Raw genomic sequence first — 55,417 nt, 5'->3', positions numbered from 1 at the left:
CCGGCAGCCGGTGGCGCTGCTCAGCGTGGCCGCGGCCGAGCGGCTCGGGGTGAACAGGCTGGACGCACAGCCCGCCGTGTTCGTCGCGGGCATCCCGTACACCGTGATCGGCGTCTACTCGGACGTGGTCCGCCGGCCGGAGACGCTGCTGAGCGTGATCATCCCGGCGTCGACGGCGCTGGAGCGGTTCGGCAACCCGGTCGTCGGCCGGGACGGCGGCGCGCAGGCGCTGATCGCCACCCGGGTCGGAGCGGCCGGCGTGGTCGCCGACCAGGTCGCGGTGGCGCTGCGGCCGGACGCCGCCGGGGTGTTCACCGTCGTCCCGCCGCCGGACCCGCACAGCCTGCGGGACGGGGTGACCTCCGACCTGAGCGGGCTGTTCCTCGTGCTGGCGGCGATCTGCCTGCTGGTCGGCGCGGTGGGGATCGCCAACACCACGCTGGTCGCCGTACTGGAGCGGACCGAGGAGATCGGTCTGCGCCGCGCGCTGGGCGCCCGTACCCGGCACATCGCGGGGCAGTTCCTGACCGAGTCGGCCGTGCTGGGCACCCTGGGCGGGCTGATCGGGACGGGGCTGGGCGTGGTCACCGTGCTGGCGGTGGCCGCGGCCCGGGACTGGACGGCGGTTCTCCAGCCCGCCGCGACCCTCCCCGCGCCGCTGATCGGCACCGCGGTGGGGCTGCTGGCCGGCCTCTACCCGGCCCTGCGGGCCGGGCGCACCGACCCGCTGAAGGCGCTGCGCAGCGGCTGAGCGGTCCGGGGCGCGAAGACCCCGGCCCGCCCGGCCCGGCCCCGTCCAGCGACGACAGGACGCCGGACAGCACGAAGGGGGCCCGCGAGAAGCGCGGGCCCCCTTCGTACTGAGGGTGGGTCAGGCGGTCAGTGCGAGGCCTGCGGCCTCAGCGGCCTAGAAGGCCTCCTCGGCCAGCTCCATGATCTCGTTGTCGACGCCCTCGGCGATCAGACGCTGCGGGGTGATCGTCGGCAGGATGTTGCGGGCGAAGAAGCGGGCCGCCGCGACCTTGCCCTGGTAGAAGGGGACGTCCTTCTCCGAGGCGCCGGCCTCCAGCTTGGCGAGGGCGACGACGGCCTGGCGCAGCAGCAGCCAGCCGATCACCACGTCGCCGGAGACCATCAGCAGGCGGGTGCTGTTGAGGCCCACCTTGTACATGTTCTTGACGTCCTGCTCGACCGAGGAGAGGTCGGCCAGGAGCTTGCCGACGATGGCCTCCAGGTCACCGGCGGCCTTGGCGAGCAGCTCGCGCTCGGTGGCCAGGGCGTCGCCGCCCTCGGCCGCGCCGAGGAACTTCTGGATCTGCTCGGAGACGGCCGTGAGCGCCTGGCCGCCGTCCTTGACGATCTTGCGGAAGAAGAAGTCCAGGCCCTGGATCGCGGTGGTGCCCTCGTAGAGGGTGTCGATCTTGGCGTCCCGGATGTACTGCTCGATCGGGTACTCCTGCAGGTAGCCGGAGCCACCGAAGGTCTGCAGGGACTGCGCGAGCTGCTCGTACGACTTCTCCGAGCCGTAGCCCTTGACGATCGGCAGCAGCAGGTCGTTCAGGCGCTCGGCGGCCTCGTCGTGCTCGCCGCGCAGGCGGGCGGCGACCAGGTCGTCCTGGACGGAGGCGGTGTACAGGACCAGGGCGCGCATGCCCTCGGCGTACGCCTTCTGCGTCATCAGCGAGCGGCGGACGTCCGGGTGGTTGGTGATGGTGACGCGGGGGGCGGCCTTGTCCAGGAAGTTGGAGATGTCGGCGCCCTGCACGCGCTCCTTGGCGTACTCCAGCGCGTTCAGGTAGCCGGTGGAGAGGGTGGCGATGGCCTTCGTGCCGACCATCATCCGGGCGAACTCGATGATCTTGAACATCTGACGGATGCCGTCGACGGTCTCGCCGAGCAGCCAGCCCTTGGCCGGGTGCTTGGCGCCGAAGGTCATCTCGCAGGTGTTGGAGGCCTTGAGGCCCATCTTGTGCTCGACATTGGTGGCGTAGACGCCGTTGCGCTCGCCGAGCTCGCCGGTCTCCCAGTCGAAGTCGAACTTCGGGACGATGTAGAGACCCAGGCCCTTGGTGCCGAGCTTGCCGCCCTCGGGGCGGGCCAGCACCAGGTGGATGATGTTCTCGGACATGTCGTGCTCGCCCGAGGTGATGAAGCGCTTCACACCCTCGATGTGCCAGGAGCCGTCCTCCTGCTTGATCGCCTTGGTGCGGCCGGCGCCGACGTCGGAACCCGCGTCGGGCTCGGTCAGCACCATGGTGGCGCCCCACTGGCGCTCGACCATGCGCAGGGCGACCTTGTGCTGCTCCTCGGTGCCCTCCTCGTGGACGACGCCGGCGAAGGCCGGGCCGGAGGAGTACATCCAGATCGCGGGGTTCGAGCCGAGGATCTGCTCGGCGAACGCCCAGATCAGCGAGGACGGGGTGACCTGGCCGCCGATGGCCTCCGGAATGCCCAGGCGCCACCACTCGGCGTCCATGAAGGTCTGGTAGCTCTTCTTGAACGAGGCCGGGACCGGAGCGGTGTTGGTCTCCGGGTCGAAGACCGGCGGGTTGCGGTCGGCGTCGACGAAGGACGCGGCGAGGTCGTTCTCGGCGAGACGCGAGATCTCGCTGAGGATGTTCTTCGCGGTCTCGACGTCCATGTCGGCGAACGGACCGGTGCCGTACACCTGGTCGCGGCCGAACACCTCGAAGAGGTTGAACTCCACGTCCCGCAGGTTGGACTTGTAGTGACCCATGGCCGTTATCTCCGGTTCGTCGCTTCCGGGGGTCCGCCGCTCCGGGCGCCCCACTTACCCACCAGTAGACATCATGATGCTACCCGGCGGTAACTTGTTCAAGCCCCCCGCAGCGAATCCCTTATGAAGGTTGTCACGTCCCACGTGGCCACGTCCCACAACGCGGGGCCCGCACTCCTGTCAGGATCGGCCGCCCCACGGAAGACTGCGCTCCCGATAGCCTGTCCGTGTGTACGGCTATGACCAGACCGCATATCCGGGCGATCCCTACCAGCAGCAGGCGGGGCCGCAGCCGGGAATGAACGGCATGCCCGGCCCCGGCCCGTACGGCGAGCAGCCGCAGGCGCCGCAGCAGTCCCTGTACCCGGAGCCCTCCCCGCCCTCGCTGGCGGACGCCGTCCGGGCCTTCACCACGGGCTCGATGGCGGTGGAGGACTTCCAGGCCATCTTCATCACCTCCAAGGTGCACTGCCCGCGCGGCGAGCGGCCGGGCTTCCTGGCGCTGCACAACACCCCCACCCCGGTGATCCCGATGTTCAGCTCGCTCAAGGAGCTGCGCCGCTACGCCGGCAAGGAGTCCAAGCACTTCAGCGTCAGCGGCGCCGAGGTGCTGGACCTGCTGCCGACCGGGTACGGCTTCGCGCTGGACATGGAGGGCGAGCACCGGATGGTGTTCGACGCCAAGGCCGTGGAGCAGATGGTGGACTTCACCATGCGCCGGATGTACGGCTGAGGCGAGCCCACCGGCCCGCACACCCACACACCCACACGCCCACAGACCCACAGACCCGCAGCGCGCAGAACCACGGACCCGCGGGCCCGCAGCGCCGGCCCGCATGGCGCAGCCCGCTGTCACCCCACCCAATAGTTCAATCTTCAACTTGCCTTTAGTTGATGGTTGAACTAACCTTCGGGACGTAGGCCACAGACCCCGAAGGAGGCCGACATGCCCGCCGTGACCGTCGACAACCCGCTGACCCTCCCGCGCGTCGCCACCCCCGACCCCGCCGTCACGAGCGCCCGGCCGGTCCTGACCGTCGTCACCGCCCCCGAGGGCTACGAGGGTGAGGGCTTCCCCGTCCGCCGCGCCTTCGCGAAGATCAACACCAAGTACCTCGACCCGTTCATCATGATGGACCAGATGGGAGAGGTGGAGTACGCCGCCGGAGAGCCCAAGGGCACCCCGTGGCACCCGCACCGCGGGTTCGAGACGGTCACCTACCTGATCGACGGTGAGTTCATCCACAAGGACTCGCACGGCGGCGGCGGCCACCTCGGCGGCGGTGACACCCAGTGGATGACGGCCGGCTCCGGCATCCTGCACATCGAGACCCCGCCCGAGTCACTGGTGACCACCGGCGGCCTGTTCCACGGCATCCAGCTCTGGGTGAACCTCCCGGCCGCGGACAAGATGACCGCGCCCCGGTACCAGGACATCCACGGCGGGCACGTCCGGCTGCTCTCCACCCCCGACGGCGGCGCGGTGCTGCGCCTGATCGCCGGCGAGCTGGACGGCCACCGGGGCCCGGGCGTCACCCACACCCCGATCACCCTGCTGCACGCCAGCGTGACCCCCGGTGCCGAGTTCACCATCCCGTGGCGCAGGGACTTCAACGCCCTGGCGTACGTCCTGAACGGCGACGGCACGGTCGGCACCGAACGGCGCCCGGTGCGCAGCGGGCAGGCGGTGGTGTTCGGCGAGGGCGACACCCTGACCATCTCCGCCGACGCCAAGCAGGACTCCCGGCACCCCAACCTGGACGTGATCATCCTGGGCGGGCAGCCGATCCGGGAGCCGGTGGCCTGGTACGGGCCGTTCGTGATGAACAGCCACCGTGAGCTGGAGCAGGCCATGCGGGACTTCCAGTCCGGCGCCTTCGGGCAGCCGGTCGACTGATCCCACCCCGAACGCGGCGCCCGGCTCTCAAGCCCCCGAACCCCCCGGGGGCCGGGCGCCGCCACGCCCTCGGCCCCGGCCCCTCCGGGTCGGGGGCTCAGAGCCGGGCGTACAGGGCCGAGGCGTCGTCGAAGGCCTTGCCGCGCGGCCAGCGCTCGCACCCGGCGTCCGAGCGCTCGACCGCCCGCACCTGGGCGATCAGTTCGGCCGGGCCCGCCTCGGCCAGCAGCTTCAGTACATCCGCCCAGCTGCCCAGGCCGAAGCGCTCGGTGTAGCGCGAGGCACCGTCGGTCAGCGCCGCGACGGCGGACAGCTGCGCCAGCGGCACGAAGCCCGTCTCGGCATGGCCGGCCGCCTTCGGACTGGCGGCCGCGATCCACGGCCCGTGCCCGGTGTTGCGCGCGGCCCGGACGGCCAGCGCGTAGCGCATGTGCAGCGCGGCGCGCTCCGCCGTGCCGGGCACCGTCGACCAGACCTGGCGGCGCAGCTCCTCACCGCCGGGGAAGCGCTGGTTGTCGCCGATCACCTTGGGCGGGCCGTCCCGGTACTGGAGCACCAGCAGCGCGTCCCCGAGCACCAGGTACTCCAGCGCGTTGCCGTGCCGGCGGGCGGCGACCACCATCGCCGCCGGGGTGTTGGGGTGCGAGAGATCGCACCGGCCACCGTGCAGTGCGGCCGTCTCCACGATGGCGTCGGAGAGGCACTGCGCGATCGAGCGGTCGGATCGGTCGGTCAGCCGGGCGAGCAGGTGCACCCCCAGCCGGCGGACGTACCAGGGGGTGCCGTGGCGGCACCCGGACTCCATCCCGTCCGGCGAACTGGACCCGTCGAGCAGCACCAGCGCCTCCGGCGAGGCCGCCGCGAAGTCCTCGCTCTCCCGGCCCGGCTTCCGCGGTTCCCCCGCGAGCTGTACCTGCATCCCGTCAGTGTGGCCGCCGGGTACGTGCCGCGCACAGACCTCGGCGGGCGATCCCCCGATAGTGTCCGGTGGCAGTCGGGCAAATATGGCCATAGCGTCGGATACCACTCAGGGTTTCAGCCACCGAGGGTGATCTAGGAGCGTGTCATGGCCTGGCAGTTCATCGTTCTCGTGGTCGCCTCCATCGGCTTCCCGATCGCCACGCTGCTGTTCCTGATCGGCGGCCCGCGCTTCCCCGACGAGACGCCGCGCGGCCGGCACGCCAAGTGACGCCGTCCGGCGGCACGCCCGGGCCGGGCGGGATTCGTCCGCCGGCCCCCGTAGGACGTGACATGGTGGGGTGGAACGCAGATCCCGCACCACCCCGTCCAGGAGGTCCTGTATGAGCAGCGATGTAGCGGAACCAGACAGCCCCGAGGCCGCGGAGACCGCTGCGGCCCCCGCCGCCCAGGACGACGTCAAGGCCAAGTTCCTGGCCGCCCTGGAGCGCAAGCAGGGCATCAGGACGGACGGCGCCGGAGGCGGCCCGAACGGCGACTCCAAGATCCACGGCACCCACGGCGCGGCCGCCGCGAAGCGCAACTTCCGCCGGAAGAGCGGCGGCTGATCCGGGCGTGACCCGTCGGCCTCCAGGCCGGGTCCCCACCGAGCGGCGCGCGTGCGCCCGTTCGCCGGGCCCCGGCCTGCGGCATGTCCGGCGCCCGTGGCCGGCACGGGCGGTCATGATCGCGCAGGGCCGTCATGACCCGCCGTCGTGGGAGCTCAGGCCGCCGGTGGACGCTCCAGGCAGCTCTCCAGCCGGGAGGCCCAGGCGAGCAGCGGCTCGTCCGCCCCCTCGGCACCGACGCACTGGAGGCCCAGCGGCAGGCCGTCCGGGGCGTACCCGGCGGGCAGGGTCAGCGCGGGCAGGCCGGCGTAGCTCCAGGGCAGGGACATCACCGCATCGCCGGTGCCCTCCAGCCCGCGCGGGGCCGGCCCGGTGGCGGCCGGCGCGAGCCACAGATCGACGCCGGCCCGGGCCGTCGCCTCGGCGATCCGCTCGCGGAAGTGGGCGCGGGCCCGCAGCGCCGCCGCGTGGTCCGCCGGGTCGATCTCCTGGCCGTGCCGGACGGCCGCGGCGGTCTCGTGCCGGTAGAGGCCGCCGAAGCGGGTGAACCAGTCCGCGTGCACCCGGGCGAGCTCGTAGCGGCTGATGACGTGCAGATGCCGGACCACCTCGTCGAAGTCGGGGATCAGTTCGACCTGACGCATCGTCACCCCGGCCTGCCCCAGCACCTTCAGCTGCCGTTCGAAGGCCTCGACGGCAGCCACGTCCGCGTGTTCGAGGTACGGACCGACGGGAATCCCGGCCACCGGCGCCCGCCCCGGCGGGGCGGCCGGCCGCCAGTCGTCGCAGAGCACCGCCGCGGCCAGGGCGGCGCCCTCGACGTCCGCGGTGAAGGTCCCGACCGTGTCGAGGCTCGGCGCGTGCGGGACGACCCCGTCGGTGGGGATCCGCCCGTACGTCGGCCGGAACCCGACCACCCCGCAGTACGCCGCCGGGCGGATCACCGAGCCGATGGTCTGGGTGCCGATGGCGAGCGGCACCAGCCCCGCCGCGACGGCGGCCGCCGATCCGCTGCTGGAGCCGCCGGGGGTGTGCCCCAGGTGGTGCGGGTTGTGGGTCGGGCCGGGAGCGTTGACCGCGAACTCCGCGGTCACGGTCTTGCCCGCGATCAGTGCCCCCGCCGCCCGCAGCCGGACGGCCACGGCGGCCTGCGGCCCCGCCAGCACGCCGGGCGGCAGCGCGGAGCCCGCGTGCGTCGGCAGGCCGTCCACCCGGACGACGTCCTTGATGCCGACGGCCACCGCGTACAGGGCGGGCCGGGTGGAAGGGTCCCGGTGGCGGGCGGCCAGCGCCCCGGCCTCGGCGTGCAGCCGGTGGTGGCGGCCGGGCTCGGGGACGAAGGCCCGCAGCACCGGGTCGATCTGCTCGATCCGGGTGCACAGCCGGTCCACGTGGGCGGCTGGATCGATCTCGCCGGCGCGCATCCGGGCCGCCTCACGGGCCAGCGACCTCGGCCGGACCAGGGGTTCCACGGCGACCACGCGACCTCTCCGGCCGCCGCTAGTCGATCTCCTCCGGGTACACGTGCTCCCCGGGGAGATAGGGCTGCTCACGCAGGAAGACCGCGCCGCAGGTGTGGCAGTTGAGATCCGGGGCGTCACCCCAGGCCGCCGCCTCCTGGACGGGGGCACCGGGGTCCAGCTGCCGTCCGCACATGGCGACGTCGGACTCGCCGCGCACCATGTGCCAGGTCTTCACCCCGTCGGACGCGCCGCCGGGGCCGTACTCGCCACGCATCTGATGCAACATGCCCCCATGGTCCGGCGGCCCAGGGTGCCCGGCAACCGGGGCCGCAGGCGTGATGGACGGCGCGCTCACCGGGCCGGCAGCACGCCGCCGTGCAGGCGCAGCCGGGCGATGCCGCCGTCGGGGAGGACGTCCAGCCGCACCCGGGTGGCCGGGCGGGCGTCGGGGAGCAGCAGGCGCCGGCGGGTCGCTCACGGCGGGCAGCTGGACGGCCGGCGAGAGGGCGAGCTCCACCTTGCCCGCGGCCAGCAGCCCGTACGCCTCGGCGGCCTCGGCCTCCACCACCCGGACCACCAATTCCGGTGCCGCGCTGCGCAGTCCGGCGACGGCGGGGACGAGCAGCCCGGTGATCGCGGTCGCGAAGGCGCCGACCCGGACCTCGCCCGCCTCGCCGTGCAGGTACCCCGCCAGCTCGGCCTCGGCCTGCTCCAGCCGGCCGAACACCCGCTCCGCGTGGCGCAGGACGAGCCTGGCGGCGCCGGTCGGCCGCACCCGCCGCCCGTACGGCTCCAGCATCGGCGCGCCCAGCTGCCGGGCCAGCGAGGACAGTTGCTGGGAGACGGCGGACGGCGAGGTGCAGAGCCGTTCGGCCGCTGCGGTGACCGTCCCGCACTCGTCCAGCGCCTGGAGCACACGCAGCTTCCTGAGGTCCCGGTCCGTCACCGGACCAGCGTAGGCGGGCCCCTGGCGGCATCCGCCCGAACGCCCCTCGATAGGGTGCGGCCCACGCACGCCGTGGTAGTCCTTCGGCCATAAGTCGTCCAAATACAGCCATAATCCGCCCGATTTCGGAGCAATGACCGTGCGCTCTTCGCGTCTCCTGGCAGCTTCCTCGCTGCTTGCGCTCTCCCTCGGCGCCACCATCGGCACGGCCACCGCCGGCGCGGCCGCCATCCAGCCGACCCCGACGGCCACCGCCACCGTGCCGGTGCCGACCGTGCCGCCGGTGCCGACCCTGCCCGTCCCGCCGATGCCCACCGGGACGCCCAGCCACTCGGCGAGCCCGTCGGCCACCGTCACCGCCGGCCCCTCCACGCCCGCGCCGACCGGCACCCCCTCCAGCCGCCCGACCGCGCCGCTGCCGACCGCACCGCAGCCGGCCGCCAGCGGCCCCTGCCCGAACGGCCACCAGCTGGTCGACCTCAAGGCCAGTGGCACCGGCCTGGCGGGTGCCACCCTGGTCAAGGGCGGCCCGGCGCAGGAGATGACGGCGACCATCGAGAACACCAGCACCGTCGACTTCCAGAAGTTCAACGCCATCGTCTTCGTCACCGACATCGCGGAGAGCGAGCCGGTGTCGAACCCGACCCCCTGGGTCAAGGACGCCTTCACCGTCTCGGTGAAGCTGCCGGGCGGCGACTGGAAGAACGTCGAGGGCAGCAACCCCAACTACCTGCTGGTCGACCTCGGGAACTTCAAGCTCGCCAAGGGGGCGAAGTTCACCCTCCAGGTGCGCATCGCGGCCACCGCCAAGGCCGCCAACGCCCGCTACTTCGCCCAGGTGGCCGGCAGCTCGGAGAGCTTCCCCAGCAAGTCCGTGCCGGGCAGCACCGCCACCGCCGGCTGCACCGACTTCGGCGGCAGCTACCGGGTCGACGACCTCTTCACGGTCGCCGACGCCACCGCGGCGCCCTCCACCTCCGCCGCCAAGGCCACCGCCTCCGCGTCCCCCACGGCCGGACCGCACCTGGCCGAGACCGGTAGCAGCTCCAGCACCCTCCCGATCGCCGTCGGCGGCGCCGCCGTCCTCGCCGCCGGCGCCGGCACGCTGTTCGTCCTGCGCCGTCGCAAGGCGGGCACCCACAGCTGACACTGCCAGGACCTGGCACGGCCGACACCGTCAGGACCTGTCCGACCGCAGGCGAAGGGGTACGGGCACACCGCCCGTACCCCTTCGGCGTGCCGGGGTCAGGAGGCGACCCGGAGCAGGGCGTCGTCCTGCCACTTGAGGATCTTGTCGAAGCTGACGATCGCGCCCCGCAGCGGGTGGTTGCGCAGCTGGACGTGGTCGGTGAGCGCGTGGATGAGGAAGAGGCCGCGGCCGCTCTCCGCGCAGAGGTCGGGCAGGGTGTCCAGGTCGGCGGTGCGCAGCGCGGCTGCCGGGGCCGGCCGGCCCGGGGGCAGCACATGGGTGTCGTACGGCCCCGGGCGGGTGGTGCGGGGGCGGTGGGCCGCGACGGCCGGGAGCGAGGCCCGGCCGCGGCGGGTGCGGCAGCCGGTGGCGGGGCGGCTCGGCCCCGGGGTCACCGGGCGGCGGCGCGGCATCGGGGCGGGATCGGGTGCCGCGGTGGGCAGGCCCGGGCCCGAGTCGGTGACCTCGATGCGCAGCCGGTCGCCGCTGATCGAGGCGGTGACCTGGAAGCCGTCGTCCGGCCGGCCGCCGGCGGCGTGCTCGACCGCGTTGGCGCAGGCCTCGGTGAGTGCGACGCCGAGGTCGTAGGAGACCTGGGGGTCGACCCCGGCGGTGTCCATCGCGCCGAGCAGGATGCGCCGGGCCAGCGGGACGCTGGACGGGTCGCGCTTGAGGTGCAGAGTCCACCAGATGTCCACGGGAGGTCCCTCCTGGCTGCGGCTCCACATACAACTAGGTATCTCCGGGCGATCCGGGAGTGAACCGTGTCCCGGGTAGGGGACCGCCCGTTCGGCGGATGGACTGAGGCCCCCCGTTGTGCCGAGCGGCGCACACCGGGAGCCGCACGCCGAGGCCGTATGGGGGATTCGTAGGGATTTCCCACCCGGACGGATCGCTGCCGGGTCGCGATGAGATGATGTCCCGGCCATGACTGAGCACCGCGCCGCCCCGCACCCGGGAGCCGCCGCACCGGACGCGCCGGTACGGACGGCCGCCTGGGATCTGCGGCTGGTGCGGGCGGTGCCGTTCGCCCTGGTCTGCACCCTGATCGCGGCGGCCGGGCATGCGCTGGCCGGAGGCGGTGACGTCGCCCCGCTCACGCTCGCGGCCGGCTTCGCCGCGGTCCTCACGGCGGCGGCGCTGCTCGGCGGGCGGGAGCGTTCGCTGGCCGCCATCGCCGGCGCGCTCGGCGCCGGTCAGCTCGGGCTGCACCTGCTCTTCCACAGCTTCGGCGGCGCGTCCGCGAGCGCGATGGCCGGGATGCACCACGGCGCCGCCACCGGGCGGCTGACCCTGCCCCAGGTGGCCGGCCGGCTGATCTGCAACGAGGGCCACCCCGGCCGGCTCACCGGCCTGCCCGGCGGCACCACCGCCGAGCAGTTGGTCAGCAGCGCCGGTCTGGACCCGGCCGCGTACGCAGCCGCGCCCTGGTGGCAGGGCGGTGACGGCGCGTTCGGGCTGAACCCGGTGATGCTCGCGGGTCACCTGGCCGCCGCGCTGGTGGCCGGCTGGTGGCTGCGGCGCGGCGAGGCGGCCCTCTGGCGGCTGGTGCGGCTGACCGCGACCACCGCCCGGGAGCTGGCCGCTCCCCTGAGGCTGGCGTTCGCGCTGCTGGTCTCCCTGCTGCGCGGCCTGCTCGACCCGCCGGTCCGCCCCCGGCGCCGGTACCCGGCGGACCGGTCGGCCTGGCGACTCCCAATGGCCGCCGCGCTGCGGCACAGCGTGATCCGGCGGGGCCCCCCGACGGTGGGTTTCGCGTACTGACCACGGCCGGTTCCCACACCGGCGATGGCGGTCCGCGCAGATGCGACAGCCGTACCCCTGAGCGGTACGGACGCACCGCCCCCACCCCCAGCGCAGCTGCCCACCGAGGCCCGGACCGACCGGTGCCCGGGAGCGGGCCTGCCCGTCTCCGGAATGAGACCCATGATGCGTACCTCTCCTGCCCGTCGTATCGCCGTCATCGCCGCCGCCGCCGGCGCCTGCGTCGTCGCCCTGGCCGGCCCGGCCTTCGCGCACGTCACCGTGCAGCCGGGCAGCGCCCCGCAGGGCGGCTACACCGCCGTCGACTTCCGGGTGCCGAACGAGAACGACACGGCCAGCACCGTCAAGCTGGAGGTCAACCTCCCGATGGACCACCCGCTGGCCTCGGTGCGTACCCTGCCGATGCCGGGCTGGACCGCCGTCATCGAGAAGGCCAAGCTCGACAAGCCGATCAAGGTGCACGGCAACGACGTCAACGAGGCCGTCTCCAAGATCACCTGGACCGCCGACGCGGGCGTCAAGGTGGCCCCCGGCCAGTTCCAGGAGTTCCGCGTCTCGATCGGCCCGCTGCCGACCGACACCGAGAAGCTGACCTTCAAGGCGCTGCAGAGCTACGACAACGGCGACGTGGTCCGCTGGATCGACGAGGCCAAGGACGGCCAGCCCGAGCCCGCCAAGCCCGCCCCGGTGCTCACCCTCACCAAGGCCGCCGCCCCCGGCGCCGCCCCCTCCGCCTCCGCCGCCCCCGCCGACTCGCACGGCCACGGGGACGCGGCCACCGCCACGGCCGAGACCACGGCCACCGCGGCCAAGTCCGACGACTCCACCGCCCGCGTCCTCGGCGTGGTCGGCATCGTGGTCGGCGTGATCGGCGCGGCGCTCGGCGTGGCCGGCCTGCGCCGCAAGAGCGGCAGCGCCGCCTCCTGACCCCGCACACCGGCGGGGCCGTACGCGCGCCGGCGTACGGCCCCGCCGGTGAACCACCGAGCACGATCGGACTCCAGTCATGCCCCGTACCAAGAAGCCATCCAGCACGGCGGCCGGCACACCATCCGGCACGGCGGCCGGCACGCCGTCCCGCCGGACGCCCGGCACGCGCGCAGGCGCCTCCCGCCTGCTCGGTGCCGCCGCCCTCGGCGTGGCCGCCGCGCTCGCCCTGACCGCCTGCGGCTCCGGCGGCGGCACGGCCGGCAGCACCGTCAAGGTCTCCCGCGAGGCCGCCGACTCGCCCTACCGGGGCACCGTGCTGAGCAAGCACTTCGACAAGCCGGACCTGGTGCTCACCGACACCTCCGGCAACCCCTACGACCTGCGCAAGCAGACCGCCGGGCGCAGCACCCTGATCTTCTTCGGCTACACCAGCTGCCCGGACGTCTGCCCCACCACCATGGGCGACATCGGGGTCGCGATGGCCAAGCTCTCCCCCGAGGAGCAGCAGAGGATCGACGTGGTGTTCGTCTCCACCGACCCCGAGCGCGACACCCCCAAGGTGCTGCGCACCTGGCTCGACTCGATGGGCAAGAGCTTCATAGGCCTCACCGGCGACCTGGCCAAGGTCAAGACGGCCGCCAAGTCGCTCGGCATCATGATCGAGGACCCGGTGGTCAACAAGGACGGCACCGTCACCTCCACCCACGGCGCCCAGGTCCTGGCGTTCCTGCCCTCGGACGACAGGGCGCACGTGCTGTACCTCAGCGGCACCGAGCCGGCCACGTACGAGCACGACCTGCCGCTGCTCGCCAAGGGAGTGCAGGCATGAGTTCGCGTGCCTTCCGGCGCAGCGCGCTCACGGGCGCGGTGCTGGCCGCCGCGCTCGGGGTGGGGACGGTCGTCGCCGCGTGCGGTTCGGACGGCCCGGACGGCGTCGGCAGCTCCGCCGGCTCCGCCCTCGCCGGCGGCCCGGTGCTGCTGAGCGTCGCCGACCCGTACATCCCGCTGCCGGCCGCCGGCGGGATGGCGGCCGGGTACCTGACGGTGCGCAACGACGGCGCGGGCGAGGACCAGCTGGTCAAGGTCACCAGCCCGGCCGCCGATTCCGTCACCCTGCACCGCTCCACCGACTCCACCATGGAGGAGCTGGGCAGCCTCGCCGTGCCGGCGCACGGCGCGTTGCAGCTCGCCCGGGGCGGCACCCACCTCATGATCATGGGATGGGAGAAGCCGCCGGCCGTGGGAGACGAACTCGAACTCGACCTGACCTTCGCCAAGGCCGGCACCATCGCCATCCGGGTGCCGGTCAAACCGCTCACGTACCGCCCGGGCCAGTAGGCGCGCGGGAACCACAGAACCAGGGAACAGGGACCGTCAGATGCTGAAGGCCAGTCACCGCAGGTTCGCCGGACTGCTCGGGATACTCGGCGCGGTACTCGCGCTGATGCTCGCCGGCGCCGGTCCCGCCGCCGCCCACGCGACGCTGGAGTCCACCGACCCAGGGCAGAACTCGGTGGTCGCCACCGCCCCGGCGGCCGTCACGCTGACCTTCAGCGAGTCGGTCTCCCTCTCCGGGGACTCCGTACGCGTCCTGGACCCGGCCGGGAAGGCCGTCGACGCGGGCAACCCGGGCCACGCGGACGGCCGCGGCAACACCGCCCGGGTCGACCTGAACGGCAACCTCGCGAACGGCACGTACACCGTCGCCTGGCGGGCCGTCTCGGAGGACTCGCACCCCATCGGCGGCGCCTTCACCTTCTCCATCGGTGCCCCCTCGGACACCTCCGTCTCCGCCACCGCCCTGCAGAAGGCCGAGGCCGACAGCGTCGTCGCCGCCCTGTACGGAACGGGCCGGACGGTCGCGTACGGCGCCTTCGCGGTGCTGATGGGCGCGGCCGCGTTCGTGCTGATCTGCTGGCCGGGCGGCGCCGCGCTGCGCTCGGTGCAGCGGCTGCTGATGACCGGCTGGGTCGCGCTGCTCGTCTCCACCATCGCGGTGCTGATGCTGCGCGGGCCGTACGAGCGGGGCTCGGGCCTGTCGCAGGCGTTCGACCTGTCGCTGGTGCGCGCCACCCTCGACGAGCGGATCGGCACGGCGCTGGCGGCCCGGCTGCTGCTGCTCGCGGCGGGCGGGGTGTTCCTCTCGCTGCTGGTCGGCCAGCTCGGGCAGGTCCCGGCGGGCGTCGAGCAGGCGGACGTCGAGCAGGCCTGCGAGCGGGCCGACGCGCGGGCCGGGGGGAAGGGCGAGGAGCAGGCCGAGGGGGAGGACGGCGGGAAGCCGGACGAGGACGAGGACGAGCTGTGCGCGCTGGAGCGGCGCGCCGCCGAACGCCCGTTGCGCGAGGCCCGGCTGAGCCTGGGGGTGGCGGGCCTGGTGCTCGCCGTCGCGTTGTCGGCGACCTGGGTCGGCGCGGACCACGCCTCGGTCGGCATCCAGGTCTGGCTGGCGCTGCCGTTCGGCATCCTGCACCTGATCGCCATGGCGGGCTGGCTCGGCGGTCTGGCCACGCTGCTGGTCGGGCTGCGGCACGGCCTGGGCGCGGAGGTCGCCGACCGGTTCTCCAGGATCGCCTTCGGCTCGGTCGCGGTGCTCACCGTCACCGGCGTCTACCAGTCCTGGCGCGGTCTGGGCTCCTGGAGCGCGCTGGTGGACACCGAGTACGGGCGGCTGCTGCTGATCAAGATCGGCTGTGTGGCGGCAATGCTCGGGGTGGCGTGGATCTCGCGCTCCTGGGTGGCCCGGTTGCGGGCCGGCGACGCGGCGGATGAACCGGCCGTCCAGGCGGAGGACCCGGCCGTCCAGGCGGAGGACCCGGCCGTCCAGGCTGCGGTGACCGCCGCCCTGACCGCGTCGGCCTCGGTGTCGGCCTCGGTGTCGGCTTCGTCCTCGGCTTCAGCAGCGGATTCGGCGCCGGCCTCGGCTTCGGCTTCGGCCGGCGAGAAGGCGTCGGCCGCCCCCGCCGACGCGGCCCGCCAGGCCCAGCTGGACCGCCAGCAGGCTGCCCGGGAGGCCGCCGGACGCGACCGGGGCCTGACCCCCTCGCGGGCCGGCCTGCGCCGCTCGGTGCTGGTCGAGGCGGCGGTGGCGGTGGCGGTGCTGGTCGCCACCACGATGCTCACCAACTCCCCGCCCGGCCGGGTCGCCCAGGCGGTCGGCGCCGGCGGCGCCCAGCCGGGCGCCTCCGCGTCGGGTGCCCCCGCACCGGGCGGCGCCCCCACGGCCCAGACGGTGCCGGGCCGGACCCTGGAACTGAAGCTCCCGTACGACACCGGCGGCCGGACCCCGAACGCCAAGGGCACCGCGACCGTCACCCTCAACCCGGCCCGGGCCGGCGCCAACGAGGTGCAGCTGAAGCTGGACGGCGCCGACGGCCAGCCGGTGGAGGTGCCGGAGGTGCAGCTCGCCTTCACCCTTCCGGACCGCGACCTCGGCCCGCTGCCCGTCACCCTCACCGGCGCGGGCACCGGGCGCTGGAGCGGCACCGCGCAGCTGCCGCTGGTCGGGAACTGGGTGGTGTCGGTGGTGGTCCGTTCCTCCGACATCGACCAGGCCACCGAGATCAAGCCGCTCACGATCGGCTGACGGGGAATGGACCACGGGATGGACGACGGGTCGGATCAGCCACCGGATCGCCGGACGGACCCCGGGACGGACCGCGAGACGGACCCCGGGACGGGTCTCCCGGCGGCGGGCCCGGCCCCGGCGACCGCCCCGCTGTCCGTCCTCTCCCGGCGCGCCCTGCTGGGCAGTGCCGGCGCGGGCCTGGTGGCCGGTGCGGCGGCCGGCGTGGCCGGCGGCGCCGTCCTCTCCCGCTCGGCCCCGCACCCCGGCGCCGCACCGCCGCGGTCGGGCGGACCGGCGTCGCCGGGCGCGGGCCGGGTGCCGTTCCACGGCCCACGGCAGGCGGGCATCCTCGATCCGCAGCAGGCCCGGGTGCACCTGGCCGCCTTCGACCTGGCGGCCGGCGTAAGCCGGGACGGGCTGCGCGAGCTGCTGAAGCGCTGGTCGCGGACGGCCGCCCGGCTGGCGGCCGGCGAGCCGGCCGAAGCGGCGGAGAACCAGATCGCGCTGGACGCCGGCCCCTGCTCACTGACCGTCACCTTCGGCTTCGGCGCCACGCTCTTCGACCGGGCCGGGCTCACCGACCGCAGGCCGCCGGGCCTGGAGCCGCTGCCGGACTTCCCCGAGGACGCCCTCGACCGCGCCCGCAGCGACGGTGACCTCCTGGTGCAGATCTGCGCGGACGACGCCCTGGTGGCCTTCCACGCGCTGCGGGTGCTCCAGCGGCAGGTGGTGGGCACGGCGGCGGCGCGCTGGCAGATGTCCGGCTTCAGCCGGACCCCGGGGGCGACCGAGCGGCCGATGACCGGCCGCAACCTGATGGGCCAGATCGACGGCACCAACAACCCGAAGCCGGGCGAACCGTCCTTCGAGAGCAGGGTGTTCTGCGGCAGCGGGCAGCCCGACTGGCTGGCCGGCGGCTCGTACCTGGTGTTCCGGCGGATCCGGATGCTGCTGGACAACTGGGAGAACCTGCCGGTGGACCGACAGGAGCGGGTGATCGGGCGACGCAAGTCGGACGGCGCGCCGCTCTCCGGCGGCAGCGAGACCACCGCGGTCGACCTGGGCGCACAGGGCCCGGACGGCGCCCTGACGATCCCCGCCGACGCGCACATCCGGGTGGCTGCCCCGCAGTCCAACGGCGGTGCGGCGATGCTGCGGCGGGGATTCTCGTACCACGACGGGCTGCTGGCCGACGGCTCCCAGGACGCCGGGCTGCTCTTCCTCGCCTTCCAGGCCGACCCCCGGCACGGCTTCGTCCCCGTGCAGCGCAAGCTGTCGCGCGGGGACAGCCTCTCCCGCTTCCTGCGGCACGAGGCGAGCGGCCTGTACGCCGTCCCGCCGGGCGCGCCCGAGGGCGGCTACGTGGGGCAGACCCTCCTGGAGGGCTGACCCGCGGCGGTCCGGCCGAGCCCGGGCCGCCCTGCGGCCCCGCGCAGCGGGGCGCGGCGGCAGGGCGGCCGAGACGCGCGCACCGGAGGCCGGCCCCGCCGACCGCCCGCTCCGCAGCACGCCCCGGCCCACTGGGCGGGACGCTTGGGTGTGCGGGGCGTGAAGTGGCTATGGTGACAGGTCCGGTACCTGCAACACCCCTTTCGTACGGAGGCGGCAATGTCGGCCACCCGCTACACCTACCTCGGGCCCGAGGGCACCTTCACCGAGGTCGCCCTGCGGACCCTGCCCGAGGCGGCGACCCGGGAGCTGGTGCCGCTGGCCTCGGTGCCGGCCGCGCTGGACGCGGTGCGCGAGGGCGAGGCCTCCGGGGCGTTCGTGCCGATCGAGAACTCCGTCGAGGGCGCCGTCACCGCGACCAGTGACGAGCTGGCCTCCGGTACCCCGCTGATGATCTACCGCGAGGTGCTGCTGCCGATCGCCTTCGCGCTGCTGGTGCGTCCAGGCACCACGCTGGACGACATCAAGACCGTCACCAGCCACCCGGTGGCGCAGCCGCAGGTGCGCCGCTGGATCGCGGCCAATCTGCCGCACGCCCGCTGGGAGTCGGCCGCCTCCAACGCCGATGGCGCCCGGCTGGTCCAGGAGGGCCGTTTCGACGGGGCGTTCGCGGGCGAGTTCGCCGCGCCGATCTACGGTCTCGACCCGCTGGTGAGCGACATCCACGACGCCCAGAACGCGGCCACCAGGTTCGTCCTGGTCGGCCGTCCGGGCCGGGTCTCCTCCCCCACGGGCTCGGACAAGACGTCGATGGTGGTGTGGCTGCCGGACGACCACCCGGGTGCGCTGCTGGAGCTGCTCCAGGAGTTCGCGGTGCGCGGGGTGAACCTGATGCGGATCGAGTCCCGTCCTACGGGTGAGGGGCTCGGCAACTACTGCTTCCTGATCGACTGTGAGGGGCACCTGGCCGAGCGCCGGGTCAGCGAGGCACTGATGGGCCTGAAGCGGATCTGCCCGCAGGTACGCTTCCTCGGCTCGTACCCGAGGGCGGACCGGCAGGCCGCGACGTATCAGCGGCCCGGCACGTCGGACACCGATTTCACCGACGCGGCGGACTGGTTGTCGCGCTGCCTCGACGGGCGCGGCGAGATCTGACCGCCGTCGTCCCTTCACGACCGAATTCCAAATTCTTGACGCGTGGAGGATTAGCCCATCCGGTCCATGGGTAGGGCGCGCGGTCCCGGCCGCGCGCCTGCCGGTGCGCCCCGCGCCGGCCCGTGCCCGTCGTCCACAGGGCCGCCCGCCCGGGGCCCGCGCTATCCACAGGCGCCGGGCAGCCGTCCACAGTCATCCACAGCTCGGAGTTATCCACAGCCCTGGGGATGAGTCGACAAACCGGTATAGCCACTGACAGGACCGGTCGGATCATCGGTTAGCGCCACAGAGATGACTAATCCGACCAGAGTCACCCTCCCTCCGGCAAATCACCCGTCCGAGCGCAGCAATTCCCTCACTCGGGAAGGTTGAATGAGGTTTGAAACCTCAATTCCTCTGCGGATCGTGATCGGAGCCTTGGCGCGCCGACGGTCCACAGGCTCTCCCGGAAGCCTGTGGATAAGCGGGCGCGTCACAGCCGTCCACCGGAGTTATCCACAGGATCGGGGCGGTTATCCCCAGCCCCGATCCACCGGCCCGCCGCCGCCCCGGCTCACCACCGGCCCCGCACCGGGCCGCCACCGCCGAGGTGCCCCGCTCGACGATCGCAGCCGGGAGGCACCGGCGAGGGTCCGAGCACCCGTACGAGCGGCACGGACAGCTGTACGCATGACGGCGGGGCCGGGCCGGCCACCCCGCCCACCGGCGCCCCGGAAAGTGGTACCGGACCCACGCCCCCGTCCCGGTAGGCTTGCCCCGTGATTGACCTTCGCCTGCTTCGTGAGGACCCAGACCGAGTGCGCGCCTCGCAGCGCGCCCGTGGCGAGGACGTCGACCTGGTCGACGCCCTCCTCTCCGCCGACGAGCGGCGGCGGTCCTCGGGCAGTCGCTACGACGAACTGCGCAACGAGCAGAAGACGCTCGGCAAGCAGATCCCCAAGGCCCAGGGCGACGAGAAGGCCGCGCTGCTCCGGCGCGCCGGTGAGCTGGCCGCCGCGGTCAAGGCCGCCGACGCCGAGCAGACCGAGGCCAAGGAGGAGGCCGACCGCCTCGTCCGGCAGCTGGCGAACCTCATCGACCCGGCCGCCCCGGTCGGCGGCGAGGAGGACTTCGTCACCCTGGAGGAGATCGGCACCCCGCGCGACTTCGCCGCCGAGGGCTTCGAGCCCCGCGACCACGTCGAGCTCGGCCAGATCCTCGGCGCCATCGACACCGAGCGCGGCGCCAAGGTGGCCGGTTCGCGCTCCTACTACCTGACCGGCGTCGGCGCGCTGCTGGAGCTCGCCCTGGTCAACATGGCGATCGCCCAGGCCACCGCGGCCGGCTTCATCCCGATGATCACCCCGGCCCTGGTCCGCCCGGCGGCCATGGACGGCACCGGCTTCCTGGGCCAGGCGGCCGAGAACGTCTACTTCCTCGCCGAGGAGGAGCGCTACCTGGTCGGCACCAGCGAGGTGCCGCTGGCGGCGTACCACATGGACGAGATCCTCGACGCCGAGAAGCTGCCGCTGCGCTACGCCGGCTACTCCTCCTGCTTCCGCCGCGAGGCCGGGACGTACGGCAAGGACACCCGCGGCATCATCCGCGTGCACCAGTTCGAGAAGGTCGAGATGTTCGTCTACACCACGCCGGAGGAGGCGGAGACCGAGCACCGCCGCCTGCTCCAGTGGGAGAAGGACTTCCTCAACGCGCTGGAGCTGCCGTACCGGGTGATCGACGTCGCCTCCGGCGACCTCGGCGCCTCGGCCGCGCGCAAGTTCGACATCGAGGCCTGGATCCCGACCCAGGGCAAGTACCGCGAGGTCACCTCGACGTCCAACACCACCGAGTACCAGTCCCGCCGGCTCTCGATCCGGCTGCGCGAGGAGGGCAACAAGGTCCGCCCGCTGGCGACGCTCAACGGCACCCTGGTCGCCGTCCCGCGCACCATCGTGGCGATCCTGGAGAACCACCAGCAGGCCGACGGCTCGGTGGCCGTGCCGCAGGCGCTGCGCCCCTACCTCGGGGGCCGCGCCGTCCTGGAGCCCGTCAAGTAGCGAGCGGCTGCCCGCGCACCGCACCGACAGCACAGGCAACTCCCGGGAGACGCAAGGCCGATGAGCAGCACCAGCCACAGCCCCGGCTCCCCCGGTGGCGACCTGCCCTACCGGCTGGTCGCCACCGACCTCGACGGCACGCTGCTGAGCAGCGCGGAGACCGTCTCCGAGCGCACCCGCGCCGCCCTGGCCACCGCCACGGCGGCCGGGGCGCAACACATCATCGTCACCGGCCGCTCGGCCGCCTGGGCGCGGCCGGTCTTCGACGAGATCGGCTACCGCGGGATAGCGGTCTGCGGGCAGGGCGCCCAGGTGTACCACGCGGGCGAGCACCGGCTGCTCACCTCGCTCACCCTGGACCGCCGGCTCGCGGCCGTGGCCATCGCCAAGATCGAGGCGGAGACCGGGCAGTTGGCGATCGCCGCCAACCAGGACGGTCTGGAGGGCCAGGTGCTGGCCGGGCCCGGCTACGAGCTGCTGATCGGCAGCGATCTGCCGGTGGTCCGGGTCGAGCCCGACGAGCTGCTCCTGAGCGCGGTCAGCAAGCTCTACGTCCAGCATCGCGGCCTGGGCGACGACGGCCTCGCCGAGGTCGTCCGCCGGGTCGCCGGCGACCTGGTCGGCGTCACCGTGGCCGGGCCCGGGATCGTCGAGCTGCTGCCGCTGGGCCTGTCCAAGGCGACCGGCCTGGCCGTCGCGGCCCGCCGGCTCGGCGTACGGGCCGCCGACACCATCGCCTTCGGCGACATGCCCAACGACGTGCCGATGTTCGCCTGGGCCGCGCACGGCGTGGCGATGGCCAACGCGCACGAGCAGCTGCTGGCCGTCGCGGACGAGGTCACCGTCAGCAATGACGAGGACGGTGTGGCCGCCGTCCTCGAACGGCTCTTCACCTACGCGTGACCCAGGTGGCCGTGAAGTAGCGGGACCACGTGCGCACTGTGATCGTCACCACCCGGATGCTGACCGCTGGGGAAAGAGTTTGTATGCTCCGCTGAAGCTCCATGCTTCAGCCGGAGCCCTCGTGGGAGGAAACCGAACCCGGGACCCGCCCTCAACCGTCTCTTCGGGTGCGGTACTCCTGGACCCGGCGCTCCCCAGGGCGCACTCCTCCCCAGGTGCAGCCTGCGGTGGCTGCTTCCGTAGGTGAAAGGTACGCGTATGTCTGGCCAGTGGGACGCGGGCCCGTCCGGGGGCGGGCCGTCGCACGACGATCCGCCGAGCGGCGGCGTGCGCACCACTCGCGCAGCGGCGCGGGCCGCCGAGCGAGGCACCGAGCGGGGCACCGGGGCGTCGGTACCGGCACCACGCAGCGGCGGGCGGGCCGAGGCCCGCCGGGCCGCACAGGGCAAGGGCGGCGGCGGCTCCCGGGGCAAGGCCGCCGCGGCGGCGAGCGGCCACCGCGGCCGGGGACGCAAGCCCAAACGCAACGTGAAGAAGATCATCGCCTGGACGGCGGCCGGCGTGATGGTGCTGATAGTCGGCACCGGCGGGGCGATCTACTACAAGCTCAACGGCAACATCTCCTCGTTCGACTCGGATGCCATCAGCAAGGACCGGCCGGCCGAGGCGCAGGCCGACGCCAACGGCAACAAGCCCGTCAACGTCCTGCTGATCGGCTCGGACTCGCGGGCCGGCGGCAACAGCAACCTCGGTGGCGGCGGTGAGGGCGGGGCCCGCTCCGACACCACGATCCTGTTGCACGTCTACGCCGACCACAAGCACGCGGTGGGCATCTCCATCCCGCGTGACTCCCTGGTGACGGTGCCCGCCTGCAAGCTGCCCAACGGCAAGTGGACCAAGGAACTGCCGAACCAGATGTTCAACTCGGCCTTCTCGGTGGGCAACACCGAGCAGGGCAACCCGGCGTGCACCCAGAACACCGTGGAGAAGCTGACCGGTGTCCGGGTGGACCACACCATCGAGGTCAACTTCGAGGGCTTCGCCGCGATGACCTCCGCCGTCAACGGCGTGGACGCCTGCCTCCCGAACGACATCTACGAGGGCGACATCAACCCCAACCTGGGCCACAAGGGCAAGGTCGTGCTGCCCAAGGGGACCCAGAAGCTCTCCGGGCAGAAGGCGCTGGACTACGTCCGGCTGCGGCACGGCATCGGGGACAACTCGGACGTCGGCCGGATGCAGCGCCAGCAGGCCTTCCTCTCCTCGCTCATCGCCTCGGTGAAGAAGCAGGGCCTCAACCCGACCACGCTGCTCCCGCTGGCCGACGCGGCCACCAAGTCGATGACGGTCGACCCGGGCCTGGACTCGGCGACGAAGCTGATGGACTTCGCGCTGACGATGAAGGACATCGACCTGCACGACCTGAAGTTCCTCACCACGCCGTGGCGCTACAACAAGGAGCGGATCGACCTGGTCCACCCGGCCGTCGACAACCTCTGGACCGCGCTGAAGGCGGACCGGACGATCGACGGCCAGGACGCCACCGGCCAGCAGGAGGACGCCCCGGAGTCGCCATCGGCCGAGGCGCCCTCGCCCGCCGCGAGCACCACCACGGCCACTGCGCCGGCCGCCGACACCGCGGGCGCCGGGGTCAAGGTCGCGGTCTACAACGGGACCACCACGACGGGCCTGGCCGGCAAGGCCGCGGAGGCCCTGAAGGCCGCGAAGTTCACCGTCACCACGACGGCGTCGGCGAAGACCACGACGCACGCGACCACGACGGTGGAGTACGGCCCGGGCCAGAAGGCCAACGCGGAGAAGGTCGCCGCGCTGTTCCCCAACGCGACGGTGACGGCCGGCGCGGGCTCCGGGATCAGCCTCACCCTGGGCAAGGACTACGCGGGGGCGGGCGGCGGCGCGGCGGCCTCGGGCGGCGCCCCGGCCGCCGCCGCGGCGCCGCAGCCGCTGCCGAGCGAGGTGGTCGCGGGCGCCCGCTCGGCCGACGACGACATCTGCAGCAACGTCTCGTACGGCGGCAAGTAGCGGCGTCGGCGGGCAGAGCTGGTACGAACCCGGCCCGGCGCCGGAAGGCGCCGGGCCGGGTTCCCGCGCTGGTCGGGCTGCCGGCCGGTGGCCGTCCGGCCGACGTCCTGGGAGTCCGGCCGACGTCCCGGTCCGGCTGACATCCCCCGGCTGCGTGTTGCCCGCGCGCTCAGAGCGCCGAGCGGATCCAGCCGTCGACGAGAGAGGTGAGGTCCTGGTTTGCGGCGGAGTGCTCGACGGTGTGGTGCTTGATCACGTCGCGCCCGCTGTGGAACATGCCGCCGCGCTTGTCCGCCTCCAGGATCACGTCCACCCGGTCGGCGGTGGTCAGGAAGGTGACCTCCACCGAGTTGCAGGCGTGCGCGTACTGCGGCGCCGCCGCGAACTCGATCTCCTGGTAGAACGGCAGGCTCTGGGCCGTCCCCCGGATGTGCCCGGCCTCCAGGTCCGCCGAGCGGAAGCGGAAGCCGAGCGCCAGGAAGGCGTCCAGCAGCCGGCGCTGCACGGGCAGCGGCTCCACCCCCAGCGGGTCGGAGTCGCCCTTGTCCAGGGCGCCGCTGATGTCCACCTCGGTGCGCACCCCGAGCGCCATGCCGGTCAGGTGCTGCCCCGCGATCGCGGTGATCGGGGTCTCGTACGGCACCGGGAAGGCGAACGGGATCGAGCGGTTCTCGCCGGGCGCGAGGTGCAGCGGCGGGGTGACGGAGTACCGCGCGAAGGGGTAGAGGCCGGTGCTCTCGCCCTCCTCGTGCTCGATCTCCACCCGGGCGACCAGGGTGAGGGTGATTCCGGCGATGTCCGCCTCGACGGTGCCCCCGGTCAGGTTGACCTGCCCCTGGAGCACGCCACCGGGCTGGACGACGGGGGTCGACAGGACGGTGTCGACGGCCGGTCCGCCGACACCGAGGGCACCGAGCAGCTTCTTGAAGACCATGCGGGCTGACTCCTGGAGAGAGTGGTGGTTCACGGGCTGGCGAAAGGAACGCCGCCGGACGCGGGCGAACCCGCGGAGCCGGCCGGGACGGACCCTCCGAACTGGCAACTATCGCCCCGCACTCCGACACCGGGCAAGTGCCCGGGCCGCCACCGGCCGCCGCCCCTGCCGGCAGGCCGGGCGGAGCGCGCGGTGGTGGGTGCGCAGGCCTTCACCACGCCGCCTCTTCGTGGTCGAGCAGGCGCCCGTCCAGGATGGTCACCGTTCGCTGGGCCCGCTCGGCGACCGCGTGGTCGTGGGTGATCACCACGATCGTCTGACCGGAGGCATGGAGCTGCTCGAAGAGCTCCATGATCAGATCCGAGGTCCGGGCGTCGAGATTGCCGGTGGGTTCGTCGCAGAGCAGCAGAGCCGGCCGGTTGACCAGCGCCCTCGCGATGGCCACGCGTTGCCGCTCGCCCCCCGACATGGTCGGGGGCAGGGCATGGAGACGATGCGAGAGCCCGACCCGGTGCAGTACCTCCTCCGCACGGGCCATCCGTTCGGCCCGGTCACGGGTGACGTACAACTGCGCCAGCACGACGTTCTCCACGGCGCTCCGATGGGGGAGCAGGTGGAACGACTGGAAGACGAAGCCGATCCGGCTTCCGCGCAGGGCCGCGCGTTCGCGTTCCTTGAGGGAGGCCACGTCGACGCCGCCCAGCCGGTACACACCGCCCGACGGGCGGTCCAGCAGCCCCAGCAGGTTCAGCAGCGTGGACTTTCCGGAGCCGGACGGGCCCACGACCGCGATGAACTCGCCCTGCTGAACGGTCAGGTCGGTCGGACGCAGCGCGTGAACGGCCACTGCGCCGGGAAAGACCCGGCTCGCTCCGATGAGCTCGATGGCCGGTTCAGCCGGTTCAGCCGGTTGAACCGAGTGCGCACCGTCGTGGAGGTCGGACGGATCGTTGCCGGCAGGAGGTCCGGTTCCGGTTGCCGTGGCGGCCGCTGCTGACCTGAACATCCGTGAAGCCTCTCGACTGTGGGAGCAGCAGCCTCACCCGGTCGGCCAGGGAGGTCAAGCACGAACTGTCCGCCTACGACGGGGAACCGACGAATGCCCAGCCGGCCGGGATGCCCACGCGGGCGGCGCCGATCCCACCGGCGCCCCCGAAGGGCGCCTCCCCGGAACGCGAGTACGCCCGGCCCGGGGTGGCGCGGGACCCGCCTCCGGCGCCGCCTGGTCCGGATCGGCCGCCACCGCCGGGTACGCCCGGCCCGGCGAGTGCGGCGAGCCGGCGCGGAGACAGCCCCCGGGCTAGTTGTAGGATGACCGGGCAAGAGGTTGTAGGACAACTGGCGCGAGCGAAGGAGAGCCACTGTGACCAGCGGGAACGACAGTCTGCAGGCCGCCGGGCGGCGCTCCCTCGTCGACGCCACCATCGAGCAGCTGCGCGAGCAGCTGGCCGCCGGTGCCTGGCCGGTCGGGTCCCGGATCCCGACCGAGCACGAGCTCGCCGAGCGGCTCAAGGTCGGGCGCAACACCGTCCGGGAGGCGATCCGGGTGCTGGTGCACGCCGGGATGCTGGTCTCCCGGCAGGGCGAGGGCACCTTCGTCCGCAGCACCAGCGACCCGGCCTCCGTGCTGCGCGGCGTCCAGCGCTCCGGCGTACGGGACGTGCTGGAGGTCCGGGCCGCCCTGGAGGCCGAGGCCGCCCGGCTGGCGGCGCTGCGGCACACCCCCGAGGACATCTCGCGGATGCGCACCGCGCTGGCCCGCGAGGCCGAGGTCATGGCGGCGCACCCCGACCGGGCCGGCCGCGAGGCGACCGTCGAGCACGACCTGGAGTTCCACACCGCCGTCGTCGAGGCCGCGCACAACCCGGCGCTGACCGAGGTGTACCGCTACTTCGGCGCGTCCGTGCAGGAGTCCATGCGGACGGCCTTCGGCGACCAGGAGATGCCCGAGGTGGTGATGGCCACCCACGAGGCACTGGTGGACGCGATCGAGAGCGGCGACCCGGACCGGGCCGAGACCGCGTGTCGCGAGCTGCTCGCCGAGCCGACCGCGGCCGTCGAGCAGCTCCTCGCCGCCATCGCCGCGCGGAAGTGACGGCGCGCACCCACACCGCGCCCGCCTCCCCGCCCTCCGCTTCCAGAAAGAGCAGCACGTCACCATGGCAGTCACCCGTGCCCGGCAGCCGCTGGTCACCCAGTCCCCGCTCCCGGTCCGCTCGCGGCTCGCGCACCCCGCGCTGCTGCTCACCGGCATCGTCCTGGTCGCGCTCAACATGCGCGCCTGCCTGGCCGCGATCTCGCCGATGGTCGGCGAGGTGCAGCACACCTTCGGCCTCTCCGCCACCGCGAGCGGCCTGATCACCACCGTCCCGGTGCTGTTCCAGGGCCTGGGCGCACCGCTCACCCCCCGGCTGACCCGGCGCTTCGGCACCGAGCGGGTGGTGCTCGGCGCGGTGCTGCTGCTCGGCGCCGGCGTGCTGCTGCGGGTGCTGCCCTCGGTCGTCGCACTGTACGGCGGGTGCATGGTGATCGGCGTCGCGATCGCCGTCCTGAACGTCTCGATGCCCGGGCTGGTCAAGCGCGAGTTCCCCGGCCGGGCCGCCACCATGACCGGCGTCTACTCGACCACCATGCTGGTCGGCGCGACCCTCGCCGCGGGCGTGTCCGTCCCGCTGGAGAAGGCGCTCGGCGGCGGCTGGCAGACCTCGCTCGGCGCGTGGTCGGCGCTCGCGCTGGTCGCGGCCGTCGCCTGGCTGCCGCAGGTGCTCCGCTCCCGGCAGCAGCCGGCGGCCGTCGCCACCCCGGCCGGCCCCGCGGCGCCCGCGGCGACCACCGCGCCCGCCGGACGGGCCATCGAGGGGATCTGGCGCTCGCCGCTGGCCTGGCAGATCAGCGCCTTCATGGGCATCTCGTCGCTGCTGGTCTACACGATGGTCGCCTGGCTGCCGACCATCCTGGCCGAGCACGGCATGGACCGCGGGCAGGCGGGCCTGGTCTTCGCGTTCAGCAACCTGGTCCAGGTCGCCGGCGCCTTCCTGGTGCCGCTCGCGGCCGGCCGGATGACCCGTCAGCGCGGCCTCGCCGTCGCCATGGCGGGGCTCAACGCGGTGGGCATCGCCGTCCTGCTGCTCTCGCCCGTACCGGGCGCCTGGATCGCGGCCGCCGTGCTGGGCCTCGCCCAGGGCGGTTCGCTGGGCCTGGCCCTGGCGTTCATCGTGCTGCGTACGAGCAGCGCGGCGGGCGCCGCCCAGCTGGGCGGGATGAGCCAGGCCGTCGGCTATCTGGTCGCCGCCGCCGGCCCGGTCGGCGCCGGGGCACTGCGCCAGCTGACCGGCGGCTGGACGCTGACCCTGGTGCTGGCGCTGGCCCTGGCTCTGGTGGCCGCCGCCGCCGGCTGGGGCGCGGGCCGAGGCCGCACCCTCTGACCCGGACGGGCCCCGCACGGAGGTCGCGGGGGCCCGGCTACTCCTCGGAGGCCAGGGTCAGCCCGCCCAGCTTGACCGAGGCCAGCACGGTGGCCGCGACGATGACGACGACCAGCAGCGGCACGGCCGCGCCGAGCGCCACATCCGCCGTCAGGACGCCGTCCCCGGCCACCGCCCGGGCCACCGACAGACCCCACTGCTGCACACTCAGCGTCCTGGCGCCCTGGACGAAGTTGCCGATCAGGCTCTCCCAGATCAGCGCGTACGCCAGGCCCGCCACCACCGCGTGCCGGGTGACCACGCCGAGCAGTAGGAACAGCGCGCTGTACGCGGCGCCGGCGACCAGGGTGCCGACGGTGAAGCCGAGTGCCAGGTCGTCCTTCGTCCCGTAGAGGATCAGGCCCGCGACGAAGGTCGGGATGCCGGCGATCGCCCAGGTGGTGCCGATGGCCACCAGCAGCTTGGTAGTGATGATCTTCCACCGGGGCAGCGGCTTCGCGAGCAGGTAGACGATCGAGCCGTCGTCGATCTCGGTGGCGATCGCCCCGGTGCCGACGACCAGACCGAGGATCGGCACCAGCGTGCCGAGCGACAGCTGCCCGAGGATCTTGACGGTCAGGTCGTGCTTGTCACCGTCGGAGCCGGCGGCGATCGCGGAGATCACCAGCAGCAACGCGGGGACGACCAGCAGCAGGACGCCGCGCCGGCGGCCCAGCAGGCCGCGTACGGTCAGCCTGGCGACGGTCGGGTTCACGGTAATCGGCCTTCTTTCGGTGACCGGGACTGGCGGGAGCCGTCGACGGAAGGTGAGTCGGCAGCGGAGCGGGAGCCGGCAGCGGGGCGGGAATCCGGTCGGGCGTGATCGGTCAGGAGGAGACGAGGTAGGAGAAGACGCTCTCCAACGACTCGTCCGCCGGGGAGACGGTGTACAGCCGAATGCCGGCGTCCTTGGCGACCCGCGGCAGCAGGGTGGTGAAGCCCTGGAAGTTGACCGCCTGGACGCGCAGCGCCTGTTCCTTCGCGTCCAGCTCGATACCGGCCGTGGAGCCGTCGGCGATCAGCGCCGCGGCGAGCCGGCGGTCGTCGCTGGAGCGGACCAGGTAGCGGTGCGGGCGGTCGGTCATCAGCCGGCGGATCCGGCGGAAGTCGCCGGAGGCGGCGTGCCGCCCGGCCACCACGACCTCGATGTGCCGGGCCAGCTGCTCGACCTCCTCCAGGATGTGCGAGGAGAACAGCACCGTCCGGCCGTCCGAGCCGAAGCGCCGCAGCAGTTCCATCAGCTGGAGCCGCTGGCGCGGGTCCATACCGTTGAACGGCTCGTCGAGCAGCAGCACCGCCGGGTCGTGGACGAGGGCGGAGGCCATCTTGACGCGCTGCTTCATGCCCTTGGAGTAGGTGCCGGTGCGCCGCTCCTGGGCGTACTCCATCTCGACCAGGGCCAGCGCCCGCTTCGCGGCGGCGCCCGGGTCGGGCAGGCCGTGCAGCTCGGCGTTGGCCAGCACGAACTCCCAGCCGCTCAGGTAGTCGTACATCGACTCCCGCTCCGGGACGAGGCCGATCTGCCGGTACGCCTCCTGGTTGCGCCAGATCCGGGCGCCGTCCAGCAGGACGTCCCCCGTGGAGGGCGCCAGGAAGCCGCTCATCATGTGGATGAGGGTCGACTTGCCCGCGCCGTTGGGCCCGAGCAGGCCGGTGACGCCGGGGCCGATGGCCATGCTGATGTCGTTCACCGCGACGACGTTGCCGAACCAGCGGGAGACCTTGTCGATGGTGATGGTGGCCATGACGCCCTCTCAGATGTTCCGGTAGCGGCGGTTGAGCAGCCAGTACGACCCGGCGACCAGCAGGGCGGCCTCGGCGGCGAAGACCACGATGCCCAGCGCCCCCGGGGCGTGCATCGTCCCGGAGTTGTGCCGCAGGCCGAACACCTCGGTGACCAGGCCGTCGACCAGCAGGCCGGGCGAGAGCAGCGCGGCCCAGTTCCCCGCGTCCGTCGAGGAGCCGACGTCCAGACCGCCGCTGAGTCCGTAGATGATCAGGGCGATGACGTTGCTGACCACCAGCAGGCCCATGATGGTCGCGACCCCGAAGCCGCGGCGCGGAGTGCTCGCGGCGACCAGCAGGCCGATCGCGGACAGCACCAGCGCGTACAGCAGCGACGCCGCCAGCCCGTACAGCAGGTGGACGGTGTTGTGGCCGAAGGACATGCCGCCGAGCACCGCGCCCAGGTAGAGCACCACCAGCGGGGTGACCATCAGCAGCAGCATGGCGGCGGTCATCGCGGCGAACTTGGCGCGGACGTAGTCGCCGCGGGTGATGGGCCGGGAGAAGTAGAGCGGCACGGTGTTGTGCCGCAGGTCCCGGGACATCAGCACCGGCGCCTGGGCCGCCAGGAAGATCTCGATGACCAGCCCGAACGAGCTCGGGTAGGTCGGGTAGTCCAGCGGCAGCTCCGTCGAACCCTGCAGGATCGCGAAGGCGACGATCACCAGCGCGGGCAGCCCGACCGCCGCCAGGCCCAGCATCGGCAACACCTTGGACTTGCCGGAGCGGCCGAGGCCGAAGGCGGCGCGCAGGCTCTGCACGAACAGGGAGCGGGTCGCGTAGCCGCGGCCCAGCCGGGGGCCGGTGTAGCCGCGATAGCCGATGTCGTGGATGACGCCGGTGTCGGGCGTCCTCGCCCCCGCCCCGGGCGTGCTCCAGGCCCCTGCCGTGGTCATGGCCGTGGTTTCGGTCCTGGCCTCAGGAGGCTGCGACATGTGCGGTACCTCCCTCGGTTACGTCCTCGGAGCCGTGGGCGTCCTCGGTGAAGATCTCGGCGACCCGGTGCCTGCGCTGCTCCAGCCGGACCAGGCCGAGGCCCAGGTCGGCGACGGTGTCGCGGACCGTGTCGTAGGTGTCGTCGTCCGCGATCTCCACGAGCAGCACCCGGGAACCGTCCGGCCTCACCGTCAGCCCGGCGGCGGTGAGCCGCTCGCCGACGGCGGCCGGCGCGTCCAGGGCCGCGTCGTCCGGATGGTCCGTCACCTCGACCGCCAGCAGCTGGGTGACCTCGGTGAACGAGGCCGTGGAGGAGGAACGCAGCAGGCGGCCGCCGTCGATGACCACCAGGTGGTCGCAGGTCCGCTCCAGTTCGCCCAGCAGGTGGGTGGTGACCAGGACGGAGATGCCGAAGTCGGTGTGCACCCGGCGGATCAGCCCGAGCATGTCGTCCCGGCCGACCGGGTCGAGGCCGTTCGTCGGCTCGTCCAGCAGCACCAGCCTGGGGTCGTGGACGAGCGCCTGGGCGAGCTTGACCCGCTGCTTCATGCCCGTGGAGTAGCCGCCCATCGGGCGGTAGCGCTCCTCGTACAGGCCGACGTGGCGCAGCGTGTCGGCGGTCCGCTCGCGGGCCGCGGCGGCGGGCAGGCCCGCCATCCGGGCCATGTGCACCACGAACTCGGTGGCGGAGACGTCGGGTGGGAGGCAGTCGTGCTCGGGCATGTAGCCGACCAGCTCGCGGATCGCCGAGCCCTCGGTCGCGATGTCCCGCCCAAGGACCTGGCCGGTGCCCGAGGTGGCCGGGGCCAGCCCGAGCAGGATCTTGATGAGTGTGGACTTGCCCGCGCCGTTCGCCCCGACCAGGCCGACCACCCCGGGCTGCACCTCGAGGGTGAGCCGGTCGAGAGCGGTGACCCGGGGGAACCTCTTGGTGAGGCCGTCCGTCTTGATGACAGTGGACACGTCGCCCAACCTAGCCCTCGGCGGCGGCGCGGGATATGGGCTGGATTGACGAGCCTTCCATGATGCTCCGGTATGACGGCGGATCATCCTCCCCTAGGGGACGGCGCGCCCGGGCCATCGCGGCCACCCCGGCTCCCCCGCCGCCCCGGCCCTCGGCCCCCAGGCCACGGCGGGTGGCCGGGCGGGCTATAACCTGGTGCCGGTCTGAACGGACGGGGTGCGGGGCGGGAGCCCGGCAGGGGGGTGGTCAGATTGGCCGATCATGAGGCGCTGGCCGAACGCGGGCCGGCGGCGCCGGTAGCGGACGCGCACACGGACACGGACACGGGTACCGGCAGCGAGGGCGGGGACGTCGGCGAAGGCGGCCGGCGGCGGCGACGGTGGCTGGTCCCGGCCGGCGCGGGCCTGGCCGTCGCGGTCACCGTGGCGCTGGGCACCGCCGACTGGCTGAACAGCACCGAGCCGGAGCAACCCGGCCGCGCCAAGCAGCTCTGCAGCCTGCCCACCGACCCCGGTACCCCGCTCGGACGACTGCTGCCCAGGGGCACCCAGGACGTGGAGGACCGCGCGAACTCCTTCCAGCACGGCAAGGGCCCGAAGAAGCAGCTGACCTGCACGATCCGGATCGACGGCCGCACCGCCCTGACCGTACGCCTGTCCGGCTGGGAGCAGCTGCCCGAGATGCCCGCGGGCGCAGCGAAGCAACCGGGGGCGCGCAGCATCGGCGTGGGCGCGGACTCGCTGGCGTGGGCCGGGGGCGCAGTCGTCACGAACTACTGCATCGGCCGGAGCAGCTTCTCCCAGAGCCTGCTGGTGGAGATCACCGGCGACGGCACCGTGGACCGTCCGGCGGAGTCCGCCCGGGACGACTTCGCGACCATCGCCAAGGCCGTCCTGACCGGCCGCCAGCAGAAGGAGGTCTGCCAGTGACGGCGAACCGTCGCCGCAGGCTGCGCTCCGCATGCCTGGCCGTCGCCTTCCTCGCCCTGCTCGGCGGCGGGCTGTTCGGCTGGCACCGCCACCTCGGCGGCGCCGAGTCCCGCCTGCCCGCGCTGGACCTCTCGCACGGCGAGTGCCGGGGCGTGCTGGACGACGACGCCGTACGCCGGGCGCTCACCGGCACCCACCGGGCCTGGGTGAACTCCGAGTACTCCCCCACCGACGCCTTCAGCGACTCGACCCCCATCGCGAGCCGCTTCAGTTGCAGCGTGAGCACCGCGTCACACACGTCCCTGAACGTGACGATCAGCGGTGAGCGCAAGGCGGAGCGGCGCGACGACGACGTCCGCCCGTTCGCCCACGGGCGCGCCTTCGCGGTGGCCGGCGGCGGCTGGGCGGACACCCGCGTCGCCGTCCTGTCCTTCGACTGCGTGACCCCGCCGGGCGGACCGGGCGGAGACACCCACTTCTACTACAGCGCCCGGGCCGTCGTACCGAAGCCGGGCCCATCGACCCGGCCGGAGCTGCTGGCCGAACTGACCGTGGCCGTCACCCGCCGGGCCGTCCAGAACGGCACCCTCGGGTGCACCAGCACCACCGAACTGCCCGGCGGGCCGGTGACGCTGAAGTAGCCGTCGACCACGGCCCCGGGATCGGGGGCTCAGGGCTCCCGGGCTCCCGGGGGCTCAGGAGGGTCCGGAGGCTCCGGCGAGCAGGTCGGACTGGAGGGTGACCGCCTGGCGGAACGCCTGGGCGGGGACACCGCCGGGGTTGGTCATCACGATGACACCCACGACGTCGCCCGCGTGGAGGTAGCCGACCCGGGCGGTCGCCCGGGAGTCAGCGCCGCCTTCGCCGTTCGCGCGCAGGGAGAGCCGGACACCGGGGACGCCGGCGTAGTCCTTGTCCGACACGGTGTTCAGGCCGTCCAGGTCCTTCGGCGCACCGCTGGCGCGCAGCAGGCCGAACACCTCGCGGCCCTCGGTGGAGGAGCCGAACCCGAGCAACCGGATCTGCGTCCGCGTACCGTCCTGCGCCGTCCACTCCCGGACGGTGGCGGACCGGCAGGCGTTCTCGGCCAGCGAGCTGAGCAGTGTCGCGGGGTCGCGCTGCTCGGCCGCCACGTCCTCGCACCGCACCCAGGCGGCGGGGCCGGGCGCGCCCGAGGGGCTGGGCGACGCGGCCGGCGCCGACGTCACTGACGACGACGACGGGGACGGGGACAGGGACGGGGAGAACGTGGCCGTGGGTGTCGGCGTGGCGCTTCCGGAGGCGGAGGCGGACGGGGACGGGGACGTGGAACCGGACGGGGATGCCGGTCCGGACGCCGTGGGTACCGCGAAGGACAGCGGGGTCAGCGAACCGCCCGCCTCCTTGGGGACGGGGAGCAGCAGCAGCCGCAGGTCGGCCGTGTGCCGGGCGTCCTGCGGGCCCGGGGTGCTCCGGCCCGACGGCAGCGGCGGCAACGGCGGCAGGACGAGCTGCGGGTAGGTGTAGCGGCCGTCGCCCTTCGTCGCGAGGCCCGGAAGGTCGGTGCGGTCCGGGGTGGTCACCCCGATCGCGGCCGCCGTCCCGGTGAGCCCGAGGACCAGCACCGCCGCGCTCCAGCGCGCGGCAGCGAGCCACCGGCGCCGGGCGCGCGCGCGGCGCTCCGCGCGCTGCTCCTCGCTCTCGGGCGCGGGCGCGACTGTGTCGTCGGACGTCCCGTCCGCGCGCTCCGTGCCGTCTGTGCGGTCCGTACCGTCTGTGCCGTCCGCGCTGCCGGGTGCCTCCGGCGTGCCGTCGGCCGTCCCGGGTGGCGCGGTCGGGGCGGTCAGGACCTCCGGGGCCTCCGGAGCGCCGATGGGCGCCGTCCCGTCGCCGATGGCGGAGGTGCCGGTGACGATGGAGGCGGCGGGGGCGGCGGTGCCGGTGCCGTCCGCCGGGCTGACGCTGTCGGTCATACTGACGCTCCAGGGCGGGCGAGCCGGTCGAGCTGCTGGGTGAAGAGAGTGACGAGCTTGTCCTTGGGCAGCGGTGCCAGGCCCTCGACGCTCATCAGGGCCAGGAGGTCGCCCTCGGCCGCCGCGCACTCCATGTGGTCGATCTCCTCGCCGGGCGGAGCGGGCGGCAGGTAGCAGTGCGCCTCGGGGTGGCCGGGGATCTCCGGGCCCAGCCGGTACACGTCGGCGAAGAGCGCGGTGAGGTCGCTCGACCTCTGCACCTCCTGCTGGTTGAACTGGCTGAGCCTCAGCTGCACGACCACGTCGTAGCTGCCGCTCACCAGCGACCGCACGCCGGTGGCCTTGACGTGCAGGCCCTGCCAGTACGCCCGGAACTGCTCGCGCTTGTCCTTGGGCACGTCGGCGAGATCCGCGTCGATCTCCGCCGCGAGCTGGTCGGACGTCAGCTCGGCGTCGTTGCCGTCGAGTCCGTGGTCCGGGCCGAGGGCGTAGCCGTACGGCACGGGGAGCAGCAGGTCGCGCAGCGAACCGAAGTGATTGCCGTTGGACTTGGCGCCGAAGACCGGGCCGGGAGTGGCGGTCGTGGCGGGGGAGGCCGTGGCGGGAGCGCCGGCGACAGCCGCCGGGGCGTCGTCCCCGTACTCCACCTTGATGATGCCCACGCCGATGCCCACGCCGACCAGCGCGGCGGCCACGGTCGCGGCGGTGGCGCGCAGGAGGCGGCGACGGACGGGGGCGGGTACTGCCGGAGGCTGCGGGAGCTGCGGGAGCTCTGAGGCCGATGCGGCCTGCGGGACCTGCGGGGCCTGCGCCGCAACGGCGGGGGCCGGATCGGCCACCGCGGGCTGCGCGAGCTGCGCCGGGGCCGAGGTGCTGTCGCTCATATCAGCCGCTCCCACTGCCGCTTGGCGAGATCTCTGAGTTCGGTGGCGTCCACCTTCTGCGGTGCGAAGATCTCGATCTCCATCACCACGGTGCCGCGTCGCGCGACGGCGTAGCCGTAGTAGTACTTGTCAGTGGTGCCGCCCCAGACCTGCTGCTTGTCCTCGACCTGGTAGCCGCCGTTCACCCCGCCCGTGAAGGCGGTGCTCCCCGCGTCCAGCGAATTCATCGCCCACTCCACCGCCGACTCGGCCCGGTCCGGCCCGAACTGGATCAGGGAGATCCGGTACCTCGTGTCGCCCTTCTTCCAGTCGACCTCCGCCGCTCGGCGCAGGCCCTGCTGGTTGAGCATCTTGAACACGGTCTTGGCCGAGGTCTTGTGGTCGGCGAGGTCACCGACGGTCATCCACGACGGGACGTCGGGGTAGTCGGCCCAGGGCTCCGTGCCGTCGGGGCGGCTCAGCACCAGCTTGCGAAGGTCGCCGTCGAGGCTGAGCGGCTCGGGCGCGGCCGAGGCGGCGGCCCGGGCGTCCAGCCGGGCAGCCGGGTAGGTGGGCAGCGCGACCTGGAGGGGCGGCAGCGGCGTGGGCGGGCGGTTCGCCTGGATCGCGTACCCGATGCCGCCGCCCAGCAGCGTGCCGACCACCAGCGCGGAGACCAGCAGCAGCACCGGGCGCGGCTTGCGCGGCCGGCGGGCGGGCGCCTCGGCCGGCTGCTCGGCGTAGTGCTCGGCAGGCGCCGGCGGCTGGGGCAGCGCGAATGGATCAGCAGGCTCGACCGGCGCGGGTGACGCGGGTGACGCGGGTGACGCCGGTGACGCCGGTGACGCCCACGGTTCTGCTGCCGCCGGGCCGGCCGGCGGATCTGCCTGCGGACCGGCGGGGAGAGGCGGCGGAGGCGCGTCGGCGGCCGACGGCTCCACGAACTCGGTGCTCACGGTGTTGCTCCAGAGAGTGGGAGGAGAGCGGGCGACTCAGCCGCCGGAGGACAGGCGCTCACGCTGACGCTTGACCACATCGGCGAGCAGCGCCCGGTCGGGCGTGCCCTTCACGTCGATGACGACCTGGAACTCGACGTCGCCCTGCACCGCGAGTCCCACCATCGAGCCGGTGTAGCCCGGCTGCTTGGGCTTGAACAGGAAGCCGCGGGCGTTCTCGTCGCCGTCGATGTCGAAGGCCTCGCCGCTCTTCATGGTGTCGTTCTTGGTGAACTCCTCGGCCATGGCCGCCGAGGAGAAACGCATCAGGCGGATGGTGACTTCCGCCTTGCCGTCGCGCGTCCGGTAGACGCGCTCGACGGCCTCCTTGAACCCGTACGAGGCCAGGATCTCGGCCATGTCCTTCTGGCCGCCGTACTCGTCGGCCATCTCCTCGTCCGTCAGCTCGGAGCCCTCCGGCCTGCCATAGGACTCGCCGCCCTCGGGGACCGGCACGAAGAAGTACCGCAGGTCGCCGCCGTGCGTACCGCCGTTGACGGTGCCGTGCACGGTGCTGGTCGGCCTGGGCGTCGGGGTCGCGGTGGCGGACGGGGTGGGCGCCGGGGTGGGCGTGGGCGTCTGCACCGGGGTCGGCGAGGCGGCCGCGCTCTGGCCCGTGGCGGAGGCCGCGGGCACAGCGGCGCCGGCGACCGCCGAACGGCCGTCCGGCTTGCCGACCGCGACCGTCACGGCCGCGCTGGTCGCGGTGACGGCGAGCAGCCCGACGGTGGCCAGCGCCACCCCCAGCGCCCGGGGCACCCAACGAGGCGCAGCGGGTACGGCAGGTACGGCAGGTACGGCAGGCTCGACGGCCACGGCTTCGACCGGCGCGGCGTCAGGTACGGGCAGGTCGACGGACGACGCGTTCTCGGGCGCGGACAAGGAGATCCCCCAGCAGAAGAAGATGCCGCGCACGAGCCCGAACCGAGCCACCCCCGAAGGCCATCCAGGCCTACTGCAAACGCGTTCAGCTGAAAGTATGAGAGTGAACCCGGCTGATTGACAAAGGACTTAACCCCGACAGTCGACGCAATGAGCAACCAATCGGACACCCGTGATCGAACCGCAACTGGCGGGCCCGCGGGCCCGCCGGTTGCGTTGCTCGGGCCGCCCCGGCCGCGGCGCCGGATCAGGAGTGCGGGCGCTCCAGGATCTCGGTGATCTTGCCCGCGGCGTCCACGGTGATCTCGTAGTCCCCGTCGGTGCACGGGTAACCGGGCTTCTCCTTGTGGGCCACACACTCGGTGATGTGGGTGGCGAGCTCGGCGGCGTTGACGTCCTTCGGCGGGACCATCACCGACCGCAGCTGCGCCTTGACGCCCGCTGCGAACTGATAGGCCTTGTCGGCACCGACGGGCGCGAACATGACGTCGTTCACGCCGCAGCGCGGCTCGCTGTCCTTGGCGGACATGCCGGTCGCGGTGGCCTTGCTCGGGAAGACGATCTTGTGCCCGGCGGGCAGCGCCGCCGCGTCGCAGAACTGCTCGGGCTCACCGTCCGTACCCGGGGTGCCCGAGCCCGCCTTCGTCGGCGCCTTGGACGGCGCCTTGGAGGCCTTGCCCGGCGTGGTGGTGGGCGCGCCCGACGGCGCGGCCGAGGCGCCACCGGTGGCGGCCACGGCAGCCGTGCTGGCGGGCGCGGCCGACTCCGACGAGTTGTCGGGCCCGCACGCGGCAAGCCCGACCACCGCGGCGGCGGCGGCGATGGCGGCGGTGAGCATTCGGCGATGAGTCATCGCGGTGTTCCCCCTGTGATGCATGATCAGATCACTGCTGGCGATCGCACAGAGTACCGGCCGCCCCGGACAGCCGCGCACGCCGCTCACCCCCGAGCCCCGCCGCCCTGGCCGCCACCCCGGCCGCCGCCCGGTCAGCCCAGCTGGGCCAGCCCCTCGGTGGCGATCCGCTCGAAGACCGCGAGGTCGTTCGCGAAGATCGAGTCGGGGACGGGCCAGTGGACCACCAGCTCGGTGATCCCCAACTCCCGGTAGGTGCCCGCCCAGTCGACGAAGGCGTCGACCGAGGCGAGCGGCCTCTCCGCCGTCGAGCCCTGGAGCAGCACCTTCTCCAGCTCGGCGACGTCCCGCCCGCGCGCCTCGCAAGCGGCCGCGAGCTTCGCCAGCTGCGCGGCGACGACGGCCGGCGCCTGCTCGACCGGTACGTCCGCCGGACCCTTCGGGTCGCCGTACGTCACCCAGCCCTGGCCGTACTCCGCGGCCAGCCGCATACCGCGCGGGCCGGCGGCGGCGACGTAGAACGGCACCCGGGGGCGCTGTACGCAGCCGGGGATGTTCCGCGCCTCGACCGCCGAGTAGTACGTGCCCTGCTCGGTGGTGGCGTCCTGGGTCAGCAGCCGGTCGAGCAGCGGCAGGAACTCCCCGAACCGGTCCGCCCGCTCCTTGGGCGACCACGGCTCCTGCCCCATCGCCGTGGCGTCGAAGCCGATCCCGCCGGCCCCGATCCCGACGGTCAGCCGCCCGCCGGACACGTCGTCCACCGACACCAGCTCCTTGGCCAGCGTCACCGGGTGCCGGAAGTTCGGTGAAGTGACCAGCGTGCCGAGGCGGATCCGCTCGGTCGCGGTGGCCGCCGCCGTCAGCGTCGGCACCGCCCCGAACCACGGCTCGTCCCGGAACGACCGCCACGACAGGTGGTCATACGTGTACGCGGCATGGAACCCGAGGTCCTCGGCCCGCCGCCAGATCTTCTGTCCTTCGCTCCACCGGTGGATGGGGAGGATCACCGTGCTCAGTCGCATGGAGCCGACCCTACGGTAGCCGTCAGCGGCCAGCGCCCGCTGACTTGACGAGGCACTATCGGGGGCCGCTCACCCAGTTCCTGCCGGATCTGTTCACCTGGCGGATCGAGTACCCGGTGTTCGCCGTCGACTGGCCCGACCCCCTGGAACGCACGGAGATCGAGCATGTTCTGCGAAGCGCGCTTCGGTCCGCCCGTCCGGTGACGAGGAGGACCGGGATCCTTCACGCGTTTGCGGCCGGATCCCTCTCCAGGACACGACCGCCGGTGCGAACCGGCTCCCCGTCGGATTCAACGCTGCAGCCAGCTCAGCAGGGTCGTCGCCGTGAACACTGTGCCCGACGCCAGACAGACCGCGCGCGGGGTCAGCCACCCGGGGCCTTCCCGGACAGTTCCTGGGCCCTCTCCTTCGGGCTGGGACTGCGGGACCGGAGCCAGCAGCGCGTCTGCGAAGGCCTGGGCGGTCGGCGGTCGGTCCGTCGGCTCGACGGACATCGCGGTTCGTAGCAGCAGGGCGACGTTCGGTGGGAGCTCCGCTCCGGCGGGGAGCGCCGGCAGCGTCGAGGCGGTCGGCTGGTCGGTCATCAGGGCTGTGGCGCGTCCGCCGGGGCCGAACGGCTTCTGCCCGGTCAGCAGTTCGTAGGCCACGACGGCCAACGCGTACACGTCGGCTCTCCCGTCGATCCCGCCGGTCTGGAAGGCCTGTTCCGGTGCCATGTACGCGGGCGTGCCCGTGGTCACCGTCAGCCCGGATGCGTCGGCCAGGTGCTTCGCGCTGCCCAGATCCGCCACCAGCACCGCGGCGGGCGCAGGGCCGGTGGCGAGCAGAAGGTTGGACGGCTTGACGTCGCGGTGCACCACGCCCGCCTCGTGCAGGACCTGGACCGCGTAGCCCGCCTCCGCGGCCAGCCGCAGCGCCTCCTGCGGGTCGCACTGCCCGACCCGGTCCGCCAGGGTGCCGCCGCGTACGTAGTCCATGACGAAGTAGGGCCGGTCCTCCTGCACCCCGACGTCGTGCACCCGGACCACCCGCGGGTCGGCGATCCGGCGCAGCAGCCTGGCCTCCGTCAGGAACCGCTCGCGCACATCGGCGTTGGCGGCCCAGTTCTCGGCCAGCACCTTCACCGCGACCTCGGTGTCGAGCTCCGGATCGTAGGCCTTCCAGACCGTCGCGAAGGAGCCGGCTCCGAGCCGCTCCAGGAGGAGGTAACGGCCGAGCTTGTGCATGTGGCAGCATTCTGCCGGAGTCGGGGGGAGTGCGGAACTCCCGTTCGACGGGCGGGATGCCAGGCGGGACGAATCGGGGGGGATCCGGGTGTTCGAGGAAGGTGAGCTGGAACGGCTCGTGGCGGCTGCTCAGGCGGGGGACCTGGGGTCGATGGAGTACCTGCTGGCCAAGCTGCGGCCGGTGGTGCTGCGTCGCTGCTCGCGCTTCCTGCCCCACCACACCGATGCGGAGGAGGCCGCGCAGGACGCGCTACTGTCCATCAGCACGCACCTGCGCGAGTACGGCGGCCACGGCTCCTTCCTGGGCTGGGTGACGGTGATCGCCTCGAACGCCGCCCGGTCCACCTACCGCTCGATGCGCCGGCGCGCCGAGGACAGCCACGCCGACCTCCCCGAGTCCGTCGACCCGCGCACCACCAGCGTCATCGCCGGGACCCGGCTCGACCTGATGGAGGCGCTGGCCGCGCTGGAGCAGCAGCACCCCACCCTGGTGGAGTCCTTCGTACTGCGCGACCTGGGCGACCTGACCTACGTTCAGGTGGCCGAGGCACTGGACGCCCCGTTGGGCACGGTCAAGGACCGTATCCACCAGGCCCGCCGCTTCATGCGCGAGCGTCTGGTCACCGGTCTGTGAACGGGGGTCCCGCGGCGGGCGGCGGCCACGTCGTCATCCGGCCCCGGTCCGCCGTCGCCGCCCTGGTGGCAGCCGCCGCGCTCGGGCTGGCGGCCGGCCGGTTCGTCCTGCCACCGCCCCCCGGCGCTACCGCGCACCCGGCAGCGCGGTCGGGTGCCGCGGCCGACGGGGCGTCCCAGGGCGCGTCCGCTCCCGCGACGCCCGGCGGGTCCGTCCCGACGCCCGCGTCCTCGGCCTCCGGCTCCGGCTCCGCCTCGCCGACCGGTGCGACCGGTGCGACCGGTGCGACCGGTGCGACCGGGCCGGTGACGACCGCGAACCTTCTGGGACCCGCGGCGTTCGGCCCGGACCTCGGCATCGGGCAGATCCACGTCACCGACCGGTACGGCGACGGGTCTTACGCCAACGCGGCCTGCGCCGGCGAGAAGACCCTCAGTCAGACCCTGGGCGGGCCCGGTGCCCACTTCCGCGGACTGATGACCAGCCCCCGCACCAGCCCGGACGACCCCACAGTGGCCGCCGACAGCGGCGGCCAGGTCGCCCGCGAGGTCGCCGCCGACGCCCGGAGCCCTTCCCTGGCGCAGAACTACAGCGAACGCCTGCTGCTGGAGGAGGTGCCCTGCCAGGAGCAAGCGCCAGGGCACTGGGTCTACGGAAAGACCACGACGCTGCAGCTCGCCCCGGACGTCACCGCGCGCTGGATGGGCGTCTACCAGGGATCGCTCAACACCACCGGCAGTGCGCCCGAGGGCAAGGAGCCCTGCGGCGGCATCGCCGTGCTGCGCAGCGGCAACCACTACGGAGTGCTGGAGGTCCACGCCTGCCTGGGCACGGCCGCGATGGACCGCGTCGTCAGGACCGCTCTGTCACAGCTGTGAAACAGCCGGTCAGGGCTCCAACTTTCCCTTCAGCGGCGGCATCTCCCCGGTTGTACGAGGACGCAGCAGGCGTCCCGACCAGTAGGGGGACCAGATGACCGAGAACCAGACCGTCCAGAAGTCCGTCCGCCGCAACCGGGTCGCCGCCGCGGCCTGCTTCGCCGCCGCGCTGATCACGGCCAGCGTCGTCGGCACCCAGTCGGCCACCGCCGACGGGGCCGCGCACAACGCCGCCCGCCCGGCTGCGGTCGCCGCGCCCGGACTCGGCTCCGCCCACCTCGTCCAGAGCGAGGACTTCCAGAAGGGCATGAACCCGGTCGGCGCGACCGTTGCGCTGACCGGACGCCAGGCGCTGTCCGCGTGCTCCGGCGAGGAGACGATGCGCGACCTGACCAAGGACAAGGCCACCGCGTACGCGTCCGTGAACTGGACCTTCGACACCCACGGCATGCTGATCGAGTCGGCCGCGAGCGCCCCCACCGGGACCGCGGCCGACACCTGGGAGAAGCAGCTCGTCGCGCTCGTTCAGGACTGCCAGGACGAGCCCGCCGGCCACTGGCACTACGGCGCGGCCCACACCCTGACCGTCACCGGCGGCACCGCCCGCTGGTACCCGGCCTACAACGGCGACGGCACCGTCAGCGGCGGGGTCGCGGTCCTGCGCAGCGGCACCAAGGTCGCCATCGTCGAGCTCACCGGCCAGCCCGCCAACGCCCCGACCTACGTCGAAGGCATCACCACCGCAGCACTGAACCGCCTCTCCTCCTGAACGGCAGCCCCGCTCCGCCCGCGCCGCCGGGCGGAGCCGGCCCCGAACGTCGAAGAGGCTCGCACGCCCGGGGGCCGTGCACCCCCAGTGCCACTGTGAACAGCCGCACTCCATGCCCATGACCACCGCTGGTTTCAAGCCCAGGAACACCGGACAGGTACCTCTGCCCGTCTCTCTGGCTTCGTTCACGTGAAGTCTCGTGATTGAAGCCATCATCTCGGCAGTGGAGGCGTGGAACATCCGGGGTTGTGTGCTGGGCATCACCGAGTTGGTGATCCACCGGCCGGCGCCCGACTCGATCTTCGAAGAGATCGCCACCGAGGGCCTTGCCCAGCTCAACCGAGAGTCACCGCCGGAGCGGGCCGTTCACCACCCGAGCGCGCTCCGGCAGCCTCCGGGCGGGCCTTTGCCGGCCGCCTCCGATCCGTTTCCGCAGGTCAGGCCGCGATGCATGAAGAAGGACTGACCGAAGTGACCAGCGTGCCGAGGCGGATCCGCTCGGTCGCGGTGGCCGCCGCCGTCAGCGTCGGCACCGCCCCGAACCACGGCTCGTCCCGGAACGACCGCCACGACAGGTGGTCATAGGTGTACGCGGCATGGAACCCGAGTTCCTCGCTCCGCCGGTGGATGGGAGGATCACCGTACCCAGTCGCATGGTGCCGGCCCTATGTCGTGAAAGCCCGACCAAGCCGGAACATACCGCAGTATGCTTGCCCTATGGCAGCTACCACCCGGATCACGGTCACCCTGCCCACTGAGCAGGTGGCCGAGTTGAAGAAGCTCACGGACAACGTCTCCGGCTACGTCGCCGAGGCGGTCGCCCGGCAGATCAGGCACCAGCTGCTCGGTGAGGAGCTGCGCCGCTACGAAGAGGAGCACGGCGGGTTCGCGGAGGAGGAGCTCGCCGCCGCGCATGCGCGGATCTTCGGCTCGGCCGAGCGCGAGAACCCGGCCAACGCCGCGTGAGCGAGCGCATCGAGACCGTCGTACTGGACTCCCAGGGAGTGTCCGCCTGGATCTCGCAGGACCGTAGCGTGATGGCGATGATCCGCTCCTTCCACTCCATGGCGGCCGATCTGGTGGTCTGCGCCAACACCATCGTGGAGGTGATGCACACACGGGTGAACGCTCCCCGACTGAACTGGGTGCTCTCGCAGGTCAAGATTGAGGCGGTGACAGAACAGGCTGCACGAGCCTCGGCCGAGTTGCTGAAGCAGGCCGGCCTGCACGGCCACAAGTACGCGATCGACGCGACCGTCGCCGAAATGGCGCTCCGCCAGCCCGGACCGGTAGCCATGCTCACCTCGGACATCGACGACATGGCCAAGCTTTGCGGCACCCGCGTCCGCCTCATCGCGATCTGAGTCTGAGTGGGACTTGGGCACTCCCGGCAACTGTTTCCGCAGGTCAGGCTCTGATAGGTGAACGAGGATCGACCGAGGTCACCAAGGTCCCCAGCCGGATCCGCTCGGTCGCCGCCGCGGCGGCGGTGAGGGTCGGCACCGCCCCGAACCACGGCTCGTCCCGGAAGGACCGCGGAGGCACGTGACCCCACAGTGCCGCAGGCGGCATTCGACCACGCCGTCTCCCTGACCAAGGTGAGACCCGCCACGGAGGAGATCGCCCGGGCTGCGAGCAAGCTGCTGGTGGCCAACGGGCTCCACGGTCACAGGTACGCCATCGACGCGATGCTCGCCGCCACCGCCCATCTGGAACACGGTGATGTGACCGTCGTGACCAGCGACGTCGACGACCTGCGTCGGCTGTGCCACCGTCGTATCGCGGTCGAGCGGATCTGACCCGTGCGCTGGGGACGCACTTACAAGTGCGTACTTCCCCACGTGTTGTCGCTCTCCAATAGTCAGTAGCGAAGGGTGCGCCTTGCCGGCCGCGCCGAGCCTGACAGCCTGTTGAGGAGAGAACTGTGGTTCAGCCCGCGCTTCGCGCCCAGATCGCTATCGGTGAGACGACGGTGACCTACCTGCCCGATGGAGAGGGCTGGCTCGATCCGGCCGCCTTCTTTCCCTGCAGCATGCCGGACGGTTGGGCGACGCATTCGGAGTTCCTTGACGAGCACGGCCGATTCCCGGTCAGCATCGGTTCGTTCCTGATTCGCGCCGGCGGGCGGTCCGTCCTTGTCGACCTGGGCCTGGGCACCGTCGACTATGTGATTCCCGATGTGGCCTCCTTCAAGGCCGGCGCGCTGGTGAAGAGTCTGGCCGCCGAGGGCCTCTCACCCGCTGATGTGGACGCTGTCGTGTACACACACCTGCACCACGACCATGTCGGGTGGACCAGCGATATCGCTCCGGCTCCGCATTTCCCTGCCGGCCGGGAGGTCGGCGGACTGACGTTCCACGAGGCCCGGCACCTGGTGAGCGAAGCGGAGTGGCGGCACTGGGAAGGGCGGGGGACATTTCCCGGACCGGATGCGAAGTCGGTGCAGGCCCCGCTTGACGGTGTCGTCGCGTTCGTCGTGGACGGCGAGGAAATCGCGCCCGGCGTACGGATCCTGTCGACGCCCGGGCACACACCAGGTCACAGCAGTCTGATCGTCACGGATCCGTCCGGTGCCGACAGCCGGCGTCTGATCATCCTCGGCGACATCATGCATTGCCAGGTGCAGATCACCCAGGATCAGTGGACGTGCGTGTTCGACGACGATCCGGAGCAGGGCCTCCGTACCCGCGCTCGGCTCCTCATGGAACTTGAGGACGGGGACACACTCCTGGCCGGAGGTCACTTCGCGGGTCATGTGTTCGGGCGGGTCGTCCCTCCTGCGCTGCGGCGGACCTGGGCCGGCGGTCCCGCCGCCATCGCAGTGGGGTAGCGGCGACGGGCAGCACCCCCGTCGAGAACGGCCGGCCGACTGCCGCGACGGGCCACTACCCCTCGCGGCATCGGCGGTGGACTAGCGTACGAGCATGCCCGCCCCCCGTACCGCCCGTCCCCGGCCGGGAACCCCCGGCCGGGTCTTGGCCTGGCTGCCGGACGGCAAGCCGGCCGACACCTACAGCGCGCCCTGTCCGTCCCGCGCGGCCCTGGACCGGATCGCCGACAAATGGACCGCGCTGATCGTCGGCGTGTTGGCGAACGGAACGCTGCGCTTCAGCGAGCTGCGCGAGGCCGTCGACGGCATCAGCGAGAAGATGCTCACGCAGACCTTGCGGAGTCTGGAGCGCGACGGACTTGTCAGCCGCACCGTCCATCCGACCGTGCCGCCCAAGGTCGAGTACCGTCTCACAGAACTGGGGCGGACGTTGGAGGCCCCACTCGGTGCGGTCCGAGACTGGGCGGAGCGGTACATCAACGACGTGAACGCGGCTCGGGCCGCCTACGAGCACCGGGCGTCGGACCTCGGGCACTGATCCTGGAGCGGTGCAGTCCCCCCGCCTGCCCTGTTCTCGCGGCTCAGACCGTGATGGGTGAACGAGGATTGACCGAGGTGACGAGCGTCCCCAGCCGGATCCGCTCGGTCGCCGCCGCGGCCGCCGTCAGGGTCGGGACCGAGCCGAACCAGGGTTCGTCCCGCAAGCTCCGCCACGACAGGTGGTCGTAGGTGTACGCGGTGTGGAAGCCGAGTTCCTCGGCCCGACGCCAGATCGTCTGGCCCTCGCTCCACCGGTGGATGGGCAGGATAACGGTACTCAAGCGCATGCAGTGACGATATGCCCGCGAATCGGCGGGGCTCCGGACCGCCCGCAAGTCGGCGCGAGCAGTTCGGCTAGCGTGGCGCCATGGGCACGTTGAGCAAGCGAGAACTCGCCGCGCTGGTCGACGAGGCGACGGTCGACACCTACGACGAGCACGAGCAGCTGTCGGGTCTGTTCGCCGCCGTCGAGGAGAACCTGGCGGTGCCGTTCAGCACCGTGGTGCTGGGCGTCGAGGTGACCGTGCGCGGCGTCGACCTGTCGCGGGACGGAAGGATCGTCGCCCTGTGCGCCCGCGGCGGATTCCGGCAGGCGATCGGGCTGTTGGACCTTCCCTTGCCGGACCCGGCTCCGGATGGAGCGGAGTGGGTCGAGGCGTATCGCTACTACTGGGCGCAGTGAGCGTCGGAACCTTCAAGACCGAGAGGGCTCTCATGGCTGTCGTTGTGCGGAGCAAGGACGAGGCGTCGCTGCGAGGCCTGATCGAGCGAAGTGCCGAGCTGAAGGGCGAGCTGGTCGTCTTCGCCCAGAGCGCGCGCTTCGACAGGTGGCTGACTCCCCTCCTCCTGGAGGCAGCAGGCCCTGAGCGGCGGCTGGACGAGGGTGAGGCGATCCGTATCATCGACAACTTCATCCTGCGGTACCGCCTGCCGGACGGGGCGACCGTGGTGGACCGATTCGTCGCCGGACGGCGGGACTTGAGCGAAGCCGATCGGGCGATGCTGCTCGGCTGGCGTGACCCGGTCGAGGGCGTCTTCGAGATCCAGCGCAAGGACGGGGACGCCGTCGTCCTGCTGAACCTGGTCGACGACCTGGAGTACCGCACGTACTCGAACGTCGGGCGGGCGGCCTTCCGCGGAGTGTCCAAGGGGGGATTCCTCCTTACCTGCCTGGTGCCTGTCCACTCGACCGAGGGGGCGTGGCTGATCTCGGGCGCGATGTCGTCCTACCCGAAGTCCAGCGCGACCGAGATCGCCCGGGCCGCACTCCAGCTGGCCACCAGTCAACCCGAACTGGTCTTCCGCAACCCCGAGAAGATCGAGCAGGGATGGGAGTCGATGCGGGTGGACCGGGCCGCGTTCGTCGAGTTCTGCGGCAGCGACGAACTGGTCCTTCCCCCGGCCAAGGTCGAGGAGAGGCTCAACGCCTACTACCGGCACCGGCACGAGGCCGTCGTCGCCGAGCGGCCCGACCGGGCCAGGGGCAGGCGGCTGCCGGGAATCGATCTGCCGGCCTTCGAACTGCCCCAAGCCCTGGCCGGCTCGGACACGGTCGGCGTCATCTACGACGAGGTCGACGGACTCAACTTCTACGCCGACTACGGAATGCTTCGGGACCTCTTCGCCGAGCCGGCCCTCGCGGGCCGCAGGCAGTACCAGGACGTGTTGCGCGCGTACCTGCGAGAGGAGTCGATCGCGCCACTGCCGATCCGCCGCTTGGCCGCCGCCCACCCGGTGACGGTCGACGCGGTGTTCCGGAAGCTGCTGCGGAAGCCAGGATTCACCTGGGGCGAGCACGGTGAGGAGCTGCTGCGCCGGCGCAAGCCCTGGTACTACGCGCAGGAGCCCCGACCCGGCGTTTCCGTGGTCGGCGAACGCCTCAGCGAGCTCGCCGCCGGCGCCGGACGGCAGAGGTTCACCAGGGCACGGCGTGTGCCGCGCCAGCCCGACCATCCGTAAGCTCAGACGTCGGCTTTCGGTGATCAGTAGCGTTGACGTCCCGGTACAGCTCCCGGGAAGTGCGCTCGGCGAGATCGAAGGGTTCGTCCGGATCTGGCCGTCCGATGACCAAGACGTCGACATCCGCTGGGATCGGTCCTGGCACACCGCTATGACGGGCTGCCCAAGAGCCGTAGATGTACGCCTCATCGATGCCATCCAGGCCGGACAGGAGCGCACTCAACCGAGGCATCGGCCCGTACGTCACCAGCAGCAGGTCGCAAAGCGGCCGGTACAGGACGGTGTCGGTCCTGGCTGTGATGACTCGGGTTCGCCCGACCCGCTCCTCCGAGAGGATCTCCGCGCCGACCAGCCGGTCCGTGTGGACCCGGTGGGCCGCCCGCCGGCGGGTCAGCGGGTGCCGTGGGCGGAGGGGGAGAGGGGGCGGGTGGGGCCGGGGCAGATGTCGAAGTGGCTGATCCGGCAGGTGTCGGAGGGGCTGGCGGAGCCCAGGTTCACGGCCGTGCCGTCGCCGGCTATCCGCCAGCGGTGGCCGGGCCGGACGGCGGAGGTGGGGCGGCTGCCCGGCTCGATCAGGATCCAGCCGCCGCGCGGTGTGCGGTGCCAGTCGGCGCGGGCTCCGCAGTTGCGGCAGACCGTGCCGGAGGTGCGCACGGGGGCCGGAGTCCCGGAGGTGCGTTGGAGTGGGAGCAGGCGGCCGGCCCGGCCCAGCTCGTCGATGGCACCGAGCAGCGCCTCACCGAGTGAGACCGGTTCACGGTCAGGGCCGGCGGGGCCGGGCGGGGAAGCCGGGGCGCAGGAGGCGCAGCGGGCCAGCCCCAGGACGGCCGTCCACGGGGTGAGCGGGTCCCCGCAGGCCGCGCAGACCGCGGGCTGCCGGACGGCCTGGCCGGATCGAGGGGCATCGGTCGAATCGTGCTCGTCACGGTGGTCGCGAGATGGCATGGCGCTTCCTGCCGACGGGGTTGCCTCGGTGATTCCTGCCCAGCTCCGGGCACTTGATGCATCGTCAGCCCGATGAGCGCGCGCCGAGCCGTGGTTCGGCGCGCCATTTACGCCGGGTCGATACCGGATGGGGGTATGGTCGGCGGGACTGGACGGACGCGGCGACGGGGTGGGACCGGATGACGGCGGGCGGCGCCACGGCGGGCGGGGCGAGGGCGGGTGGCGGGCCGACGGCCCACGTGCTGCTGCTCTGCGCCCTGCTGGCCGGCCTGTTCCTGATGCACGGCGCGCCCACGTCGGCCGCCGGCTGCCACGCCGTGACCCGCACCGCGCACGCGGCGGGCGACCGGGCGACCGTGGAGCTGCCCGCAGGCGGGCAGCACGCCCATGCAGTGCAGCGCGCCCATGCAGCGCCGGCCGCCCGCGCCCACCGGCTGATGCCGGGCGCCCGGTCCGCCGACACCGTCCGGACGCCCGCCGACCGCGCGCTCTGCGTGTCGACCAAGGCCGGCGGTGGTGTGCTGCTGTCCGCACCTGGCCAGGTCGCGGGCGGGCTGCTGGCCCTGCTGCTGCTCGCGATCGCGGCCGGCCCCGCGCTCCGGCCCGCCGACAGCCCCAGGGCGCCGCCCCGGGCCGGGCGCCTGCTGCTGCTCAAGGTGTGCGTCGCGCGGACGTGACAGGGCCCGCACCGGACTCGCCGAGGCAGGCGGTCCGGTGTCCGCAGCGCCCTGACCACTCCCGCGCCCGCCGCAGCGGCGGCGCGCCCACCAAGAAGGACACCGCACCCATGCAGGCTCAGTCACACCACCGCACCCCCGCGGCGCCACACCGCGCGCGCACCCGCCGCGGCGCCTTCCTCGCCGCCTCCGCCACCGCCGTCCTGGCGCTGGCCCTGGCCGGGTGCGGCTCCGCCGCGTCCTTCTCGGGCCATCACCACACGCACACCGACGGGGCGGCGCACGGCACCGCCGACCCGAGCGCTGCCGCCCCGAGCGCCGGCGGGCACGCGGGGCACGACATGGCCGGGCACGACGCAGCCGGCGCGGGCCGGGCCGCAGCCGGCAACGGCCTGGCGGCCGAGCGCGGCGGCTACCGCCTCACCGCGACGGCCGGTACGGCCGGTACCGCCGACACCCTGCCGGCCGGCACGCCCGCCGAGTACCGCTTCACCATCACCGGCCCGGACGGGAAGCCCGTCACCGCGTTCGCCGTCGACCAGACCAAGCGGATGCACTTCTACGCGATCCGCACCGACCTCACCGGCTTCCAGCACCTGCACCCGGAGATGGCGACGGACGGCACCTGGACGGCTCCGCTCGCCGCGCTCGCGCCGGGCAGCTGGCGGCTGTACGCGTCCTTCACACCCGACAGCGGGCCCGGTGCGGGCGGCGGGCTGGTGCTCAGCAGGACCGTCACCGTCGCCGGCGAGGGGGCGGCGGCCAGTGAGGTGGTGCCCGCCGCCACCGGTACCGCGACCGTCGACGGTTACACCGTCGCGGTGGAGGGCGCGCTGAAGGCCGGCTCGGCGGGCGCGCTGAAGGTCACGGTCAGCAGGGACGGCGCACCCGTCACCGACCTCCAGCCGTACCTGGACACGTACGCGCACCTGACCGCTTTCCACGCGGGTGACCAGGCCTTCGCCCACCTCCACCCGCAGGGCGCGACGACGGGCGGCGACGGCGGCCCGACGCTGCCCTTCCACGCCGAGCTCCCGGCCGCCGGGGACTGGCGGCTGTTCCTGCAGTTCCAGACCGGCGGCACGCTGCACACCGCCGCGCTCACCCTGCGCGTCGCCTGACCGCCGTCACCGGCGGCCACGGCTGACGGCGGCGGCGGCCGGGCATGGCCGATCCGTACGGGTACGGGCTCCGCGCACAGCGTGCCGGGGCCCGTACCCCCGTCGGCAGCGGTGACCTCCCGGTGCCGGTGCGCGAAGATGGATCGGTGACCACCACCCCGGGCCGGCCGAGGCCCCGCACCCGCCTGATCGCGACCGACCTGGACGGCACCCTGCTCTGCTCCGGCGGCACGGTGTCCGCCCGGACCGCCGCCGCCCTGGCGGCCGCCGAGCAGGCCGGCGTCCAGGTGGTCTTCGTCACCGGCCGCCCGCCGCGCTGGATGCAGCAGGTCAGCCCGCACATAGGCGGCCACGGCGTGGCGATCTGCTCGAACGGCGGCGCCGTCGTCGACGTGCGGCGCGGCGAGCTGCTGGAGAGCTTCCCACTGCGCGTCGAGGACGCGCTCGCGGTGGCCACCGCCCTGCGGACCAGGCTGCCCGGCACCTCGTTCGCCTTCGAGTACCCGGGCGGATTCGCCCGCGAGCCGCAGTACGAGGTCCCGATGTGGGGCTCGGACGAGAACCACCCGATCGGCCCGGCGGAGGAGCTGCTGGGCACCGGCGGACCGGTGCGCGGACTGTTCAAGCTGCTCGCCAAGCATCCCGACCTCGACCCGGACAAGCTGCTCGCCGCAGCCAGGGAGACGGCCGGGCACCTGGCCGAGATCACCCGCTCCAGCCCGATCCCGCTGCTGGAGATCAGCGCGCCGGGCGTCACCAAGGCCAGCACGCTGGCCCGCTGGTGCGCGGAGCAGGGCATCGACCGCAGCGAGGTGGTGGCCTTCGGCGACATGCCCAACGACCTGGAGATGCTGGCCTGGGCCGGGACGGCGTACGCGGTGGCCAACGCGCACCCCGAGGTACTGGCCGCCGTCCGGCTGCACACCGTGAGCAACGAGCAGGACGGCGTCGCGGCGGTGCTGGAGCAGCTGCTCGACGACCAGGCCGCCTGAGGCCACCGGCGGCCGCTCCCCCTGCGCGCCCCGCTCAGAGTCTCGCCGTCCAGCGGACCATCGTCCCCCTGCCGTACGGGCCCGGCTCGTGCCAGGCGTCACCGCCCAGTGCCTCGGCCCGCCTGGTCAGGTTGCGCAGGCCGCTGCGCCGGCCACCGGCCGGGATGCCCACCCCGTCGTCCGTGACGGTCAGCAGTACGCCCGGTCGGCCGGCCCGCTCCAGCGATTCGGGATCACCGGAGACCGGCCGTCCCGCGTCGTCCAGGTGGACGGTCGAGTCCACCTCCACCCCGACCCTGGAGGCCCGGGCGTGCCGGGCCGTGTTGGAGAGCATCTCCCGCAGGGCGGCCAGCAGCTGGCGTCCGGTCTTCTCGCCGACCAGGCTCTCCACCGGGCCGCTGAAGGTCACCGAGGGCTTGAAGCCCAGCGCGGCCGCGGCCTGGCTCCCCTCGCGCAGCACCCGGGTGCGCAGGGTGTCGGGTTCGGAGCCGTGGGCGTCGTGCTGGAGGGCGTAGATGGTGGTGCGGACCTCCTGGATGGTCGCGTCCAGCTCGTCCACCGCGTTGCCGATCCCGGTCCTCACCTCGGGCACCTCCGAGCGCCGGGCCGCGCTCTCCAGCATCATCCCGGTGGCGAACAGCCGCTGGATCACCAGGTCGTGCAGGTCCCGGGCGATCCGGTCGCGGTCCTGGAAGACCGCCAGGCGCTGCTGGTCGCGCTGCCCCTCGGCCAGCCGCAGGGCCAGTGCGGCCTGCGAGGCGAAGGTCTGTGCGAGCTGCTTCTCGGCGTCGCTGAACGGCGTCGCACCCCTGGCCCGCCAGACGCAGAGCGCGCCGAGCACCCGGCCGGTGGCCACCATCGGCACCGCCATGGACGGCCCGAAGGTGCGGGCCAGACGGATCGTCACCGAGGGATCGCTGGACATGTCGTCCAGGTAGACGCTCTCGCCCGCCAGCAGCCGGGTCGCGAAGCCGGACGACGGCAGCAGCTCGCCGGTGACGAACTCGGCCGCCTCCCCCGAGGCGTGCGCCACCCGCATCTGGCCGTCCCCGGTGGGCAGCAGGATCATGCCGAGCGCCGCATCGGCCAGCTCCCTGACCTCCTCCGCGGCGACCGTCAGGGCGGTCTGCGCCTCGTCCGTGGAGAGCAGCGCGGTGGTGACGGCGGCGGCTCCCGCGATCCAGCGCTCCCGGCGGCGGCCCTCCTCGTACAGCCGGGAGTTCTCGATCGCGACACCCGCGGCGGCGGCCAGCGCGTGCACCACCTGCTCGTCCTCGGGGGTGAAGGCGCCGCCGCCCTTCTTCTCGGTCAGGTAGAGGTTGCCGAACACCTCGTCCCGGATCCGGATCGGCTCGCCCAGGAAGGTCCGCATCGGCGGGTGGTGCGGCGGGAAGCCGGAGGAGCGTGGGTCGGCGGCCAGGTCGGTCAGCCGCAGCGGCTCGGGGCGGTCGATCAGCGCGCCGAGGATGCCCCGGCCGGCCGGCAGCTCGCCGATCCGCTCCGCCGTCCGGTCGTCCACCCCGACGTGGATGAAGTCGGACAGCCCGGCGCCACCCGGCGCGATCACGCCGAGCGCCGCGTACTCGGCGTCCACCAGCTCGGCGGCGCCGGTGGCGATGCGCTGGAGGGTGGCGTGCAGGTCCAGGCCGGCGCCGACGGAGACCACCGCCTCCAGCAGCCGCTGCATCCGGTCGGTGACGGCGGCGGCCGACTGGAGGCGCTCGGACACCTCGGTGACCAGGGTGTCCAGGCCCAGCGAGGAGATCTCGGGCACCCGGTGCGGCGCCGGGTCGGCGGCGGGGGCGGGATCCGGGCCGGCCGCGGGGTCCGGTGGGCGCGTGGACTGCATAGGGCGAGCCTAGTTTGGGCGGTTTTGGACGGAAAGGGTGATGGTCAGCTCGGCGCGTCGAGCGGCAGGCCGTCCGCCTCACGCTCCCGCCGCCACATCCCGGACAGCCGGCTGCCGGGGTCGGCCACCAGCTCGGCCCAGCTGCCGCGCTCGGCGATCCGGCCCTCGTCCAGCACCAGGATCTCGTCCACCGCCCCCGGCTCGGCCAGGCCCGCCAGGCGGTGCGTGATCAGCACGGTCGTCCGGTCCGCCGTGGCCGCCAGCAGGTCGGCGGTCAGGGCGTCGGCGGTGGGCAGGTCCAGATGCTCGGCGGGCTCGTCCAGCACCAGCACCGGGAAGTCCGCCAGCAGCGCCCTGGCCAGGGCCAGCCGCTGACGCTGGCCGCCGGAGAGCCGGGCGCCGTGCTCGCCGACCATGGTGTCCAGGCCCCCGGGCAGGGTGTCGGTCCAGTCGAGCAGCCGGGCTCCGGCCAGGGCCGCGCGCAGCTCGCACTCGGCGGCACCGGGCCGGGCCAGCCGCAGGTTCTCGCGCAGCGAGCTGTCGAAGACGTGGGCGTCCTGGGCACAGAGACCGATCACCCGCCGGACGTCGTCCGAGGCCAGCGCGCGACTGTCCACAGCCTGTGGACGACCGGCGGCGAAGGTTACCGCCCCCGCGTCCTGGTCCAGGAAGCGCAGCAGCGCCTGGGCGAGCGTCGTCTTGCCCGAGCCGGACGGGCCGACCACCGCGATCCGTCGGCCCTCGGCCAGATCCAGGTCGATCCCCCGCAGCGCGTACGGCTCCTGCCCGGGGTGGCGCACGCTCAGGCCGCGCACCGCGATCGGCAGCGCCCGCGCCGGCGGCGCGCCCGGCTCGGCGGGCTCCTCGACCGCCGCCGGCGCCCGGAGCACCTCGGCGAGCCGGGCCGACGCCGCGCGGCTGCGCTCGCGCGCCTGCACGGCGAGCGGCATCCCGGTGACCGCCTCGAAGGCGGCCAGCGGGGTGAGGACGACGACGGCCAGGCAGACCGGCGCCAGCGCGCCCGTACCGACACCCCGGATGCCGGCGGCCGCGGCGGCCGCGACGGTCAGGCCGGTCAGCAGGGCGATCAGGCCGGTACCCAGCGCGGTGGTCGCGGCGGAGCGGGCGGCCAGGTCGGTCAGGGTGCGGTCGGCCGCCCGGACGGCGGCGAGCCTGGCCGGGAGCGCACCGGAGACGGTCAGCTCGGCGGTGCCGGTGAAGGTGTCGACCACACTGCTCGCCAGCTCACCACGGGCCGGGGCCTGCCGGCGCTCCGTCCGGGAGGAGAGCCGGGCGGACAGCGCCGGGACGACGGCCCCGGCGAGCAGCAGGCCCAGGCCCAGGATCACTCCGGCGGACGGCAGGAACAGCCCGAGGGCCACGGCCGAGCCGAGCGAGACGGTCACGGCGATGGTGGCGGGCAGCCGCCAGCGCAGGTAGTGGTCCTGGATCGCGTCGACGTCGGAGACCAGCCGGGAGAGCAGGTCGCCCCGGCGGAAGGCGGGCAGCGCGGCGGGGGCGAGCCGCTCCAGGCGGCGGTAGACGTCGGTGCGGAGCGTGCCGAGCGTACGGAGGACGGCGTCATGCGAGACGAGGCGCTCGGCGTAGCGGAAGACGCTGCGGGCGATGCCGAGGGCGCGGACTGAGGTGACGGCCATCATCAGGTAGAGGACGGGCGGCATCTGGGAGGCGTAGGAGATGAGGTAGCCGGAGGTGGCCATGAGGGCTGTGGCGGAGGCCAGGGCGAGGGTGCCGAGGGTGGTGGCGAGGGCCAGGCGGGGGGTTGCTGTTGTCTGTGGGCTCTCGGGAGGGTGGGTGGCGCCGGGGGCGGCTCCCGGGGTGGTCGCTCCGGGGGCTGCATGATTGTCCGACTGC

Annotated in this window: 55 protein-coding genes and 4 pseudogenes (1 of these 59 cut by a window edge); 34 read left to right on the top strand and 25 right to left on the bottom strand. The window is 73.1% G+C overall.

The genetic code is table 11. The annotated features are described in order from the left end of the window. Positions 1 to 751 carry the 3' portion of an ABC transporter permease gene (locus ACIBH3_RS22195; RefSeq protein WP_396313764.1) on the top strand. The gene continues 497 nt to the left of window position 1, outside the view, so 751 of the gene's 1,248 nt are visible here — the last part of the coding sequence; the start codon falls outside the window, past its left edge; its stop codon occupies positions 749 to 751. A gap of 156 nt (positions 752 to 907) precedes the next feature. Here the strand turns inward: ACIBH3_RS22195 and ACIBH3_RS22190 are convergent, their stop codons facing one another. Beyond that, on the bottom strand, positions 908 to 2,737 hold the full coding sequence (locus tag ACIBH3_RS22190) for an acyl-CoA dehydrogenase (protein ID WP_396313763.1): 1,830 nt from the start codon (positions 2,735 to 2,737) through the stop codon (positions 908 to 910). 229 nt (positions 2,738 to 2,966) lie between these two features. Between ACIBH3_RS22190 and ACIBH3_RS22185 the strand changes: the two genes are divergently transcribed. Both ACIBH3_RS22185 and ACIBH3_RS22180 read left to right on the top strand, forming a co-directional pair. Then, on the top strand, positions 2,967 to 3,470 hold the full coding sequence (locus tag ACIBH3_RS22185; protein WP_396313762.1) for an SseB family protein: 504 nt from the start codon (positions 2,967 to 2,969) through the stop codon (positions 3,468 to 3,470). 213 nt (positions 3,471 to 3,683) lie between these two features. Then, on the top strand, positions 3,684 to 4,634 hold the full coding sequence (locus tag ACIBH3_RS22180) for a pirin family protein (protein ID WP_396313761.1): 951 nt from the start codon (positions 3,684 to 3,686) through the stop codon (positions 4,632 to 4,634). A gap of 97 nt (positions 4,635 to 4,731) precedes the next feature. Here the strand turns inward: ACIBH3_RS22180 and ACIBH3_RS22175 are convergent, their stop codons facing one another. After that, positions 4,732 to 5,553 (bottom strand): integrase, encoded by an 822-nt coding sequence (locus ACIBH3_RS22175; protein ID WP_396313760.1) that lies wholly within the window; start codon positions 5,551 to 5,553, stop codon positions 4,732 to 4,734. A gap of 147 nt (positions 5,554 to 5,700) precedes the next feature. On the opposite strand from ACIBH3_RS22175, the gene ACIBH3_RS22170 reads away from it, so the two are divergent. Continuing rightward, positions 5,701 to 5,823: a hypothetical protein gene (locus tag ACIBH3_RS22170; protein WP_396313759.1), complete on the top strand. Its 123-nt coding sequence runs from the start codon at positions 5,701 to 5,703 to the stop codon at positions 5,821 to 5,823. A gap of 112 nt (positions 5,824 to 5,935) precedes the next feature. After that, the gene (locus ACIBH3_RS22165) at positions 5,936 to 6,160 is read left to right on the top strand and encodes a DUF5302 domain-containing protein (RefSeq protein WP_396313758.1); all 225 of its coding nucleotides are present in this window, start codon (positions 5,936 to 5,938) and stop codon (positions 6,158 to 6,160) included. Between the two features lie 155 nt (positions 6,161 to 6,315). Here the strand turns inward: ACIBH3_RS22165 and ACIBH3_RS22160 are convergent, their stop codons facing one another. From ACIBH3_RS22160 to ACIBH3_RS22150, 3 genes and pseudogenes are all read right to left on the bottom strand, one after another. Continuing rightward, positions 6,316 to 7,641 (bottom strand): amidase, encoded by a 1,326-nt coding sequence (locus ACIBH3_RS22160; RefSeq protein WP_396313757.1) that lies wholly within the window; start codon positions 7,639 to 7,641, stop codon positions 6,316 to 6,318. Between the two features lie 333 nt (positions 7,642 to 7,974). Continuing rightward, complete coding sequence (locus ACIBH3_RS22155; protein ID WP_396313849.1) at positions 7,975 to 8,049, bottom strand: hypothetical protein; 75 nt, start codon at positions 8,047 to 8,049, stop codon at positions 7,975 to 7,977. A gap of 133 nt (positions 8,050 to 8,182) precedes the next feature. Further along, positions 8,183 to 8,770: pseudogene (locus tag ACIBH3_RS22150) on the bottom strand (LysR family transcriptional regulator); the annotation flags it as partial. Here ACIBH3_RS22150 and ACIBH3_RS22145 point away from each other — a divergent pair. After that, entirely contained in the window at positions 8,709 to 9,716 is a 1,008-nt protein-coding gene (locus ACIBH3_RS22145) for an LAETG motif-containing sortase-dependent surface protein (protein ID WP_396313756.1), read from the top strand. The pseudogene ACIBH3_RS22150 and the gene ACIBH3_RS22145 overlap by 62 nt on opposite strands. A 98-nt stretch (positions 9,717 to 9,814) precedes the next feature. Here the strand turns inward: ACIBH3_RS22145 and ACIBH3_RS22140 are convergent, their stop codons facing one another. Continuing rightward, on the bottom strand, positions 9,815 to 10,456 hold the full coding sequence (locus ACIBH3_RS22140) for an ATP-binding protein (RefSeq protein ID WP_396313755.1): 642 nt from the start codon (positions 10,454 to 10,456) through the stop codon (positions 9,815 to 9,817). Positions 10,457 to 10,685: 229 nt separating this feature from the next. Here ACIBH3_RS22140 and ACIBH3_RS22135 point away from each other — a divergent pair, with 229 nt between their 5' ends. From ACIBH3_RS22135 to ACIBH3_RS22090, 10 genes are all read left to right on the top strand, one after another. Next, positions 10,686 to 11,522, top strand: a complete 837-nt coding sequence (locus ACIBH3_RS22135; protein ID WP_396313754.1) for a hypothetical protein — start codon at positions 10,686 to 10,688, stop codon at positions 11,520 to 11,522. A gap of 165 nt (positions 11,523 to 11,687) precedes the next feature. Continuing rightward, positions 11,688 to 12,449: a YcnI family protein gene (locus ACIBH3_RS22130; protein ID WP_396313753.1), complete on the top strand. Its 762-nt coding sequence runs from the start codon at positions 11,688 to 11,690 to the stop codon at positions 12,447 to 12,449. Between the two features lie 79 nt (positions 12,450 to 12,528). Then, positions 12,529 to 13,281: an SCO family protein gene (locus tag ACIBH3_RS22125; RefSeq protein WP_396313752.1), complete on the top strand. Its 753-nt coding sequence runs from the start codon at positions 12,529 to 12,531 to the stop codon at positions 13,279 to 13,281. After that, complete coding sequence (locus ACIBH3_RS22120) at positions 13,278 to 13,790, top strand: copper chaperone PCu(A)C (protein ID WP_396313751.1); 513 nt, start codon at positions 13,278 to 13,280, stop codon at positions 13,788 to 13,790. Before ACIBH3_RS22125 ends, ACIBH3_RS22120 begins: the two co-directional genes overlap by 4 nt. Before the next feature lie 40 nt (positions 13,791 to 13,830). After that, positions 13,831 to 16,035, top strand: a complete 2,205-nt coding sequence (locus tag ACIBH3_RS22115) for a FixH family protein (RefSeq protein WP_396313750.1) — start codon at positions 13,831 to 13,833, stop codon at positions 16,033 to 16,035. A gap of 18 nt (positions 16,036 to 16,053) precedes the next feature. Then, entirely contained in the window at positions 16,054 to 17,406 is a 1,353-nt protein-coding gene (efeB, locus tag ACIBH3_RS22110; RefSeq protein WP_396313749.1) for an iron uptake transporter deferrochelatase/peroxidase subunit, read from the top strand. A 219-nt stretch (positions 17,407 to 17,625) separates the two neighbouring features. Beyond that, positions 17,626 to 18,561: a prephenate dehydratase gene (gene pheA / locus ACIBH3_RS22105; RefSeq protein ID WP_396313748.1), complete on the top strand. Its 936-nt coding sequence runs from the start codon at positions 17,626 to 17,628 to the stop codon at positions 18,559 to 18,561. Positions 18,562 to 19,319: 758 nt separating this feature from the next. Next, a complete protein-coding gene (serS, locus tag ACIBH3_RS22100) occupies positions 19,320 to 20,597 on the top strand; it encodes a serine--tRNA ligase (RefSeq protein WP_396313747.1) in 1,278 nt (425 codons plus the stop codon). Between the two features lie 60 nt (positions 20,598 to 20,657). Further along, entirely contained in the window at positions 20,658 to 21,500 is an 843-nt protein-coding gene (locus ACIBH3_RS22095) for an HAD family hydrolase (RefSeq protein ID WP_396313746.1), read from the top strand. 258 nt (positions 21,501 to 21,758) lie between these two features. Continuing rightward, entirely contained in the window at positions 21,759 to 23,543 is a 1,785-nt protein-coding gene (locus tag ACIBH3_RS22090; RefSeq protein WP_396313745.1) for an LCP family protein, read from the top strand. A gap of 169 nt (positions 23,544 to 23,712) precedes the next feature. Here the strand turns inward: ACIBH3_RS22090 and ACIBH3_RS22085 are convergent, their stop codons facing one another. Together ACIBH3_RS22085 and ACIBH3_RS22080 are read right to left on the bottom strand one after the other, a co-directional pair. After that, positions 23,713 to 24,477, bottom strand: coding sequence for a sporulation protein (locus tag ACIBH3_RS22085; protein ID WP_396313744.1), 765 nt, complete (start codon positions 24,475 to 24,477; stop codon positions 23,713 to 23,715). A 211-nt stretch (positions 24,478 to 24,688) separates the two neighbouring features. Then, positions 24,689 to 25,483, bottom strand: a complete 795-nt coding sequence (locus ACIBH3_RS22080; protein ID WP_396313743.1) for an ABC transporter ATP-binding protein — start codon at positions 25,481 to 25,483, stop codon at positions 24,689 to 24,691. 357 nt (positions 25,484 to 25,840) lie between these two features. Here ACIBH3_RS22080 and ACIBH3_RS22075 point away from each other — a divergent pair, with 357 nt between their 5' ends. Both ACIBH3_RS22075 and ACIBH3_RS22070 read left to right on the top strand, forming a co-directional pair. Then, positions 25,841 to 26,572, top strand: a complete 732-nt coding sequence (locus ACIBH3_RS22075; protein WP_396313742.1) for a FadR/GntR family transcriptional regulator — start codon at positions 25,841 to 25,843, stop codon at positions 26,570 to 26,572. Positions 26,573 to 26,636: 64 nt separating this feature from the next. Continuing rightward, positions 26,637 to 27,902 (top strand): MFS transporter, encoded by a 1,266-nt coding sequence (locus ACIBH3_RS22070; protein ID WP_396313741.1) that lies wholly within the window; start codon positions 26,637 to 26,639, stop codon positions 27,900 to 27,902. A 37-nt stretch (positions 27,903 to 27,939) separates the two neighbouring features. Here the strand turns inward: ACIBH3_RS22070 and ACIBH3_RS22065 are convergent, their stop codons facing one another. The 4 genes from ACIBH3_RS22065 to ACIBH3_RS22050 all read right to left on the bottom strand — a co-directional run bounded on the left by ACIBH3_RS22065 (position 27,940) and on the right by ACIBH3_RS22050 (position 31,625). Continuing rightward, entirely contained in the window at positions 27,940 to 28,656 is a 717-nt protein-coding gene (locus ACIBH3_RS22065; RefSeq protein WP_396313740.1) for an ABC transporter permease, read from the bottom strand. Positions 28,657 to 28,768: 112 nt separating this feature from the next. Next, a complete protein-coding gene (locus tag ACIBH3_RS22060) occupies positions 28,769 to 29,686 on the bottom strand; it encodes an ABC transporter ATP-binding protein (protein ID WP_396313739.1) in 918 nt (305 codons plus the stop codon). 9 nt (positions 29,687 to 29,695) lie between these two features. Then, positions 29,696 to 30,622, bottom strand: coding sequence for an ABC transporter permease (locus ACIBH3_RS22055; RefSeq protein ID WP_396313738.1), 927 nt, complete (start codon positions 30,620 to 30,622; stop codon positions 29,696 to 29,698). A 22-nt stretch (positions 30,623 to 30,644) separates the two neighbouring features. Then, positions 30,645 to 31,625: an ABC transporter ATP-binding protein gene (locus ACIBH3_RS22050; protein WP_396313737.1), complete on the bottom strand. Its 981-nt coding sequence runs from the start codon at positions 31,623 to 31,625 to the stop codon at positions 30,645 to 30,647. Between the two features lie 252 nt (positions 31,626 to 31,877). Between ACIBH3_RS22050 and ACIBH3_RS22045 the strand changes: the two genes are divergently transcribed. After that, positions 31,878 to 32,555: a hypothetical protein gene (locus tag ACIBH3_RS22045; protein ID WP_396313736.1), complete on the top strand. Its 678-nt coding sequence runs from the start codon at positions 31,878 to 31,880 to the stop codon at positions 32,553 to 32,555. Further along, entirely contained in the window at positions 32,552 to 33,196 is a 645-nt protein-coding gene (locus ACIBH3_RS22040) for a hypothetical protein (RefSeq protein ID WP_396313735.1), read from the top strand. The genes ACIBH3_RS22045 and ACIBH3_RS22040 overlap by 4 nt, the downstream gene beginning before the upstream one ends. A 54-nt stretch (positions 33,197 to 33,250) precedes the next feature. On the opposite strand, the gene ACIBH3_RS22035 is transcribed toward ACIBH3_RS22040, so the two are convergent. From ACIBH3_RS22035 to ACIBH3_RS22005, 7 genes are all read right to left on the bottom strand, one after another. Then, a complete protein-coding gene (locus ACIBH3_RS22035) occupies positions 33,251 to 34,507 on the bottom strand; it encodes a hypothetical protein (RefSeq protein WP_396313734.1) in 1,257 nt (418 codons plus the stop codon). Continuing rightward, entirely contained in the window at positions 34,504 to 35,391 is an 888-nt protein-coding gene (locus ACIBH3_RS22030) for a hypothetical protein (protein ID WP_396313733.1), read from the bottom strand. Before ACIBH3_RS22030 ends, ACIBH3_RS22035 begins: the two co-directional genes overlap by 4 nt. Continuing rightward, entirely contained in the window at positions 35,388 to 36,326 is a 939-nt protein-coding gene (locus tag ACIBH3_RS22025; protein WP_396313732.1) for a hypothetical protein, read from the bottom strand. Before ACIBH3_RS22025 ends, ACIBH3_RS22030 begins: the two co-directional genes overlap by 4 nt. A gap of 36 nt (positions 36,327 to 36,362) precedes the next feature. Further along, a complete protein-coding gene (locus ACIBH3_RS22020) occupies positions 36,363 to 37,298 on the bottom strand; it encodes a hypothetical protein (protein ID WP_396313731.1) in 936 nt (311 codons plus the stop codon). 196 nt (positions 37,299 to 37,494) lie between these two features. Then, positions 37,495 to 38,100 carry a hypothetical protein gene (locus tag ACIBH3_RS22015; protein WP_396313730.1) on the bottom strand — a complete coding sequence of 202 codons (606 nt, stop codon included), beginning with the start codon at positions 38,098 to 38,100 and terminating at the stop codon, positions 37,495 to 37,497. A 134-nt stretch (positions 38,101 to 38,234) separates the two neighbouring features. After that, positions 38,235 to 39,122 carry an LLM class flavin-dependent oxidoreductase gene (locus tag ACIBH3_RS22010; protein WP_396313729.1) on the bottom strand — a complete coding sequence of 296 codons (888 nt, stop codon included), beginning with the start codon at positions 39,120 to 39,122 and terminating at the stop codon, positions 38,235 to 38,237. Positions 39,123 to 39,412: 290 nt separating this feature from the next. Next, complete coding sequence (locus ACIBH3_RS22005) at positions 39,413 to 40,348, bottom strand: serine/threonine-protein kinase (RefSeq protein WP_396313728.1); 936 nt, start codon at positions 40,346 to 40,348, stop codon at positions 39,413 to 39,415. 88 nt (positions 40,349 to 40,436) lie between these two features. On the opposite strand from ACIBH3_RS22005, the gene ACIBH3_RS22000 reads away from it, so the two are divergent. From ACIBH3_RS22000 to ACIBH3_RS21985, 4 genes are all read left to right on the top strand, one after another. After that, positions 40,437 to 40,982, top strand: a complete 546-nt coding sequence (locus ACIBH3_RS22000) for an RNA polymerase sigma factor (RefSeq protein ID WP_396313727.1) — start codon at positions 40,437 to 40,439, stop codon at positions 40,980 to 40,982. Further along, a complete protein-coding gene (locus tag ACIBH3_RS21995; RefSeq protein ID WP_396313726.1) occupies positions 40,979 to 41,860 on the top strand; it encodes a hypothetical protein in 882 nt (293 codons plus the stop codon). Before ACIBH3_RS22000 ends, ACIBH3_RS21995 begins: the two co-directional genes overlap by 4 nt. A gap of 94 nt (positions 41,861 to 41,954) precedes the next feature. Beyond that, positions 41,955 to 42,629, top strand: a complete 675-nt coding sequence (locus ACIBH3_RS21990; RefSeq protein ID WP_396313725.1) for a hypothetical protein — start codon at positions 41,955 to 41,957, stop codon at positions 42,627 to 42,629. Between the two features lie 199 nt (positions 42,630 to 42,828). Further along, complete coding sequence (locus ACIBH3_RS21985) at positions 42,829 to 43,095, top strand: hypothetical protein (RefSeq protein WP_396313724.1); 267 nt, start codon at positions 42,829 to 42,831, stop codon at positions 43,093 to 43,095. Between the two features lies 1 nt (position 43,096). Here the strand turns inward: ACIBH3_RS21985 and ACIBH3_RS21980 are convergent. Further along, a pseudogene (locus tag ACIBH3_RS21980) lies at positions 43,097 to 43,284 on the bottom strand (LLM class flavin-dependent oxidoreductase); the annotation flags it as partial. 62 nt (positions 43,285 to 43,346) lie between these two features. Between ACIBH3_RS21980 and ACIBH3_RS21975 the strand changes: the two are divergent. Both ACIBH3_RS21975 and ACIBH3_RS21970 read left to right on the top strand, forming a co-directional pair. Next, the gene (locus ACIBH3_RS21975; protein WP_396313723.1) at positions 43,347 to 43,595 is read left to right on the top strand and encodes a hypothetical protein; all 249 of its coding nucleotides are present in this window, start codon (positions 43,347 to 43,349) and stop codon (positions 43,593 to 43,595) included. Then, positions 43,592 to 43,993, top strand: coding sequence for a DNA-binding protein (locus ACIBH3_RS21970; RefSeq protein ID WP_396313722.1), 402 nt, complete (start codon positions 43,592 to 43,594; stop codon positions 43,991 to 43,993). The genes ACIBH3_RS21975 and ACIBH3_RS21970 overlap by 4 nt, the downstream gene beginning before the upstream one ends. A gap of 52 nt (positions 43,994 to 44,045) precedes the next feature. Here the strand turns inward: ACIBH3_RS21970 and ACIBH3_RS21965 are convergent. Further along, positions 44,046 to 44,171, bottom strand: a pseudogene (locus tag ACIBH3_RS21965) (LLM class flavin-dependent oxidoreductase); the annotation flags it as partial. Positions 44,172 to 44,227: 56 nt separating this feature from the next. On the opposite strand from ACIBH3_RS21965, the gene ACIBH3_RS21960 reads away from it, so the two are divergent. From ACIBH3_RS21960 to ACIBH3_RS21950, 3 genes are all read left to right on the top strand, one after another. Beyond that, positions 44,228 to 44,428: a hypothetical protein gene (locus ACIBH3_RS21960; protein ID WP_396313721.1), complete on the top strand. Its 201-nt coding sequence runs from the start codon at positions 44,228 to 44,230 to the stop codon at positions 44,426 to 44,428. Between the two features lie 125 nt (positions 44,429 to 44,553). Next, positions 44,554 to 45,459, top strand: a complete 906-nt coding sequence (locus ACIBH3_RS21955; RefSeq protein WP_396313720.1) for an MBL fold metallo-hydrolase — start codon at positions 44,554 to 44,556, stop codon at positions 45,457 to 45,459. Between the two features lie 94 nt (positions 45,460 to 45,553). Then, entirely contained in the window at positions 45,554 to 45,997 is a 444-nt protein-coding gene (locus ACIBH3_RS21950) for a winged helix-turn-helix transcriptional regulator (protein WP_396313719.1), read from the top strand. A 46-nt stretch (positions 45,998 to 46,043) separates the two neighbouring features. Here ACIBH3_RS21950 and ACIBH3_RS21945 read toward each other — a convergent pair. Next, positions 46,044 to 46,286, bottom strand: a pseudogene (locus ACIBH3_RS21945) (LLM class flavin-dependent oxidoreductase); the annotation flags it as partial. 80 nt (positions 46,287 to 46,366) lie between these two features. Here ACIBH3_RS21945 and ACIBH3_RS21940 point away from each other — a divergent pair. Beyond that, positions 46,367 to 46,681 carry a hypothetical protein gene (locus tag ACIBH3_RS21940; RefSeq protein ID WP_396313718.1) on the top strand — a complete coding sequence of 105 codons (315 nt, stop codon included), beginning with the start codon at positions 46,367 to 46,369 and terminating at the stop codon, positions 46,679 to 46,681. 32 nt (positions 46,682 to 46,713) lie between these two features. Next, positions 46,714 to 47,958 carry a hypothetical protein gene (locus tag ACIBH3_RS21935; protein WP_396313717.1) on the top strand — a complete coding sequence of 415 codons (1,245 nt, stop codon included), beginning with the start codon at positions 46,714 to 46,716 and terminating at the stop codon, positions 47,956 to 47,958. Positions 47,959 to 48,348: 390 nt separating this feature from the next. Here ACIBH3_RS21935 and ACIBH3_RS21930 read toward each other — a convergent pair whose 3' ends face one another. Then, on the bottom strand, positions 48,349 to 48,903 hold the full coding sequence (locus tag ACIBH3_RS21930) for a DUF6083 domain-containing protein (RefSeq protein WP_396313716.1): 555 nt from the start codon (positions 48,901 to 48,903) through the stop codon (positions 48,349 to 48,351). Positions 48,904 to 49,082: 179 nt separating this feature from the next. On the opposite strand from ACIBH3_RS21930, the gene ACIBH3_RS21925 reads away from it, so the two are divergent. The 3 genes from ACIBH3_RS21925 to ACIBH3_RS21915 all read left to right on the top strand — a co-directional run bounded on the left by ACIBH3_RS21925 (position 49,083) and on the right by ACIBH3_RS21915 (position 51,693). Beyond that, positions 49,083 to 49,580, top strand: coding sequence for a hypothetical protein (locus tag ACIBH3_RS21925; RefSeq protein WP_396313715.1), 498 nt, complete (start codon positions 49,083 to 49,085; stop codon positions 49,578 to 49,580). A gap of 110 nt (positions 49,581 to 49,690) precedes the next feature. Then, on the top strand, positions 49,691 to 50,701 hold the full coding sequence (locus tag ACIBH3_RS21920; protein ID WP_396313714.1) for a hypothetical protein: 1,011 nt from the start codon (positions 49,691 to 49,693) through the stop codon (positions 50,699 to 50,701). 146 nt (positions 50,702 to 50,847) lie between these two features. Beyond that, positions 50,848 to 51,693, top strand: a complete 846-nt coding sequence (locus ACIBH3_RS21915; protein WP_396313713.1) for an HAD family hydrolase — start codon at positions 50,848 to 50,850, stop codon at positions 51,691 to 51,693. 34 nt (positions 51,694 to 51,727) lie between these two features. Here ACIBH3_RS21915 and ACIBH3_RS21910 read toward each other — a convergent pair whose 3' ends face one another. Further along, entirely contained in the window at positions 51,728 to 53,542 is a 1,815-nt protein-coding gene (locus tag ACIBH3_RS21910) for a GAF domain-containing sensor histidine kinase (protein ID WP_396313712.1), read from the bottom strand. Between the two features lie 44 nt (positions 53,543 to 53,586). Next, on the bottom strand, positions 53,587 to 55,417 hold a 1,831-nt coding region (cydC, locus tag ACIBH3_RS21905), incomplete at its 5' end, for a thiol reductant ABC exporter subunit CydC (RefSeq protein WP_396313711.1).

Source organism: Kitasatospora sp. NPDC050543 (assembly GCF_044457565.1).
GTDB lineage: Bacteria > Actinomycetota > Actinomycetes > Streptomycetales > Streptomycetaceae > Kitasatospora.
Note: the sequence above shows the minus strand (reverse complement) of the source record. Positions and strands in the feature narration are given on the sequence as shown.

Coding starts and splice junctions, on each gene's coding strand:
- ACIBH3_RS22035 (WP_396313734.1), bottom strand. CDS start 34,507: ATGACCGACAGCGTCAGCCCGGCGGACGGCACCGGCACCGCCGCCCCC.
- ACIBH3_RS22030 (WP_396313733.1), bottom strand. CDS start 35,391: ATGAGCGACAGCACCTCGGCCCCGGCGCAGCTCGCGCAGCCCGCGGTG.
- ACIBH3_RS21920 (WP_396313714.1), top strand. CDS start 49,691: ATGCAGGCTCAGTCACACCACCGCACCCCCGCGGCGCCACACCGCGCG.
- pheA (WP_396313748.1), top strand. CDS start 17,626: ATGTCGGCCACCCGCTACACCTACCTCGGGCCCGAGGGCACCTTCACC.
- ACIBH3_RS21910 (WP_396313712.1), bottom strand. CDS start 53,542: ATGCAGTCCACGCGCCCACCGGACCCCGCGGCCGGCCCGGATCCCGCC.
- ACIBH3_RS22165 (WP_396313758.1), top strand. CDS start 5,936: ATGAGCAGCGATGTAGCGGAACCAGACAGCCCCGAGGCCGCGGAGACC.
- ACIBH3_RS22175 (WP_396313760.1), bottom strand. CDS start 5,553: ATGCAGGTACAGCTCGCGGGGGAACCGCGGAAGCCGGGCCGGGAGAGC.
- ACIBH3_RS22115 (WP_396313750.1), top strand. CDS start 13,831: ATGCTGAAGGCCAGTCACCGCAGGTTCGCCGGACTGCTCGGGATACTC.
- ACIBH3_RS21950 (WP_396313719.1), top strand. CDS start 45,554: ATGCCCGCCCCCCGTACCGCCCGTCCCCGGCCGGGAACCCCCGGCCGG.
- ACIBH3_RS22125 (WP_396313752.1), top strand. CDS start 12,529: ATGCCCCGTACCAAGAAGCCATCCAGCACGGCGGCCGGCACACCATCC.
- ACIBH3_RS22090 (WP_396313745.1), top strand. CDS start 21,759: ATGTCTGGCCAGTGGGACGCGGGCCCGTCCGGGGGCGGGCCGTCGCAC.
- ACIBH3_RS22135 (WP_396313754.1), top strand. CDS start 10,686: ATGACTGAGCACCGCGCCGCCCCGCACCCGGGAGCCGCCGCACCGGAC.
- ACIBH3_RS22190 (WP_396313763.1), bottom strand. CDS start 2,737: ATGGGTCACTACAAGTCCAACCTGCGGGACGTGGAGTTCAACCTCTTC.
- ACIBH3_RS21930 (WP_396313716.1), bottom strand. CDS start 48,903: ATGCCATCTCGCGACCACCGTGACGAGCACGATTCGACCGATGCCCCT.
- ACIBH3_RS22180 (WP_396313761.1), top strand. CDS start 3,684: ATGCCCGCCGTGACCGTCGACAACCCGCTGACCCTCCCGCGCGTCGCC.
- ACIBH3_RS22070 (WP_396313741.1), top strand. CDS start 26,637: ATGGCAGTCACCCGTGCCCGGCAGCCGCTGGTCACCCAGTCCCCGCTC.
- ACIBH3_RS22010 (WP_396313729.1), bottom strand. CDS start 39,122: ATGCGACTGAGCACGGTGATCCTCCCCATCCACCGGTGGAGCGAAGGA.
- ACIBH3_RS21935 (WP_396313717.1), top strand. CDS start 46,714: ATGGCTGTCGTTGTGCGGAGCAAGGACGAGGCGTCGCTGCGAGGCCTG.
- ACIBH3_RS22085 (WP_396313744.1), bottom strand. CDS start 24,477: ATGGTCTTCAAGAAGCTGCTCGGTGCCCTCGGTGTCGGCGGACCGGCC.
- ACIBH3_RS22005 (WP_396313728.1), bottom strand. CDS start 40,348: ATGCACAAGCTCGGCCGTTACCTCCTCCTGGAGCGGCTCGGAGCCGGC.
- ACIBH3_RS21990 (WP_396313725.1), top strand. CDS start 41,955: ATGACCGAGAACCAGACCGTCCAGAAGTCCGTCCGCCGCAACCGGGTC.
- ACIBH3_RS22015 (WP_396313730.1), bottom strand. CDS start 38,100: ATGACTCATCGCCGAATGCTCACCGCCGCCATCGCCGCCGCCGCCGCG.
- efeB (WP_396313749.1), top strand. CDS start 16,054: ATGGACGACGGGTCGGATCAGCCACCGGATCGCCGGACGGACCCCGGG.
- ACIBH3_RS22170 (WP_396313759.1), top strand. CDS start 5,701: ATGGCCTGGCAGTTCATCGTTCTCGTGGTCGCCTCCATCGGCTTCCCG.
- ACIBH3_RS22060 (WP_396313739.1), bottom strand. CDS start 29,686: ATGGCCACCATCACCATCGACAAGGTCTCCCGCTGGTTCGGCAACGTC.
- ACIBH3_RS22095 (WP_396313746.1), top strand. CDS start 20,658: ATGAGCAGCACCAGCCACAGCCCCGGCTCCCCCGGTGGCGACCTGCCC.
- ACIBH3_RS22055 (WP_396313738.1), bottom strand. CDS start 30,622: ATGACCACGGCAGGGGCCTGGAGCACGCCCGGGGCGGGGGCGAGGACG.
- ACIBH3_RS21940 (WP_396313718.1), top strand. CDS start 46,367: ATGGGCACGTTGAGCAAGCGAGAACTCGCCGCGCTGGTCGACGAGGCG.
- ACIBH3_RS21925 (WP_396313715.1), top strand. CDS start 49,083: ATGACGGCGGGCGGCGCCACGGCGGGCGGGGCGAGGGCGGGTGGCGGG.
- ACIBH3_RS22080 (WP_396313743.1), bottom strand. CDS start 25,483: ATGTTCAGGTCAGCAGCGGCCGCCACGGCAACCGGAACCGGACCTCCT.
- ACIBH3_RS22130 (WP_396313753.1), top strand. CDS start 11,688: ATGCGTACCTCTCCTGCCCGTCGTATCGCCGTCATCGCCGCCGCCGCC.
- ACIBH3_RS22120 (WP_396313751.1), top strand. CDS start 13,278: ATGAGTTCGCGTGCCTTCCGGCGCAGCGCGCTCACGGGCGCGGTGCTG.
- ACIBH3_RS21975 (WP_396313723.1), top strand. CDS start 43,347: ATGGCAGCTACCACCCGGATCACGGTCACCCTGCCCACTGAGCAGGTG.